Source organism: Microbulbifer mixtoriginis (SeqCode), from assembly GCF_052468275.1.
On the sequence record NZ_CP174341.1, the window covers coordinates 915,001 to 972,323 of the forward strand.

A 57,323-nucleotide genomic window follows, 5' to 3' on the forward strand; every position below is an offset into this window, starting at 1 on the left:
ACGAAAGTAGGTCATAGTGATCCGGTGGTTCTGTATGGAAGGGCCATCGCTCAACGGATAAAAGGTACTCCGGGGATAACAGGCTGATACCGCCCAAGAGTTCACATCGACGGCGGTGTTTGGCACCTCGATGTCGGCTCATCACATCCTGGGGCTGAAGCCGGTCCCAAGGGTATGGCTGTTCGCCATTTAAAGTGGTACGCGAGCTGGGTTTAGAACGTCGTGAGACAGTTCGGTCCCTATCTGCCGTGGGCGTTGGAAATTTGAGAAGAGTTGCTCCTAGTACGAGAGGACCGGAGTGAACGAACCTCTGGTGTTCGGGTTGTCACGCCAGTGGCATTGCCCGGTAGCTATGTTCGGACGGGATAACCGCTGAAAGCATCTAAGCGGGAAGCCTCCTTCAAGATTAGATTTCCCTGACTCCTTGAGAGTCCTAAAGGGCCGTGGAAGACTACCACGTTGATAGGCTGGGTGTGGAAGCGTTGTGAGGCGTTGAGCTAACCAGTACTAATTGCCCGTGCGGCTTGACCATACAACAGAGATGGTTACTAACGACTAGCTAAGCTAGCGGATTGTGGAATGAAAGACACACAATGATCGCTTGCGGTGTATTACTACAGATTGTTTTACCGACTTATTTGGGGTTATCGCCGGTCAACAGACCGAGGCAAACAGCGATAACACGGCAGGCCAAGCAGATTGCTTATAAGACCAACGCCAACCCAAGCCAGTTTGCCTGACGACAATAGAGTTGTGGAACCACCTGATCCCTTGCCGAACTCAGAAGTGAAACGCAACATCGCCGATGGTAGTGTGGGGCTTCCCCATGTGAGAGTAGGTCATCGTCAGGCTTCTAATCCGAAAGGGCCACCCAATAGGGTGGCCCTTTTTTTATGTGCAAAAAAAATTGAATGCGTAAAAAAATAAAAACAGAGAATAAAAAATAAAATTCAAAATACAGAAAAAATAAAAATCCCAATCGAATTTTTACTCGCAACACTCCCGCCGAAAAATCCAACTCGGTAAAAGGCAATGAAAAAAGCGCAGACTCTAAAAAGCTCCGAGGAGCCTTCCCTCCTATAAATAAAGCACTTTCTTAAATTTTTTCTGTAAGGAAAAAATGGAAATGCAAAAAAAATAACGCGCTTTATTTAATCTACACCTCAAGCACCACCAAAAAAACACCTGAAATTAAAAAGTACTCTTTAATCTAGAAAAATCATTGCGTTGAAAAAACGGCGCAGAAATACCAATAAAAATACCGGTGATTTTTTGCACGTTTTAATGAACCTGTGCAACCACGGGGCCTGGCGCGGATATACCGCAGTTATGCACAAGTCTATCCAGACTTTCTGTTAATAACGCCAAGCGGTGGAAAGTGGATAAATGGCTGGTGTTTTTTTACCCGTTGAAAAGGCCCCCGCGGAAACAGGGGCCTGAGCGTGGATATCCCTGAGTTATACACAGCTCTATCCATGGATTCTGTTAGCAATTAGCTCAAATAACACTAGAGCTTATAAAACTATACAGTCAGAGCCTGTTTCTAGGCCCTAGCCAGAGGGTGTCTTGCACTTTTAACTATACTGACAGGTCATAGGCGCCTAAATAGTTGTGCCGTGTGAATAACTTGCAGTTGGGACCAAGTGGTGAGGTGCTCTAATGCGCTGGTCGATTCTTTCTAGCTTGATTCTCCTGAGCCTGTTTCTGGGTAGTTTCACTTTTGCGAGTACCCTAATAGTGGGCAATAAATATGAAGGGACAGTCAGCTTTATTGACTTGGAAAATGGGAAGGAAATCAAGCGAACGGAAACTGGTGGCTCTCCACATGAACTTATTTTGTCCCCGGATAAATCAAAGGTTGTGGTGGTTTCCTATTTGGAAGATGGCTACGTTGGCGAAGAGTTAAATGTCTTTGATGTGGCTACGGGCAAACGCTTGAGCATTATCGACATTAGCCCGCATATGGGCCCTCATGGTATTGCTTGGCTGGGAAGTGGTGATGACCTTATCGTGACCACTGAAGAAACTCATGATGTGATTAAGGTTGATACTGTCGCGGGCAAGGTACTCGGTTCTGTATCAACAGACCAGATAGGAAGCCACCTACTGGCTTTATCTCCGGATACTAAAACTGCATATGTCACCAGTCGTGGCTCGGATACTTTCAGCGTGATCGATACGGACACTATGACCTTAAAAAAGACTCTTCCGGCCGGTGATGGTCCTGAGGCGGTATGGGTCAGTCCCGATGGGAAAGAGCTATGGATAGGTAATAATCGCTCAAAAAATATTTTTATCTTTGACACGGCTAGTTTAAAAAAGGAGGATGTCATTGATGTTGGTTACCTTCCCATTCGCATAAGTTTCCATCCCGAAGGGAAGCTGGTTGCAGTTGCGGATCTACAGGGAAACCGGGTGGTGATTTACGATGCGGCAACCCGCAAAGAGCTTAAGAGTATTGACTTAGGCGCTGCCTCTGCACGGGAACCGGCTTCACTACTCTTTACCCCCGATGGTAAGTATCTATATGCCGGATCACAGAGAGACGGGAAGGTGGTCGAAATAGATACCGACAAGTGGGAAATCAAGAGAATTTTTAAGGCTGGTCAGGGGGCTGATGGCTTGGAGTGGAGTCCGGTAACGATTCAGCCCGAGTAAATTCTATATAATATTTTTTAATGGTGGATGTTGTTAGAGGGCGACGGTGTAGATCATTAGATCCTGGGACTTTCCATCGATCGTAAGGTATGCGGGGATGGTGCTACTGTGGATTCCACCGGCCCGTCTTGCAACCGCAATGCTAGCGGTATTTTCAGAAAGGCAGTGTATTTTTATCTGGGCTACACCAGCTTGTCTTTTTAGTTCTTCGCAAATCCTCGCCACAACTTTCGCCATTACACCTTTGCCCTGGCAGTGAGCCGAGAGCCAGTAGCCAATTTCGGCACTCTTTTTTTTCTGATCAATTTCTTTGACACCGATTATTCCGGAGAGTTGGTCATTAAAAATGATCTTGTACCAGGCAGAGCCATTGTGTTTGCTATAAATACGCTGGCAAATATATTGTTTGGTCGACTCCATATCCTGTACAGACTTTGCCCAGTACAAATATTTTTCCAAAAGTGGGCGGTTATCTTCTATTAGATAAAAAAGCTCCTGGGAATCTTTCTCCTGTAGAAATTCCAGATAAATATCTTCTGTTACCGTTAACCGCATGCGGTTTTTCTCCTTGGTGGTGGAATCTCTCAAGTGAGACGATTTTATAAAAATGCAGTTTTTACTTAATAAGTTTACGAGGATTTGCCCCGGCACTTCAGACTTAGCGAATGAAACTCTTAAGGACTTTAGGTTTCCAGCATAAAGGTAACCGGGCCGTCATTGAGAAGAGACACTTGCATATCTGCGGCGAAGATTCCGCTGGCTACCGGTGTAAATTCGGCATTAGCACGCTCAAGAAAATAATCGTACAGGCCCTCGGCATGTTGTGGGCTGGCGCCGCGACTGAAGCTGGGTCGAAGGCCGCGTTCAGTTTCAGCGACTAGGGTAAACTGGCTCACGACAAGGAGCCCACCAGCGGCCTGTTGCACATTGTGGTTCATACGGCCGTTTTCATCGGGAAAAATCCGATAATTCAATACCTTATGCAGTAATTTGTCTGCGCTTTCACGGTTGTCTTTAGACTCCACTCCCAACAGCAAGAGTATACCGTGCTCAATAGCAGCCACCGACTGGCCAGACACCTCTACGCGGGCGTGGCTGACCCGTTGGATTAATCCTTTCATCTCAGACCTCTCTGTCTCTCTGGAACCCTGCGAGTAAATCGCCTAGATTAGCGGACTGATTCATGCAGAGAAACCGAGAATACCGTATGAAGAAACAGTTAATGGCACTCCTGGTTGGGGCTCTGGCCACAGCCGCTGTGCAGGCGGTGGAAACCTACCCAAAGAGTCAGACTATTGAGCACATAGATGAATACTTCGGTGTTGAGGTATCCGACCCCTTTCGTTGGATGGAGGATATGTCTAATGAAGAGGTTAAGGAGTGGGTCAAGGCACAGAACAAGCATGCGTTACCTCGCCTGAAGGATCTGCCAGGCTGGCAGAAGATCAACGATCGTCTCACTGAATTGTGGCGCTACGAGCGCTATGGGGTGCCCTATAAGAAAGGCGATAACTACTACTACGATTACAACAACGGCGACTGGGATCAGAACATTTTCTACCGCGCCGGGGAGCTTGCCCAGGATGGCAAGCCTATGCTGGACCCACGCAGCTTGAGTGAGGATGGCACCATCGCAGCGAAACGACTTAAGGTCAGCCCCAAGGGGCGTTACCTGGCCTATGGAATTTCGGATGGTGGCACGGACTGGACAGACTACCGTATTCGCGACTTAAAGACCGGCAAGGACCTAAAGGAGCAACTGACTGGGATCAAGTTCAGTGATGCCAGCTGGGCCCCAGATGAATCGGGCTTCTATTACAGTCGTTACCCATTCAACAAGGATGGCAGTGCCGATGATAGCAAGCAGGTCGCTGTCTATTTCCATCGCCTGGGAGACTCCCAGGAGCGCGACCAATTGGTATACCGTATTACCGACCATCCCACTCGCAACCCTGATGCCGAGGTAAGCGATGATGGCAATTATCTGCTGTTCACCATTTTCGATGGTTATGATTCCAACGGCTTTTACTATCGCGACTTACGCGATGACAGCGGCAAAGTCATCAAGCTGCTGGATGACTGGGATGGCCTCTATCAGTTTCTCGGTAATAAGGGCAGTACCTTCTTCTTCGAGACCAGTGCGGGCGCACCGCTGGGTCGGATAATTGCGATCAACCTGGCGAAGCCACAACGGAAATACTGGCGTGACCTAGTGCCGCAGGCAGGCAGCGCTCTGCAGAGTGCCAGCTATATTGGCGACCGATTCGTGCTGCACTATTTAAAAGATGCTAAGTCGCGAGTGCTGGTGACTGACACCAATGGTAAGAAGCAGTACGAGCTGAAATTGCCCGGCGTGGGCTCTGTGAAGGGTTTTTACGGTGAGCCGGATGAAGTGGAGACCTTTTATTCTTTCTCCAATTTCATTACCCCACCGAGTATTTATCACCTGAATGTGCAGACCGGTGAAAGCAAAATATTTAAGCAGCCGAAATACGCTGCAGACTTCTCTGACTTAACCGTGAGCCAGCACTTCTATAAGAGCAAAGACGGCACCCGTGTACCTTTATTCTTGGTGCATAAGAAGGGTATGAAGCGCGATGGCTCCAACCCCACACTGCTGTATGGTTATGGTGGTTTCAACTCCGCTCAGTTGCCGCGCTTTTACAACCGCTTTGTGGGTTGGTTGGATATGGGCGGTACCCTGGCGCTGGCCAACCTGCGTGGGGGTAGCGAGTACGGTGATGCCTGGCATCAGGCGGGTACCAAGACCCAGAAGCAGAATGTCTTCGATGACTTTATCGCCGCAGCCGAGTGGCTAATCGCGGAGAAAGTTACCTCTCCAGAGAAGCTGGGTATCAGTGGGCGCTCCAATGGTGGATTACTCGCCGGCGCGACCCTGGTGCAGCGTCCGGACTTGTTTGCCGCGGCACTGCCGGTAGTGGGTGTGCTCGATATGCTGCGTTACCACACCGCTTCCGCCAACGCACGCCAGTGGTCCAGTGACTACGGTCTGAGCGAAAACCGCGAGGAATTTAAGGCGTTGCATGCATACTCCCCGGTTCATAATACCCGTGAGGGCTCTTGCTACCCTGCCACCCTGATCACCACCGCCGACCGCGATGATCGTGTAGTGCCCTGGCACAGCTACAAGTTTGCGGCCGCGCTGCAGCGGGATCAGGGCTGTGAAAAGCCGATATGGCTCGCGGTGGAGACCCGGGCTGGCCACGGTGCCGGCAAGCCGGTGTGGATGCAGGTGGAGGACTTCGCCAACCAATGGAGCTTCCTCGCCCACCAGCTGGGAATGAAAATCGAGTAACCTTTCCCATCGACTCAATGTGTAGATAGTGGGGGCCGTGTTGGTGCCCCCGTTCAGACACTACGGATTGGGTTTAACCCTGGGGCTGCATCAGCAACAGTGTTGGTGCACAGCCCACCTTGTCGAGATTGTAGTACTGCCTGCGGTTTACCCTCCCGGGGTGCGGAAGTCTTGGCAGAGGCTATCACTGGGTATGAATAACAAAAAATAATCATCCGGTGGATCTATGAAACATGCATTCGTGACCGGGGGCAGCGGCTTCCTCGGTGCCAACCTTGTCGAGCAACTGAAAGCCGATGGCTGGCGGGTAACCGCCATGCATCGCAAGACCTCCAACACAGAGAGGCTGCGCAACATGGGGGTGGAGCTGGTTGAGGCCTCCCTGAACGATTCAGACTCACTGCGCTCAGCTATTCCTGACGATGTCGATGCCCTTTTCCATATGGCGGCCAATACCAGTATGTGGCGCGGTGGCAATGCACAGCAGTGGAAGGACAATGTGGAGGGGGCGGCGAATATTGCAAAGGTTGCGAGGGAGAAAAGTGTTGGCCGTATGATCGTGACCAGTTCGATCTCCGCCTACGGTTACCACAAGGATACGATCACCGAAGAGAGCGAAAAGCGTGCAGACGATCCCCGCCATCATTATCTGTATACCAAAAAGCGTGAAGAAATAGCGGTACGCAAAGAGATCGACAAGGGATTGGATGCGGTATTTCTCAATCCTTGTGCAATCGTGGGGAAATTCGACACCAGTAGTTGGGCGCAGACATTTTTTCTAATCGATAAAAACCAATTGCCTGGCGTGCCGCCGGGTTGGGGGTCTTTCTGTCATGCCGGGGCGGTGGCTCGGGCGCATATCGAGGCGGTCGAAAAGGGTCGCTGTGGAGAGAATTATATCCTCGCCGGCACCGATGCCAGTTTTCTGGAATTTTTTGGCAAAATAGCCGAGCTGCTGCACAAGCCTGTGCCCAAGCGTACAACTCCCGCCTTCGTTATTCAGTCTATCGCCTGGTTCTCTGATGTATGGTCGCGTGTGAGTGGTAAGGAACCGGTAATTACCCCGGAAAAGGCCACCCTGGTGACGCGCCGGGTTGTAGCTAGCAGCTCCAAGGCAGAACGCGAACTCGGCTATCAATCAGAGGTGACATTGGATGCCATGTTGTGCGAATGTCGCGACTGGTTAGTAGAGCAAAAATTATTGGAGATAAAGTGAATCGCAGTAATATTATTTTTATCCTGGTTTCCTTGTTGTTGGTTCTGCAATTGATTCAGCACTATTTCTTTTCCGGAGCCCAATAGCACTAGTCCTCTCCTTTTTGCTGGCTGTGCTCGGTATTGTTACCGAGCGCCGTCACTGCTTGAGATTAAGGAAAATAAGTTTTAGGAACCTATTATGGAAGAGAAACGCTGTGGCTGGTGCCTGTCCACCCCGCTATATCAAAGCTACCACGATGAGGAATGGGGTCGCCCGGTAACCGATGAGGCCACCCTGTTTGAGTTTCTGCTGTTGGAGGGGGCCCAGGCCGGGTTGTCATGGATAACCGTATTAAATAAGCGGGAAAACTATCGCCGTCTTTTCGATAATTTCAATGCAGAAAAAATTGCGCGCTATACGCCGCGTAAGATTGAAAAGTTACTGCAGGACCCGGGGATCATACGCAACCGTCTCAAAGTGGAGTCTGCGGTTAAAAATGCTCGCGCAACTCTGGCACTGCGAGAGAAAGGGCAAACGCTCTCTGACTTTCTCTGGCAATTTACCGACGGCAAGGTGATCGTGAATAAACCCCGTTCCCTCAAGCAGGTACCGGCCAGTACAGCGGAATCTGATGTGATGAGCAAGGCGCTTAAAAAAGCCGGCTTTAGTTTTGTTGGCTCTACCATTATGTACGCCCATATGCAGGCCACGGGTATGGTTAATGACCATTTGCACACTTGCCCTGCGCGTCAGCGCTGCCTGGATGAAGCCGAGGCGGCGGGACTACTTTAGAAAGCAAATAACCGCTGTGGTTAGCCGGTTCCGATCTTTTTTATCAGCGCATTTGCCAATGAACAGGAGGACCCCTATGAGCCTTGATGGTATTGGTGAAAGTTACTGGCCTCTCTTCACTGCTGGCTTTTTACGGATTGCGGCTGCAGTGCTGGTTATTGCAGTGACTCTGGGGGTGGCCCACCTGGCGCGAAGCGCTATAAATCGATTAACCAGCCGGCTCGATGTGACACTCGTGCCGGTGCTGCGCAATATTGCGACCTGGGCTATTTATATTGTCGGGGCGCTGGTGGTTCTGGATGTGTTTGGGATCAATACCACGAGTCTGATCGCCTTACTCGGTGCTACCGGTTTGGCGGTGGGACTGGCCTTAAAGGATACCCTGCAAAATATTGCGGCCGGTTTTATTTTGCTGAGTTTGCGCCCCTTTCGTGTCGGCGATGTGATTCAGTTTGGCCAGACCATGGGCACAGTGCGTCAGGTGGGTCTTTTTACCACTGCGTTGGATACTAGCGATGGCCTGCGAATTACAGCACCGAACAGCACCATTTGGGGGCAGACCCTCACTAATTACAGCCACAATCAGACTCGTCGTGTCGAAATAGTGGCGAGCATCGCCTACGGAGACGATATCGAGGCGGGTATACAAGTATTGCGCCGACTAGTGGCAGATGAACCGCGAATTCTATCGGAGCCGCAGCCGAGCTTCGCGGTTCGCGCACTGGGGGATAGTGCGGTGAACCTGCAAGTTCGGATTTGGACACCGACTGTTGAGTACTGGGATGTCTATTGGACTCTCATGAAGCGCTTGAAACCCGCCCTGGAGGGCGCGGGTTTAACGATCCCCTTCCCCCAGCGGGAGCTGCATATTGTGCAGAAGCCCGAGTGGCCCGATCCTAGCTCCCCCGAGCCGAAGACATAACACAGAGTCCCAATGGTCCGCCATCTTAGGCGGAATCCTCACAAGACTGCTCGTCTCGACGCGCAGATATAGCGTTTGAAAGAGCCCGAATCGACAGTTCAAAGATTTCGTGTCAAAGTTAGCGGCGTTTTTTTGTACAACTTTTGACCGAGATAGGAAAATGCCGATTAAGCTGAACAACCCTTTGATCCCCAGCCTGCTGGCTGTCGCTATCCTTGCGGGCTGTCAGGGCGATAACAGCGCTCAAGCAGGAGCGAATGCCGACAAAGCTCAAAGTGCCGTTGCCGAGGCCCCTGTAACCGTTGATGCGGTGGCTGAGACCAAGCGTCTGACCGAATGGCTGGATGCGCGTTACGAAGAGCAGCTGCAGTTCAGCCCCATGCAGCTGTCCTATCTCGGCCGCAAGGAGCAGTACGACCAGATCGACGATATGAGCGAAGCCGCCGAGGCGCGCCAGCTGGCCTGGATGGAAAAAGCCGTTGCAGAGCTGAAGAAGAACTTCGACTACGACAAGCTGAGTCAAGAAGGGAAAACCTCCTACGATATCTGGGTTTACCAGTTTGAGCAGGCCAAAGCCGCCGAGCCCTTTAAGCGCCATGGCTATATTTTTGAGCAGATGGGCGGCGTGCAGTCGCAGCTGCCCAACTTTCTGCTGAACTTCCACAAGGTGGACAATATCGAGGATATGCAGGCGTATATCGCCCGTATCGGCGGTATTTCCCGGGCTATCAATCAGCTGCGCGAGCGCGCTGAGCAGTCTGCCAAAGAGGGCATTCGCCCACCGCGCTTCGCTTACGAGGGCGCGATCGAGCAGTCCAGCAAGCTGATCGACGGTGCCCCCTTCACCGATGGTGAGGACGCCCCCCTATGGGCCGGAGCCAAAGGCAAAGTCGCTGAACTGTTGGAAGCCGGCAAGATTGACCAGAAGCAGGCCGATAAGCTGACCGCAGACGCGCGCAAGGCCCTGGAGACTGAGTTCCTGCCAGCCTATAAGACCCTGGTTGCCTGGCTGGAGAAAGATGTGCAGAAGGCCTCTGCAGAGCCTCAGGGTGCCAGCAGTCTGCCGAATGGTATGGCCTACTATAACCAGCGCCTGGCAAATACCACCACTACCAGCCTGACCGCCGATGAAATCCACAATATCGGCCTGAAGGAAGTAGCGCGTATTCGCAGCGAGATGGAGACCATCAAGAAGCAGGTGGGCTACGATGGCAACCTGCAGGAGTTCTTCACCTTTATCCGTGAAGATGGTCAGTTCTACTACCCCAATACCGACGAAGGCCGCCAGGGTTACTTGGATGATTCCACAGCTTTCCTCGACGACATCACCAAAAAGCTGCCGGACTACTTCGGCCTGCTGCCCAAGGCTGAGCTGGTGGTTAAGCGGGTGGAATCTTTCCGCGAGCAGGATGGTGGTGCCCAGCACTACTACCCGGGCACTCCAGACGGTTCTCGCCCAGGTATCTACTATGCGCACCTGTCTGACATGAGCGCCTACTCCACTACTGATATGGAAACTGTGGCTTACCACGAGGGTAACCCCGGCCACCATATGCAGATTTCAATCGCGCAGGAACTGGAGGATATCCCACAGTTTCGTACCCAGGCGCACTTCACCGTATATGTAGAAGGCTGGGCCCTGTACTCTGAGAAACTGGCTAAGGAGATGGGTGCATTCGAGGACCCCTACAACCTGTTTGGCCATCTGACCGCAGAAATGTGGCGCGCCATCCGCTTGGTAGTGGATACCGGCATGCATGCCAAGGGTTGGAGCGAGGAGCAGGCGGTAGAATACTTCCTGGAAAACTCTGCGATTCCTGAAACAGCCGTGCGCTCCGAAGTACGCCGCTATCTGGTGTGGCCGGGTCAGGCTACCGCCTACAAGATCGGGATGCTGAAGATTCAGGAACTGCGCAAGCAGGCTGAGGAGCAGCTGGGCGAAAAATTCGATATCCGCGGTTTCCACGACACCGTACTGGGTGGCGGTGCACTGCCGGTACCAGTCCTGGAGAGCCGAGTGGCTGCTTGGGTGGACTCAATTAAGAGCGCTTAAAAGCTAACTTGGTTATTGAATTAAAGCCGGGCATTGCCCGGCTTTTTTATGAGGGTGACTCTTGCCTTTCCCATTTTTTAATTGTTTGGCCAAAGAGAAAAAATTAAAGCTCTCATTATTCATTAAACCTTAAGAGCACATCGGAACTGCTGGGTAAATTTCCAGCTGAAACTGTTGGGAAAATTTGACAGTGAACTATGTGGGTTGGAGGGAGTTAAAGAATTGTTTTCTCAGAATTATTAGGTTGACTTAAGATTTTCTCAGATTTTTTAGGTTTTTTAAGGACGACGTTAATCCATTCGGTTGAGGTGTCGGATAATGTTTCTTAAGCTACATTTATTCTCTTTGATTAATTTTTCTGAGTAATATTTTAGGTGATGCAATAAGTCATAGTCGAATATGCCCACGAAAGGATGGTCAATATCTACGTTGAGAAAATCGTATTCGATACGCCCCTTTTGGGAAAGAATCTTGGCAATCTCTAAAGTGTAAAGTTGGTTTTTATCCATAGAGCGCTGTATGTTGGTTAAAGCATCATGAGCCCAGTGAATGCGCCCCCATTTTCTCAGCGAGTGGTACTTCATACTTGAGCTTAGTAGTTTTGGGTATCCAGAGCACATGACCAGTATGTAGTATTTTTTTTCTGGGAATTCATGAATAATGTCTCTTAGAATTAAACTAGACGGGTTGTTTATAGCTATAGCCGCATCTGCAAATACACAACAAATATCCTTTTCTTTAGCTGTTGGGTAAATTTTGAAGGAAGATTGGAAGTTGGACTTCATCGATTCAAAAGAGACTGGAGGGAAAGCCGTCTCGGCACTAGCTGCAGCTGTTACCAGTTGGTATAGGCTGTTTGTGGGTAAATCTAGAGCCGCATCTCCTCGATTTTTGAATAAAAAGATTTCTCCGCTATCTATGTTTAATGTTGGAATAATAACGTAGTTATCTAAATCATTAAATTTTAAATCTTTTGTGTAGTATTTCTCCATGATCTCATGTAGGCGTCGGCCGAAATAGGCTGGTGAGAAGAGCCCAGCCCCGGTGAGCAGCTTGTGATACCAGGGGGATTTAAAGATATAAGTCGTTTCATCTTTATAAATATTGATTAGGTAGTCTAGGTGAGAAATATTTTTCCCATAGTAGTCTGGAATAGCTTTACCTGGGATGTTGATTCCAGTTGCTATAACGGCTCCAGTGGATACTCCGGCAAAAACATCAAATACTTCATTAATCGGTTTTCCTAGGTTTTTTTCGATATATTGCAGGACATAGAGGGGGATAAGTCCGCGAACGCCCCCGCCCGTAATGATTAGTACTTTGATTGTGTCTTTATCTTGCAGATGATCTAAGTTTCTAACAAATCTTTTTGAGATAAATTCTCTGTTAAAGGTGACTGATTGAGGGAAGCATTTGTTATAAATGTAGGCCGTAAGAGCATAGGCTCCAGATAAAGTTGTTAAGGTAAAGAATAGTCTTTTGGTTAGCTGACCGGCCAGTTTCAACATAAAAGGAAACCATGTTTGTTCAGTAACTAGTCCTTAAGCAATGCACCTTTCTCATCGCGGAACTATTGTAATGTAAAATTTATACCTAATATGAAAATCGTTTGGTTTTGATTTATATGACCCCAAAGAGGAGAATGTCTTTTGATATCACCTGTTGAAAGTAAGGTGTCTAGCTTATGGAAGGAATTAGAACTTAAAAAAGGCTGTGTATGAAAAAAATTATCATTATTTTATGTTTGTTAATTGCCCAATTAGTTGCTGTTCCACTTTGGGCTAAGACGGATACTAAGGCGGTTTCTACCGAAATTACCGTGCGTGCCAAAGCCAAGGATGCCAAATTTATCGGTTCCTCCATTGGGGGTGCCATGGTCATTATCCGTGCGGCAGATACTGGGGAAATTCTCGCACAGGGCCTGACTCAAGGGAGCACCGGCGATACTGGTAAGATTATGAAGACCCCGCGTGAGCGCTATGTGCCTATCGCCGAGGGGGCGGCTAAATTCACCGCTAATCTGGATATTAGTGAGCCAGTTTTCCTTACCATTGAGGTTTTGGCCCCTTACATCAAAAAACAGGCCCGCGTGGTGGCGCAGACCCAGACCTGGTTGGTGCCCGGCAAGCCTATTGGAGGCGAGGGCTTGATTGTGGAAATCCCCGGCATGGTGGTGGACCTGCTCAGCCCACAGACTCACCTCTACACCGGTTTGGATAAGAGTCCATTCGAGATCCGCGCCAATGTGGTGATGATGTGTGGTTGTTCCTTCACCGATGGTGGCTTATGGGATGGCAGCAAGATTGAAGTTACTGCGATAGTGAAGCGAAATGGAGGCGAATTTGCCACAGTGCCACTGAAAATCCAGGACACTATGAATTCCTTTAGTGCGCCCTTCGCCACGGATTTACCCGGCGTCTACGAAATTCTGGTTTACGCTTATGACGCTAAAACCGGAAATACCGGTGTCGATAGGGGCAGTTTTATTGTGAAATAAACTGGATTGGCCGGGGCCAAGGCAATGAGCAGAAATAGGACAGGGGACTATGAGGTGTTTATGCGTGGTATGAATACGCGAGTCCCCGGCTTTTATAGCTCCGCTGTAAATCCCGGTCTGGTGCTCCTGCTGGGCCTCTGCTTTGACGGGGCGTGAGCAAAAGGGAGCGATGTCCCGGCGCGAGTTGCTTGAGGAGCACCGCCCAGAACGGATCCACGCCCGCCTGGGGCGAGAGCCGAAATCTCAACGGGTCTCCGATTTTGTTCTGGGGGCCATCGATGGCTGCGTTACCACTTTTGCCATAGTGGCTGGGGCCTTCGGTGCGGGTTTTTCCGAGTCGGTGGTGTTAGTTATGGGGTTCGCCAATCTGATTGCGGATGGTTTCAGTATGGCGGTGAGCAATTACGAGGCCGTCAGCGTGGAGCGTGAACAAGCTGCGGCGGCCACACGTATCGAACGCGAGCATATCGCACTGGTACCCGAGGGAGAGCGAGAGGAGATTCGCCAGATATTCCATCGCAAGGGATTTCGCGGGCAGGTGCTGGACGAGATCGTCACTACCATTACCGCCAATCGCCAGCTATGGATTGAGACCATGTTGGCGGAGGAATACGGTATCAGCCGCACCAAACGCAAACCTCTGGGCAGTGCTTTGGTGACCTTCTTCGCATTTATTGGCATGGGCACCGTGCCGCTGTTGCCCTACCTTCTCTCGCCACTGAACTCGTCACAACAGTTCTACAGCAGCGTTATTCTGGCGGCTTTAACCTTCTTTGCCATCGGTCTGTGCAAGGGCCTGGTATTTTCCCAAAAGGTTTGGATGGCGGGCTTCAAGACCCTGGTATTTGGAGGCGGTGCCGCCGCGCTGGCATTCGCCGTAGGCTTCTTCTTGCGCGACCTTATCGCTTGACCTAGGCGGCTACTACCCGGTTGCGGCCGCTGTTCTTTGCCCGGTACATACGCTTGTCTGCCTCCGCCAGCAGTTGGTTGTGAGGGTTGCCGCTCCCCTCTACCACGCCAAAACTGATGGAAACTTTTACCGGCTGTACGTAGCGGCGGCTCAGGGCCTCGACCTTGCGACGCAGTTTTTCTGCCAGCACCCTGCCACCGCGCACATCGGTATTGGGCAACAGCAGCAGAAATTCCTCTCCGCCCCAGCGTGCAACAACATCTTCTGCGCGGGTGTTTTCCCCGAGGATTTTCGCTACGTCCTGCAAAATGCGGTCGCCAAAGCCGTGGCCGTAGGTATCGTTAATACTTTTAAAGTTGTCCAGGTCGCCAATCAGTATCACGTATCGGCCTTGTAACTCCTTGTTGCGCCGTTCCATATCGTGGATAGCCCGGTAGGCCTCGCGGCGGTTCGCCAGCCCGGTGAGGGCATCGGTGGAGGCGCTTTTTTCCAGTTCACCGGTGAGGCGTTCGAGTAGCTGTTGGGTGTGGTGGCGACTGCTGTCGAGTAGTGCGGTGAGAGCGGTAAGAGCGCCAAAAACCGCAATAAAACGTGCGCGATAGGCGGTGTCATATTCCGCCTTCAGGCCGGGGAAGTCCGGGTAGAAAAGAGCCGTCGCGGTAACTAGGCCGATGGCGACCAGCGCCACTGTGCCGGTCTTATAGCCGTATAAATTGATAAACCCTGGCACCAACATCACCGCCCACATTAGGCCAGTGTTGTTAACCCCGCCGGATAACAGCAGATAAAAGTAGAGTACCAATAAAAGAATGCCTACCAGCAGCGGTGTTTTTTGGCTGGGGCCCATCACATTGATGGTGACATAGGAGCAGAGTATCACTACTGCGGCGGCGGAAAGGGTCGTGGCCTGCAGAATATCGGCGGCGCTCAGGGCAATAACCGCCATAGCACCGGTTACCGCCATGGCAAAAATTAACATGTAGGAGGAGGCCATGATACGGCGGCGCAGGTCGATGCGCTCCAGCTCCGCCACGGGTGTGTCCTGTGCGGTGTGATGCTTGTTATACCCTGAGTTCATAGTCGTCTCTGTTCCTGTACAGACTGCAACTTCCGTCGGTCGTAAGCGCGATTCCTGTCACTTAATTCACCGGCAGAGTGAAGCTGCGCCGAGTATAGGAGGATTCGCCCGATGACCAAAGCCGCGAGCTACAGTATCTGTAAAGCAAACGTTAGAACTGAGAAACCGTGACACAAATTCATCTGACTTGGGGCAATATCCTGACATTACGTGGGGACGCACTGGTGTGCCCCGCGCACAAACATCTTATTCGCGGGCGCGGCCTTTCGGCGCAGATTTATGCACAGGGTGGCGTTGAGCTTGCGACTCAGTGTGGTAGGCAACTGAAGTGTGCCGTTGGTGAGGCGCGGCTAACCAACGCCTATCATCTGCCGGTGGATTATCTGCTGCACACGGTTACGCCGCAGTGGAGCAGTGGTGATCAATGGGGCGCTTTGGCCATTGGCCAGCTACGGCGCTGTTATGAGAGTGTATTGTGCCTTGCGAGGGAGAAGGGGTTGAAGCGTATTCTCTTTCCCGCATTGGGTGCGGGTACCAATCGATTTCCCCATGCCATTTCCGCACACCAGGCCCTGGAAGTTCTCAATGAGTATTCCGGTGAATTTGATCAACTGACGGTTTGTTTACATTCTCCCGCCGCTCTTGGAGAGTGGGAGAGGGTTGAGCGGCGTTTCTACACGGTGTGAGATTACCTGATCACAAAAGTGTACTTTCGTGCTTATTTAGTAAGGGCTAATTAGGCCTTTTCACAATGCCCTTGAAGAAGGCTGAAGAAGTTGTTCCTTAACTAGAAGTTAGGCACTTACAAAGCTGAGCGCGAGGAGAGAATAAAGCTTGAAAAATCGCCCCGTGAATTTCAAGCCTCCCTACCCCGCATGGGAGCTAGAGCTTCCCTCTAACCATTGGTATGTCCAGTGCCAGGTTGGCTTACAGTTTGCGAGTGGACAACGTGACGATTCGCTATTCCGATTGTTGGCCAGGTTTTTATCCAGTGCTAAAGGCTTGCTGCACATTGAGCGGGCGGGACACATCGATGTTCAGGGAGCTTATAACGATATTGCTATAGCCTATTGGGACAACGATGAATCAATGGGGAAATGGCTTGGGGAAGAAGCTACTGAGTTACGGGAAATTATTCAGAGTAAGTCGGGATTTTGGTATGAGGCGTTAGCCGCTCCACGCTCACACTTTGAAGTATCTTCCTCCACACCTGTGGCTGACTGGGGGATTTTTCGCCACTTTGATATTTGTGAGCAGCATGAACACGCTTACTGGGGTGCGATGCGGGATCGAATTAGTGCGGCGGAGAATGATGGGCTTCCGGGCCAACTGCAAACCCTGCGGGCAATACCGGTTGGGAAACAGTCAGATACAGAAATATCTCTTCCCGGTAATTTATGTATGATTCGTACAGTTCAAGGGTACTCGGCAGCCAGTTCCGCGGAGCGGCATGCCTACCGGGAATCTCTGTGTTCCGAGTATGAACAGGGGGTGCATTATTTGCAGTCAAACCCAATAGAATCGCGCTGTCTTAGTGCTCGCCTGTTAAATGATGAGCATCCTGCACTGGGCAGGCCGGACACCGAAACTATTGCTTGGTTTGCATCCCTGGCGGATTTGGAAAACTGGGTACATCACCACCCTACCCATAAAGCTATTTATGCGGCTGCGCAGTGTTATGCGAGTCGCTTCGCCTCTGGGATGCAACTTTTGTTGAGTCACGAAGTGGCAGTAGTGCCGCATGGCAAGGGGCGGGCTTTTTATCAGGGCTGCCATCCTGATACAGGGTTGAAGCGTTTTCTCAAGTAAAAGTAAAGTGTATCTGTAGCTCTCAGAAAAGTGATATAGACACCTTAAAATAAAAGCAGTGAAGTTATTTTAATGTGTTATTGCATGGCAATTAAGTCGGTTCCATACGAAATTGATGACATTATTCGCAAGGTATATAAATACTCTGATTTGGGTAATTATCTCGATGAGGAGAATCGTTTTCTAAGAAATCTGGTTTCCGAGGGATCAACGCTTATAGATTTTGGTTGCGGTAATGGTCGTCATCTCAGGCTATTAAACGGTCGTCTTGAACTCGGATTGGGAATAGATAATGACCATGGGCATATTGCGAGTGCACGAAATTTGAGTAAAGGAATAAGAAACCTCCAATTTTTACTTGCAGATGCCAAGACATTTACATCGGAGCGTAGGTACTCTATCGCCATATCTATGTATAACACGGTTGGTAATATTTACCCAGCGAGTAGAGTCATCGAAGTAATGCAGAGTGTATGCCAGCGTAAAGGGAAATTGATTGTCAGCGTTTTCTCAGAACAATCTATCGAAGAAAGAGTGGTGTTTTATCAGAAAATTGGTTTTGGTATAAAGCGGGTTTCAGAGAATTCCATTCTGACAGACAAAGGTGTGGAGTCCTCTCATTATAGCAGGGTACAACTTTCTAAGTTGATTCCTGAGGCTGAAATTATACCCTGCAGCAAATTTGGATGGCTGGCGATTAAGTCAGTTTAAGTGACACTGATGATCGATTATCTCTTGTTAGATATTTCTTGCCACTGGATTTTGTAACCATTTTTAACCATATAACCGTACACTTTGTTAAAAAGTTTGTGCATCCAGAACTCGATATTGTCAACGCCTTCAATAGATTTATTGCTGGCATGGTCTTCAATTGCCAAGTCGGTCATATCCCAAAATCCCTGGGCTATTTGAGTGGCTTCTTCAGAAGACTCTATTTCTTTTCTGGATGATACAAACTCTAGAAGGAGGTCATTTTCGAGTTTTTTAGCATAGTGAATAGCGAGTACCTGTGATTCTTTGGTGCTTTCATTAAATTTAAGTATCTTCATGGGGTTTAGTTTTAATTTATTGTTGTAGGGAAGGCAGCTGCTTCGGAAATTGTAAAAACTACAAGGTATTAATGTTAATGAAGGTAATTGTTGTTTCTGATATTTGGGGGCGGACAGAAGCCTTGGACGCCCTTTGTTTGCGAACTTTTGAGGATTATACAATCCTGGATCCATACTCCGGTAGTGAGATGAACTTTGAGATCGAGGGGGACGCATATAAATATTTTATCAACGAATGCGGCCTGGAAAGTTACTATTCCTATGTAAGCAGTTACATTAAAGAGCAGCGTTATAGTTATAATCTGCTGGGATTTAGTGTGGGAGCAACAGTCGCTTGGATGTTAGCCTGTAGTGATCAAGCTGAATTTATTAAAAAAACAGCCTGCTTCTATGGTTCCAGGGTTCGCTATCTTCTCAATGAGAGGCCAACCCGAAGTGTAGACTTTTTTCTGGCAAATAAAGAGCCCTCCTTTAATGTTTTGGAGTTCTCCCGCGAACTCTCCAATATACCGATGATGACTTTACATAAAACACAGTTTTCTCATGGATTTATGAATAGTTGTTCTGAAAATTTTAATCCTGAAGCTTACAGGCACTACCGTGATTGGCTGAAAAGCTGGGCTAATGGTGCCTAGGCAACAGAGTACGGAGAAGAAAAGGGTTGGAAGCTGAGGTCTGAAAAGGGAGGGCTAAGAAAAAAGGTCTGAATATTTTATGTAAAAAATAAAAGGACCCGAAGGCCCTTTTATTTCCTGGAAAAGTAAAATCTTAAAGATATTTACTGACAGGAGCTCGCTTCCCAGTACTGCGGCGCTGCAGCCGGAGACCACCAGTTGGGTCCGAAGGTAGAGACGTATACCTGGCCTTCGAAAGTTACCTTATCGCCAACTTCGTAGCCCGCATCACCCGCGTAGGGCTGTTGGAACACTGGGCAGGAATCTGCCGAGCCCTCATCGCCATTGTTGCCATCAGAATTTCCGTCTGTGTTGTCACCGGAACCGTTATCTGTATTGTCGCCAGATCCATTATTGGTGCCGTTGTTATCGTCTGACCCTGTACCGGAATCGTTGCCAGAGTCGCCGCCGCTTGTTTGACAGGTGGTTTCACTCCACAGCGATGGTGCCGCACTCGGAGACCACCAGTTTGGCGCATGAGTGGATTCGTAGGCGACACCTTCGAAGACAACAACATCACCGACCGCATAGCCTGGATCGCCAGCATAGGGCTGCTCAAACGCTTCGCAGGCAGAGTTTCCGGTGCTGCCGCTATCGCCAGTGTCTCCAGTATTTCCTGTGTTGCCGCTATCGCCGGTGTCACCCGTATCTCCGGTGTCCCCGGTATCACCGGTATTTCCAGTGTCACCCGTGTCGCCAGTACTTCCAGTGTCTCCGTTGTCTTCATCCCCAGAGCTCGATCCGCCTTGCCCGAAGACCTCTAGCGCCGCATCCAGAAGTGGGTATTGGTATTGGTTATTCTCGCGCAGCATACCGCCCCGGAGCTGCCAGATCATTACACCGCCCAGGTCTTGCTCGACCACGTAACGTGACCGCTCGGCGATTGAGGTGGTGTCTTCGAAGGAAATGAAGCCGCCATCCGGGAACCACCCATAGTGAGTTACCGCTTCTGGGTCGTAGGCGGTCTGGAATGATGCGTCGCTCTGCATTTTCTCAACGATCTGGTAGTAACGCGTCTCGGTGTCGGAACCCCAGTGAGCGACATCCTGCCCCGATGCGGCTTCGCCGATCGCGGTGGCGCCGGCGACACTGCGGCCGTAGTGGGACATGCCCAGGATGATTTTCTCTGAGGGGATATTGCCTTCAGTCATCCACATGTTGCGACAGCTGTCCGCGTCGAAGCCTTCGTTGACCTGGCCGGCATAGGGGTACAGCGGAGAAGTATGCTGAGCTACCGAGTCCCAGTCGCCACCGAAGTCGTAGGTCATCAGGTTGACGTAGTCGAGTGTTGCGCCGACCTCGGCGAAATCGTAGCCCTCTTGCGCAATCGATGGGCCGCAAGCGACGGCGGCGGTTAGCTCCAAGCGTTTGCCGGTCTCGGCTTCGACTTCATCGAAGCGCGCACGCAGCTCCTTCAGCAGTGTGGTGAAGTTCTCTTTGTCGATCGAACGGCCACCGTTGGGTGCATAGCCCGGATATTCGAAGTCGAGGTCGAGACCATCGAAGTCCCAGTCGGTTAGCAGGGTTACCGCATTTTCGATAAAGGCCGCACGCGTGCTGGCGCTTTCCATCATCTCAGAGACTTTATGGGAGAGCGTCCAACCACCTACGGAGAGAATCGCCTTGGCACCATCGTCGTGTACCGACTTTACGAAACCGGATTCGTGATCGTTCCAGCTCTGGCAGACTGCGTCCTGCTTGCTTGCATCGTACTGGCTGTAGGGATGCCAGAACGGCGGTGAGCACTTGACCGGACCATTGCCGGCGCCGCCGGAGAAAGATTGAGCCCCCATTCCGTAAAAGACATAGGGATCAGTAAAGTAGATGGTGCCCTCTTCATCGTTCCAGGCAAAGGCGTATTGCACATGAGTCAGTTTGGAAAAATCCACATTGTCGTGGGTGAAGGAGGCGTCGGCCCAATACTCCCAGTCGGCCCAATAGGCCGAAACACGTTTGGTCTCCTGAGCGCTGACATTGGCACTCAACACGAGCGCCGCAGCAAGTGTTGCTACTTTTTTAAATCCGAGTCCGCGCTCATTGCGGCCCCCCTCCAACATCCCTGTTCGATCCTGAGATTGCAGGAAAGAAAACATTACAGTGACCTCCCATGGGCCTTATTTATGATGAAACTTAGCGTTATAGAACTAAACTTTATAGTTGAGGAAATTGGAAAAAAACCGGGGGATAAAAGTTCCATCTGAAAATGAGAGTACCATCGTAACTAACTGATTTTTCCCGATAAATTGTGCAAGAAAAGTGAAAGAATCAAGATGTAAACCGCTTTTTACAGGATAAAATCAGTTTCTATCACATTGGGGTAATGTGATAAATACTTGGTGGTGATGGTCGAATTATTAGAGTTATTTAAGAATTAATTTTTATGATGTGAGCAAAAAAAATAAAAATGGTATTGGTCTGGATAATACCCAAGGGCAGTTGCCTAGGTATCGCTGTCAGCGCTTTCCAAAAATAAATAGCAATAAGCGCTGGCTGCCCGGATAAAGTATTTTTTCTAGATTGCTTAAGTTTTCGGTGTAGGTTGTCACCAAGTGTGAAAAATAAAAAAGGGCCCTATAGGGCCCTTTTTAAACTGAAGAAAATTTTAATTATTTCTTCGTGCGCTTACGCATATTTTCCTGCAGGATTTTTTTGCGTATGCGGATATGGTTGGGAGTCACCTCAACCAACTCGTCCTCTTCGATAAACTCCAGCGCCTGCTCCAGGGTATGGCGGATGGGCGGAGTGAGGGTCAGGGCTTCGTCGGTGCCGGCGGCGCGAATATTGGTGAGCTGCTTACCCTTGGTGGGGTTTACCACCAGGTCGTTGCCGCGGGAGTGGATACCGATAACCTGGCCTTCGTAGATATCTTCGCCGTGGCCGAGGAACAGGCGTCCACGGTCCTGCAGGGCGAACAGAGCGTAGGCCAGAGTCTTGCCGTTCACCATGGATACCAGTACGCCGTTGATGCGCTTGGCCACTTCCCCCTGTTTTACCGGGCCGTAGTGGTCGAAGATGCTGGTCATGATGCCGGAGCCGCTGGTCAGGGTCAGGAACTGGTTGCGGAAACCGATCATGCCGCGCGAGGGCACGATAAAGGTCAGGCGCACACGGCCTTTGCCGTCCGGCTCCATATTGGTCAGTTCGGCTTTGCGTAGACCCAGCTCTTCCATAATCGGGCCCTGGTGCTGGTCTTCAACGTCGATCACCACCTCTTCGTAGGGCTCCTGGATCTCCCCGTCCACTTCTTTCTGCACCACTTCCGGACGGGAGACACCTAGCTCGAAGCCTTCGCGACGCATGGTTTCGATCAGTACCGACAGGTGCAGTTCGCCGCGACCGGATACGCGGAATTTGTCCGGGGAATCACCTTGCTCAACGCGCAGGGCTACGTTGTGGATCAGCTCTTGATCCAGGCGCTCCTTGATATTGCGCGAGGTAACGAACTTGCCATCCTGGCCGGCAAAAGGCGAGTCGTTCACCTGGAAGGTCATACTCACGGTGGGCTCATCCACGCTCAGGGCCGGCAGGGCCTCCGGAGTGTCTGGGTCGCACAGGGTATCGGAGATATTCAGTTCGCCCACACCGGTAATACACACAATGTCGCCGGCGCTGGCCAGTTCCACTTCGGTGCGCTCAAGGCCCAGGTAGCCCATCACCTGCAGAACCTTCGCCTTGCGGGAGTTGCCTTCGCGGTCCAGTACCACCACCTGCTGGTTGGGGGCCAGGGTGCCACGGGTGATACGGCCAACACCGATAACACCGACATAGCTAGAGTAATCCAGGGCGGAAATCTGCATCTGGAAGGCGCCTTTCGGGTCTACCTTGGGCGGCTCAACCTTGTCCACGATCATCTGGAACAGCGGCGTCATATCGTCGGCCATATCGGTATCGTCTAGGCCGGCGATGCCGTTCAGAGCGGAGGCGTAAACAACCGGGAAGTCCAGTTGCTCGTCGGTGGCGCCGAGGCTGTCGAACAGGTCGAAGACCTGATCCATCACCCAGTCTGGGCGTGCGCCGGGGCGGTCGATCTTGTTGATCACCACGATGGGGTTGAGGCCCTGCTCAAATGCCTTTTGGGTAACGAAGCGAGTTTGCGGCATGGGGCCGTCCACTGCGTCTACCAACAGCAATACGGAGTCGACCATGGACAGTACGCGCTCTACCTCACCGCCAAAGTCGGCGTGCCCTGGGGTGTCGACGATGTTGATGCGGTAGTCGTTCCAGCGAATGGCGGTGTTCTTGGCGAGGATGGTAATGCCGCGTTCTCTCTCCTGGTCATTGGAGTCCATGACCCGCTCGGCGCCTTCGTCGCGACGGTCGAGTGTGCCGGACTGGGACAGCAGCTTGTCCACCAGGGTGGTTTTGCCGTGGTCTACGTGGGCAATAATCGCAATATTGCGCAGATTCTCTATCACTGGGGGCCTCTGGGCGTTAAATCTTGGTAAATCGGGGCGGGGGCCTGCGGGGTTTCTACAGCAGCATTCCGGCCAAAGGCGGCGATTATAGGGGGGCCGCATGACAATTGGGAGTGATTTTGAGTAAAAAATCACCGGTCGCGTTCAGAATGGCGACCAGAAGAAGAGAGCAGGGAGGGCGCGGGCGAATCTGCCGCCCGCGCCGGGCAATTACTTCTTGATGCCGTCGGGGCGGTGCGGGATCTGTGGGCGCAATACGCCCACATTACGGAAGCCTTCATCTAGCAAGTGAGAGGCATGTAGGCGGCTCATCACACCGCGCGCACAGTAAAGCAGGTACTCGCGCTCCTGATCCAGCTTGGCGAAGCTGTTATTGAGGCGGTAGAAGGGGATAGTCTCTACTTCGACGCCCTCTAGCTCCAGCGGGTCCATTTCTTCTTCATCCGGGTGGCGGATATCGATGATTACTGCGTTGCCGGCTTCCTCACGGATTTCCACTTCCGGTGCTTCACCGTCCACTTCTTCGATGACCTCGTCAATATTCTGAATCGATCGGTTGCCGATGGCGCGGTCAAGAATGGTGAAGTCGAAGCGGTTTTCCTCGGATTCTACTTTTTCAATCTTGGCGCGGGTGGTGGGTTTTACCGAAATCACGCCGCAATATTCGGGCATATTTGCGGCGAATTCCTCGGTGCCGATGGCCCGGGAGGTACGGATAATATCGGTCTTATCGGTAGTGATCAGTGGTCGCAGTACCAGGGTGTTGGTGACGCTATCGATTACTGACAGATTCTTCAGGGTCTGGCTGGAAACCTGGGCGATGGCCTCACCGGTTACTACTGCATCCACTTCCAGCTCTTTCGCGATAACGTCTGCGGCGCGCAGCATCATACGCTTGAGAATCACGCCCATGTGGGAGTCGTCTACGCGCTCGAGAATTTCTGCCACCACTTCGTCGAAGGGCACGGTGACAAAACGCACCCGGTGGGAGGCGCCGTATTTGTTCCACAGGTAGTAGGCCACTTCCTTAACACCCAGTTCGTGTTGGCGCCCGCCCAGGTTGAAGAACAGGAAGTGAGTGCGGATACCGCGTTTCATGGTCAGGTAGCTGGCCACGGTGGAATCGAAACCGCCGGAGACCAGCGATAGCACCGGGTCCTGGGTACCCAGGGGGAAGCCGCCGAGGCCGGGGTGCTGTTCCTCGATCACGTTGAGTTTGTCGTGGCGGATTTCCAGCTTGACCGTGATATCCGGGTTTTTCAGTTTCACCCCGGCCGCCCCGGTATTCTTGTTGAGGCCGCCGCCTACGTACTGCTCCACATCGAGAGATTTGAAGTCGTGGTCGCCGGTGCGCTTTACCCGCACACAAAAGGTCTTGTCCTTGAGGGCGGGGCCCCATACAGACAGGGTCTTCTCGTACATATCGTGCAGGTCGCCCAGGGGGAACTGGCGCACGCGAGAGAAGTTGGCAATGCCGGGGGTGTGAGAGAGTACCTCTTCAATGCGGCTGCCAAGGTGGGCCACGGCGTCCGGGGCGATCACATCGATCTTTTCCCAGTCTTTGCGCACCTGGATACGGTCGTCCAGCTGGCGCAGCAGGCGCTGTAGGTTGTCCTTGAGCTGGCGCGACATACGTTTGCGCACCGGATTGCTCTTGATGGTGATCTCGGGAAAAAATTTGACGACAAAGTGCATGGGAATCCGTGGGGTACCGCATGTTGATAGAAGGTGCGGCATTATAAACTAGCCGGACGCAAGTTGGTTGTGCACTGTTTGCGAGCAAGCTGGAGTATAAATGTGCCATTGTGGTGCATTTAGTTATGGCTGCACAGCCACAATACATCTATCCTGCCCCAGTCGGCCCAGTACTGGGGCCCGCACCGGCACCAGCCGCCGCTGCGACGCCACTGCCCTAATTTGGCACACTCTTTGCTTTATTTCACGCCAGGTAAAGAGCGAATGCCAGCAGTATAGGCATAGCGACCAAATACTTTTCAAGACCTGGAGGACAGCAATGTCAGCGAAAACGCTCGGTTTGATTAATGAGAGTGAAGCTAAGTGGATAGACCTGCGCTTCACAGACACCAAGGGTAAAGAGCAGCACGTATCTGTGCCCGTGTCAGAGATTGACGACGAGTTCTTCGAAGAGGGCAAGATGTTCGATGGCTCCTCTATCGCTGGCTGGAAGGGCATCAACGAGTCCGACATGATCCTGATGCCGGATGACGATACCGCTTTCCTCGATCCCTTCACCGACGAAAGCACCGTGATTATTCGCTGTAATATCGTCGACCCGATCACCGGTCAGGGCTACGAGCGCGACCCGCGTTCTATCGCGCTGCGCGCCGAGGAATACCTGAAGTCCACCGGTCTGGGTGACACCGCACTGTTCGGCCCAGAGCCCGAGTTTTTCGTCTTCGACGATATTACCTGGGGTGCCGAAATGGGTGGCGCCTTCTACAAGATCAACTCCGAAGAGGCGGCTTGGTCTTCCGGCCATAACTTCAGTGAGGGCAATATTGGTCACCGCCCCGGTGTGAAAGGCGGTTACTTCCCGGTGCCCCCGGTTGACTCTTTGCACGATGTGCGCGCCGCTATGTGTTCCGCTATGGAGCAGATGGGTTTGCGTGTTGAAGTACACCACCACGAAGTGGGCACCGCCGGCCAGTGTGAGATCGGCGTTGCCGCCAACACCCTGACCAAGAAAGCGGATGAGGTGCAGATTCTCAAATACGCCGTACACAATGTGGCCCACGCCTACGGCAAGACCGCGACCTTTATGCCCAAGCCGCTGGTAGGCGATAACGGCTCCGGTATGCACGTGCACCAGTCCTTCACTAAGGATGGTGTTAACCAGTTTGCCGGCGATGCCTACGCAGGCCTGTCCGAGACTGCCCTGTACTACATCGGCGGTATTGTGAAGCACGCACGCGCCCTGAATGCGATCTGTAACGCATCCACCAACTCTTACAAGCGTCTGGTGCCTGGCTTCGAAGCCCCGGTTATCCTGGCGTACTCCGCGCGCAATCGCTCTGCGTCTATCCGTATCCCTTACGTGACTTCTCCTAAGGGCAAGCGTATCGAGACCCGCTTCCCGGATCCGACCGCTAACCCTTATCTGGCGTTTGCTGCGCTGTTGATGGCGGGCCTGGACGGTATCAAGAACAAGATCCACCCCGGCGATGCCGCCGACAAGGATCTCTACGATCTGCCGCCGGAAGAGTTGGCCGAGTACCCGACCGTTGCGGCGAGCCTGGAAGGCGCCCTGGATGCTCTGGATCAGGATCGTGCCTTCCTCACCGAAGGCGGTGTATTCACCGACGACGCCATCGATGCCTACATCGACCTGAAGCGCGAAGAAGTAGAGCGCTTGAACATGACCACGCACCCGGTCGAGTTTGATATGTACTACTCCGTGTGATGGCGAGCGGCATCACGCCGATGCCGTCGAGCCGTTCTCGAAAAGCCCGCACCCTACTGGTGCGGGCTTTTTTATTGGAGGTACACTGATTGGGTTGGTTGCTTTTGCCGTCTATGGTCGATTTTGTATCTCTTGGACCCAAAAGCCCGCCCCTTTGAGACTGCGGCCCGCGTATTGGGCTACCGCTTCGCGGCTGAATGAGTGATGGAAAATATGAAACTGCTTCAGGCCCTTTTCCTTGCTGTTCCCCTGGTGGCCTTTGCCGGCACTGATGGTGGGAATACCTCCAGTACTATTTACAAAGTCGTCGGCCCCGATGGTCAGGTGACTTTCAGCGATACGCCACCACCCAATGGGCAGGCGCAGGAGGTGCAATTGGCTCCCATCAATGTTCAGCCCATTGCCCTGCCGCGAACTCTGCCAACTCGTAAATTGTCTCCAAAAGATGAGACTGACACCGGCAAGGAGGGCTATACAGGCCCGGTTTCTATCCAGATAGTGAGTCCCCTGGATGGCGCCACCATCCCGCCGGGACAGCGCTTTATTCCACTACAGGTAGACGTGCAACCGGTGTATCCAGAGGGGGCGAGTTTCTTTGCGGTGGTAGATGGCAAACCTTGGCAGGGCAGCTCTTCTGGAGCGGGCCTGGATATCTCCCTGCTCGAGCGCGGCACTCATACTGTGCAGGCGGTACTCACCGACTCCAAGGGCCAGGTATTGGCACAATCTCAGGTGGTTACTCTCTATGTGAAACGTCCGGGTGGCAGATTGCCTGACAACTCGGCACCGCGTGCACCGCAAGCCCCCAGGGCCCCGGTTGGGCCGGGTATTCCCCAAGCCCAGCCCAGCCCCTAAATTTGCCCCGCCCTCAAGGCCCTCACCGATAACTTCTTTTTTCGTGGGGGTCGCCGTTTTTATCCTTGCTGGTTGAATTTTGCTCTACGCACTAAAATGGTGCGCATAGGGGTAAGCTATCTCAAGTGCTTCGGTGCATGTGTCAGCTGAATCGTTTAAAACCCCTAAGGCCGGGTAGGTTGGGCAGTGCCTCCCATTAATTCCGTGCGCCATTTTGGTTTGCTTTTTGCACTGGCTAGATACAAGGGGTTATCGCGCCGGGCATAGGAGATTGTCCCGGCCCCTCGATGAAAAGCGGAAACGATTGAATGCTCAATGATCGCCAGTTGCGTCAGCTACTAGACAGCCTAACTTCAGCGGTACTGGTACTGGATGACCAGTTATCGCTTTGCTACCTGAATAATGCCGCCGAGGATCTGTTGGCTGCCTCCAATGCACGGGTTGAGGGTATGCCTCTGCAGGAGGTGGTGAGGGAATCTAATGTCGCACTAAAAGCACTGCACAATGCGCTCCTCACAGGGGAAAAATTCACGGTGCGGCGCGCCCACTGGCGCTTGCACAACCTAAAAACGCGCACCGTAGATTACTCCGTCAGCCCCGTACCGGAGCTGGGGGTGTTGCTGGTGGAAGTGCAGCCGATGGATCGCCTGCTGCGCATCGCCCGCGAGGATGCGTTGCTCAGTACCCAGGAGACCGCACGCAATTTGGTGCGGGGTATGGCTCATGAGGTAAAGAACCCCCTCGGAGGGATTCGCGGTGCCGCGCAGCTGCTGCAGCGTGAACTACCCGATGCCTCCCTCGAGGAGTACACCCAGATCATCATTGAAGAGGTCGATCGCCTGCGCAATCTGGTTGATCGCTTGCTTGGACCGCGCCAGCCGGTACAGCTGGTGCCCAGCAATGTGCACGAGATCCTAGAGCGGGTGGCACAACTGGTCGAGGCCGAATGTGGGGGTGAACTACTGATTCGCCGGGATTACGACCCCTCTATCCCCGATGTGCCGGCAGACCCCGAGCAGTTGATCCAGGCCTTGTTGAATATCGCCCGCAATGCCATGCAGGCCATCGATGAAAGTATTGGTCTCACCAATGGCGAAATGGTGTTGCGTACTCGGGTACAGCGCCAGTTCACGATTGGTCGGCGCCACTGCCCGCTGGTTTGCCGTATAGAAATAGAAGACAACGGCCCCGGTATTCCCGAGGAAATCCGCGAGCGTATTTTTTTTCCGATGATTTCTGGGCGCGCCGAAGGCTCGGGACTGGGGTTGTCTATCTCGCAAAACATCATCAACCAACACCGTGGCTTAATTAAATGCGACAGCCGACCGGGCCGCAGTGTATTCCAGATTTATCTGCCACTTGTTACCGAATCAGCCAATACAGGAACCTAGAGAATGGGCAATCGCGTTTGGATTATTGACGATGACCGATCAATCCGCTGGGTACTGGAGCGAGCGCTGTCACGGGAGGGGATTGAGACCCAGTGCTACGAGAGTGGTGATCGCGCACTGGACGATTTTTACAGTGACTCCCCAGATGTGGTGATCAGCGATATCCGCATGCCGGGCTCCGATGGCTTCAAATTACTGGAGAGATTCCAGGCGGAACGGCCGGGCCTGCCGATTATTATCATGACCGCACACTCGGATCTCGACAGCGCCGTGGCTGCCTATCAGGGTGGGGCCTTCGAATATTTACCCAAGCCTTTCGATATCGATGAAGCGGTAGCGGTTACCCGTCGCGCGCTGGCGCACGCCAAGGAGCAAGCCCAGGAAGAGCGTTCGGAGCCGGATAATGGCGCAAGCAACAAAGAAATTATCGGCGAAGCGCCAGCTATGCAGGAAGTATTTCGTGCTATTGGGCGCCTTTCTCATTCCAATATTACCGTGTTAATCAACGGTGAATCGGGAACCGGTAAGGAGCTGGTGGCTCAGGCCCTGCACAATCACAGCCCGCGCCGTAACAAGCCGTTTATTGCCCTCAATATGGCCGCGATTCCCAAAGACCTGATGGAGTCGGAACTATTCGGACACGAGAAGGGCGCTTTTACCGGCGCCAGCGCTCAGCGGGCAGGTCGCTTCGAGCAAGCTAACAGTGGCACCCTGTTTTTGGATGAAATTGGCGATATGCCAGCGGATACACAGACGCGTCTGTTACGTGTGCTGGCAGATGGTGAGTTTTATCGAGTAGGCGGCCATACACCGGTAAAAGTGGATGTGCGTATTATCGCCGCCACTCACCAAAACCTGGAGGAGTTGGTGCGCGAGCATAAATTCCGCGAGGATTTGTTCCACCGCCTGAATGTGATTCGGATTCATATCCCGCGCCTAGCGGACAGGCGCGAGGATATTCCACGGTTGGTACGTCACTTCTTTAATGCCGCCGCCGCCGATCTCGGCGTAGAGCCGAAAATTCTCAGCAAAGATGCGGAGGAATACCTCTCCGGTCTCGACTGGCCCGGCAATGTGCGCCAGCTGGAAAATACCTGTCGCTGGATTACCGTGATGGCCTCCGGCCGTGAAGTGCATATTGAAGACCTACCGCAGGAATTGCATCAGCAGGGTAATGAAATCGAAACGCCACTGGACTGGCAAAAAGCCCTGCGTATCTGGGCCGATCAGGCACTGAGCGCCGGGCGCAAGGAAATTCTCAGTGAGGCCGTACCGGCCTTCGAGAAGGCCCTGATAGAAATCGCCCTAAAGCACACCGCTGGACGCAAGCGGGATGCTGCGGATCTACTGGGTTGGGGGCGCAATACTCTGACGAGGAAGTTAAAGGAGTTGGAAATTAATGGAAGTTAAGAATTGCTCAGCGCTTAACTTAAGGAATAGCTTTATAAATAATTAAGCGGATATTTCTTTTAAATCTTAATCGCTGAATAAGTACATACTTTTTTTGGCTTCTCTACCAATATTTATTTATTCCACTTAAATGTATTGGTAGAAGCCTGGAGAAAGTTTATGACTGCTGATGAGTTAAGTGTTCTCGATAGTATGCCGTTTCTGTTCTGGGTAAAAAGTAGAGATGAGCAGTATTTATGGGGAAATCGAAAAATATGTGAATTGGCTGGTGAGGATGTAGCGGGAAAGACCGATGACCAGCTGGTTTGGGCAGAAAATGCCTCAGCATTGAAGGCGGCAGATATTCGCGTTTTTAATTCCGGTAAGCCAGATTATTTACTTGAGCATGTGGTGAAATCCAGCAAGGGTGAGGAAACCCTTAGCGTTTGTAAGTGGCTCGATGATTTTGAGGGACAGCAGTGTTGTTTTGGGATCTCTTTTGTTATCGAGTGATTTGAGGTTTGTGAGAGTGGGACGATCAAATTGGTAGTGGCCTCGTAATATCCGTGTTGCTTAAGTTGATGGTTCCTATTCTTATTAATCGTCCTAAGGTCGGTAATATACAAGATTCTTGCTGATTTTAATTTGAAAGTAATTGTGGCTAAATCCCAGGACTCAATAGTTACAAGTCCTGGGATTCAACAAGCTTAAAGTACTTGACGAAACTAATTTTCTATATTGGTTTTTTTAAATCGGCCGATATAGCCGCCCCGGTAGTCTGTCCTACTGGCATCTGGGATGGAATATAGAGCGTTTTGGGTCACTCGGATGTAATAAAAATTCTCATCGATGTCTAGTAATTCTGTGTGTCTCTCTCTCCATAAAACACATTCGTCAGATTGTCCTTCACAAGTGGCTAGATACGGAAAACTTTCATTGCTTTCAGTTTCCAGTGATGGGTCATAGTAGTGTTTTGCTAAAAGAGTGTCATTTTGAGTTTTCTTCCATGAACCTATGAGTCGACCGATGTTCCATTTGGATTCTGTCAGCGGTTGCTCCTGATACAAGGTTTCGATATGGAAAATTCCGTTATCTTTATAGGTTAGTGCATAGTTGTAGTCATTGAGAAAGGGAGCGTTATGTTCAAGCCTTATAGGAGTGGGTATGTTTTTAGATTTTTTCTCCATCATGAATCCAGAGAATACTTTCTTTTTATTGGTTTGAGTGTTGTTGCCTATACCAATAAATCTAAGTACTTTGTTGAAAGCCCCTAGCGGAATGTAGCGGATTTCAGTGCCTCCCTCATACTTCACTCTTAGATCTTCGCCAAAGGTGTATGAATACTTTTCACTATTTTCTGAAGATACGCCATAAACTATTTCTCCGGTGCTCTCAGTTTTATTGGTGAATTTTGCAGGAAATATGTCGCAGTCACAGTTTTTATATGTTTCTGGATGATAAGAGGCTGCATAAAATTCCTCTGGCAAGGAATCCCAAGGGAAAGTTAGTTTAGTGTCAGTTACATGAAAGTATCTGCTCTCGGTAATTTCGTAGTCCCCATCTGGGCCTTCACACATACCTTTAAAGTCAATTTTTATTATCTGACTATAAGGCGTCGTGAAAGCATGTTTTGCTTCAAACTCTCTATCCCGCATATTTACGCAGTTCTCTTCTATATAGTATTCCCATGTAGAGTCTCCGATGAGAGAGCCGCTTATATTGCCAAATTCATCCGTGCTTAGAGTAAACTTCCCCGCTTCCGATAAATATGCTGATCCGCTAGTTTGGTATTGTGTGTTTAGCTCAATGAGCCCGGTTTTTAGGGTTCTATCTGTATCAGTTCTTCTTGTGGTAAAAATTATTTCTTCAGATGCATTGAGTTTGTAGCTTGGATCTCGGAAATATTTGTTTTCTAGTAAATGATTGATAGATTTTAAATAGATATCATGAGTATTTTTGCTTTGATTAATTATATCTTCAGATTTCTGTATGGAAAATTGAAAGTCTTTGATGAAATCTTTGTTGTTAGAGTATTTATCAACAGGAAAATAGTAGTCGTTTTTATCTGTTGTGGCGCTAGAAATAGTGGCCTTCATATAGGCGGCTAGCTGTATGGCTTCATCCAGTGGGACTTCGAAAGTATATTTTTTTAAATCCTCGACTGAAGTAATGAGTTCTCCATTGTTTGCCAAGTCAATAAGGTCTGCCATGACACCAGTGAAAGTTCCTACTGCAAATGCAGGGTTATTATTTAAATAACTTACTTCATTATTAATGGCTTTATCTTTTATGTCTGTAAATGATCCGGCATATGAGCGGAATTCGAAATCCCAGTCGTTGGGCATAGAACCCTTGGCCGAAAAAGTTACCAGTTCATTTTCGTGACTAGAGTCGACTTCAACACTAAATTCATTATTATTTTTTTGGTCGGCAATATACTCTTTCTCACCAATTGTGACAGTTATGACAGGAAAGTCCTTAAAGTCTTCGGTGAAAATACCATGTAGAGTGATTGCTGATGGGGAGGAGGGCTGGCCTGAGGTGTCGCCCCCGGTTGAAGGTGTGGATGGTGTAGATTGACTTGGGGTTGGCTCAGATGAATCGCCACTTTTGCTTCCACCTCCACTGCATGCACTAATTAATACCGTAGAAATAAGTAGTGTTCTGTAGAGGTTGGTTATCCTTTTCATACATAGACTTCCAGTTGGTCGTGAAAAATTTTGCGCATAATACATTTTTTATTTAAATATTCATCTTTGAGGTTGGTACGGCGGTGCTTCTATTGATGTAGTTGGATATGGCGTTAGTAGGTGTTTCAGTGTAGTGGCCGTTTGTAAGTCTTTACTATGGATTCTAAGATTTGTTAAAAACACTCCTCTGAACTATGGGTATGGGGAGATTATGGAAAAAAGTGTCTTTATGGATTGCTAAATCTGAGAGTTATAAGTGGGGGGGTGATGAGGGAGCCAAATAGGTGGCAGTCTTAGATATGTGATGATTGTGTTAAGCTGAAGGCTGCTTGAATGTATTGAGCTTTATCTAGTTGGTTTTTTATAAAAAATTAGTTTGGGGTCTTTTGAGGTATTAAAACTGACTTTATGATTCTAAGGGGCAGCAGTGTTGCTCTGGAGTTTCCTAATTATCGAGTGAATTATTAACGGCCGGTTATTATGGTCCGGATTTTATAAGCAATCCGGAGCTTCCCTGGCAAATAAATTAATTAGGGTTCTGTTCTTTCTGCCTTTTCCACGCCGAGTTTCTCTAGGTTTTTGACGATATCTTCAGCCGTAGTGGCGGGGTTGATATCTCTGTCTATTTTCAGAATGGTGCCATCTTTACCTATATATATATTCACCCTCCGGGCGAGTTTTATAAAGGGTATTAAGACATCGTAGGCTTTGGCGACTTCTCCCGTTGGGTCGCTTAGTAGGGGAAAGTCAGCAGAATTGTACTTGGCAAACCGGACTTTTTCATCGAGTTCATCGGTGCTAGCCATAAAATAGGCAACGTTAAATGAGCGAATTTGCTCACCGTTTTTAACTAAGGATCTACATTCAATTGTGCAGTTCTTGGTAAAGACTCTGGGATACCAGGCGATTACTACCGCACTTTTTCCAACGTAGTCCTGTAGCGAGTGGGTTTTTCCATCTGTGCCCTTTAAGGAGAAGTCGGGTGCTTTTTGCCCGACCTCTAACGCCATCAGCGGTACGCTGAGTATTATGGCGACAATTAGGGTAAGCCAATATTTCATAGGGTCATCCGCTCCGGCAAAAGTGGCGTCTATGCTATTGCCGCTGTGTGCTTCCAACAATTATATGACGCTTGCAGGGTGAGGACCCTCTGTAACTGTCATCTTTGCCAAGAGTGACTGAGTATTGCCTACTGTGTGAGCCAGACTTTTTTGATATGGAGGGGGAAGTCTTATGCATTTGTGCGATAAGGCTTATGGACTTTCCTTGTCGCTGCTTTACCTGTTTACCGTGTGGCTAGTGTTCTTCACCCTGGCTTTGGGTGTCTATTGGGGATCCAATATTCTCGACGACATAGAATCCCCTAACAGCGATGTTGTTGCCGCTACCCAAGGTTTGTGGCGTTTATTTTAGCCTTTTCCTTCAATATGACTTCGGATCGTTTTAATGAGCACATGACGTTGCTAGTGCGGGAGGTCAATCTCCTCAGGCGTGTCTATCTGAATGGGATTTTTTGGAAACAGGATGAAGGTGATCGCGCGCGTGAGTTGATTGCAGAGTATCTAGACCTTCGCGATTTTATCCCTTTATCCCGGTAAGTACGGTAGATATTGTGCGCAGTGAAGAGGTTCTCAGAGAGTTTTGGCAGTTAGTACAGAATCATATTATCAGACGCTATAAGGCCGACTATTTGCGAGCTACACCGCATCTGATTGGTGGTAGGGCTGCCGTAGTGAGAATTCCCGCACTGCTGTGGTTTATGACTGTACTAGCAATGCTTGTTATTGGTTTTTAGTTGGTAACTTGCCGTGCTGGTTCGGACCGGGTGGTGCTGGCTATGGCGCTGACTTTTGCCAAGATGATTTTGTTGATTGCGGACCTGAAAAGAGCTAATGAAGGCGCGCAGATGTTGGATTAGGGACCGATGAGTAAGCTCAACCAGTGTCTCAGTGCGCTGTGAGAAGACCGGTCCAGGATTCTCGCAGCGCACCAATAATAAGGGAATCCTAATTACGCATTATCTTTTTTATGCTGCATCAGCATATCTTTGCTTTCCGGTTTAGGGGGCATCAGCATATCTTCCGGATGGACAAACTCCCGCATAAAAATTTCCCAGAAAGCCAGGAACAGGGCTGCTAACAGGGGGCCCATGGCGAAGCCACTGATACCAAACAATATCAGGCCGCCCACGGTGGAAAATAGCACCAGGTAATCTGGCAGCTTGGTGTCCCGCCCCACTAGAATAGGGCGCAGCAGGTTGTCGACCAGGCTGATAACGGTAAACCCATAAGCTAACAGAATGGTCGCCTTAACCGGCTCACCGATACCGTACAGATAGATCGCTGCGGGAAACCAGATGAGTGCTGCGCCAACGGCGGGTAACAGCGACAACAGGGTCATCAGTACGCCCCAAAGCAGTGGCGCGGGCAGGTCGAGGACCCAGAAAATAATACCGCCTAAGCTGCCCTGGGTAATCGCGACAACCAGATTGCCTTTAATTGTGGCGCGAGTGACTTCGGCAAATTTGGCCAGCAGTAGATGCTCGCGCTCATCCCCAAGGGGCAGTGCATGAATGATTAAATTGACCAGCCTGTCGCCATCGCGAATCAAAAAGAAGGTGAGGTAGAGCATCAGGCCGAGCATGACAAAAAAGTTAACGGTGTTCTGCCCAACTTCTATGGCATTTTTTGCAATAAAGCTGCCGGCATTCATCACGCCACCGAGAAGGCGCTGTTTTGCCTCATCGATGTCTACACCGATACCCTCGAGCATATCGTTCACTCGTGGGAAGGCATTGCGCACTTGCTCCAGGGATTTAGAGACATCAATTTGCCCTTCCTGTACCTTTTGATAGAGGGTCACTGCTTCATTGATAAAAGAAGTGGCCACCACCAACACCGGTATTACCAACAATATGACGCACATAAAAAGCGTCAGCAGAGCCATAGAATTGGGGGAATTGGGAAAGCGCTGCATCAACAGCCGGTATACGGGATAAAAGATCAGAGCGATGGCACAAGCCCAAAAAATTGGCGTAAAGAAGGGCTTAATCAATACTAAAAAAGCTATTGATACTAGTATCAGCGAAAGAATAAATGAGCGCCTTTCTAATTTTTCCTGCACTGGGATTCCCTCTACTTCTGCAAAGCCCTGTGGTATCGGGCGCCTAATTTGCGATCTATCTAAGCAGAAGCAGGGGGGATTTACCAGCGCCTGTAACCGCAGGTGTCAACGTGAAAGCGGATACCTTTATAGATTCCCAGCCCCATATTCCATTCCTTGCCTTTGTGCTTGTGGATATCTCTCAAGACAGGAACCAACTGCTCGCGGGTAAATTTATTTTGCGGCACTACGTCCAGGCCACAAAAGCGCAAATGTTTACTGCCTTTGGAGCCACCGGCCTTACTGTTGTAACTGGTGGTACGCCAGCCGGAGACCACTGTAACAGGGCCGATACGCGGTACTATCTCCCGCTGCAGCACCCTGAGGGTGTAAATCATTGAGCCCCAGTTTTCCACTGGAGGAATGGCGAAAGGGGGCTCATCCAGATCCCGCCAGTCGCTGCCCTGGCGCAGGAGCTCAAACGGGCTTACTACCTGGTCCACTCGGTTGATGTGTAGAAAGTTCTTTAACTTGTCGAACAGAGCCTGGTTTGCATTTTGTTTTAGGAAGCGGCTGAACACTCGCTCGGAGGCAGCTGGGTAGCCCTGGATATCGTAAACTTCGGGGATCCCCGGCAGCGGCAGGAGTTCGATAGGACTGATGAGCCGTTCTCCCAGATCCCGTGTTTTCTCCGAGGTGAATAACAGCACAATAATAATGGCGATGAGCAGTAGCCCTCCCAGAAGTATTAACCTGCGCCGTTGGTTTCGGGTATTGCCTGTCTGACGATCACTGTTGTCTTGTATAGCCATGCTTCAATCCACCAGTTGCCATGTGCGGTAGCCACAGGTATCGATATGGAAGAGCAGCTCTTTACCGAGACCCAGGCCGAAATTGCTCTCCGGGCCCAGGCGTGCATGCAGAGCTTGCAGTTCTTCCGCGAGTTCACCTTGGCTAATGTGGGAGGTTGGAATCAGGTCGAGGGCGCAGAATGCCCGGTGGCGAGATTTGTCGGTGTGTTCCAGCTCGCGGTTGTAGCTGTCGCTACGGAAGCCGGAAATTACCGCCACTGGACCGATTAAAGGCACTATCTCATCGCGCAGTAGTTTCAAAGTGGAGACCATGTTGGCCCACTCACCCTGCGGCGGAAGTGCGAATGGTGGCTTCTCGAGCTCCAGCCATTCGCGACCCTGGCGCAGGAGGTTGCTCACTGCAGTCACTTCGCCTACCCCTTGGCTCTCTAGGTAGTCACTGAGTGCCTGTACCCGCGTGCGGTTTTCACCATTGCGTAAGAAATGATTGAAGCTCTCTTCACTGGCGATGCGATAACCGCGGGTTTCGACATAGGGTTTTTCCTGCGACTTCAGCCATAGCCACAGCCATAATGCAGCCAACACTGCGGCGAGTAGCAGCGTCAGGCTGGCGACCACCACAAAATTGATTCGCCGGCCGGGCGGCCGGTGGGGGTAGAGTGTCCTGAAGCGGGTAAAAGAGTTGCCTTCAGTCATGGGGTGCGGCTACAGCTCCGAAATATGCCTGAGACATGAAAGTCTTCGTGCCGACGCCTATTTCGTCGGCGCTTCTTTAAACACTATAGCCGCAAAAATCGACCTCTTACTGGGGGATTGGAAAACAAAAAAAGCCCCGGCACCTTGCGGTGGCGGGGCTTTTGCGCCTCTAAAAGAAGGCTATATCAAGCCGATCAGGCCTTGGGGCCGGCGTTTTTCACATCATCGCTGACATTGAATTTTTCAATGTTTTCGGCGAACAGCTTGGCCAGTTTACCGGCTTGGTCGTCGTAGGCAGCCTTGTCTTCCCAGGCTTCGCGCGGGTTCAGGTAGGACTTGTCGACGCCTGGTACTTCCAGAGGAATATCCAGGTTCAGGGTTTCCAGATGCTCGGTGGCAGTACCTTCCAGTGCGCCGCTCTGGATAGCCGCAACTACTGCGCGGGTTACAGGGATCGGGAAACGCTTGCCGTTGTCACCAGAGCCGCCGGTCCAGCCAGTGTTTACCAGGTATACCTTGGAGCCGAAGTCCTCGATGCGCTTCATCAGCAAGTCCGCATATTCACGCGGGGCGCGCGGCATAAACGGAGCGCCGAAGCAGGTGGAGAAAGTCGGGTGAATACCGGCCTCTGCACCAAGCTCGGTAGAGCCTACGCGCGCGGTGTAACCTGACAGGAAGTGGTATGCCGCAGCCTCTTTGGAGAGGATGGATACTGGGGGCAGTACACCGGATACATCGCAGGTGAGGAAGACGACGTTCTTCGGCTCGCCGGCGCGGTTTTCCAGCTGGCGCATCTCTACGTGCTCCAGCGGGTAAGAGCAGCGACCGTTCTCGGTGAGGCTGGTGTCACAGTAGTCGGCGGTACCATTTTCGTTGGTGACTACGTTCTCAACGATAGCGCCGAAACGTATAGCGTCCCAGATTACCGGCTCATTCTTTTGGCTCAGGTCGATGGTTTTGGCGTAGCAGCCACCTTCCATATTGAATACTGCACCTTTGCTCCAGCCGTGTTCGTCGTCACCGATCAGGTAGCGCTCAGGGTCTGCGGACAGGGTGGTCTTGCCGGTGCCGGACAGGCCAAAGAACAGGCAGGTATCGCCGTCTTTGCCAACGTTGGCGGCACAGTGCATTGGCATCACGTCTTTCTCCGGCAGCAGGAAGTTCTGCACGGAGAACATCGCCTTCTTCATCTCACCGGCGTAACGCATACCTGCCAGCAGCACGCGGCGCTGGCCGAAATTGATGATGACGCAGCCTTCGGAGTTGGTGCTGTCGCGCTCTGGCTCACAAACGAAGTTGGGAGCGTGCAGTATGCGCCACTCTTCCTTCGCCTTGGGGTTGTACTTTTCGGCGCGGATAAACATGTTGCGGCCGAACAGGTTGTGCCAAGCGGTCTGGGTAGTTACGACAACCGGCAGGTAGTGGTCTTCGTCCTGGCCGACGTGCAGGTGCTGCACGAAGGTGTCGTCACCGGCTACAAATGCCTCTACGCGGTCCCACAGTGCGTCGAACTTGTCCTGTGGGAAGGGGCGGTTCACATTGCCCCAGGCGATGCTATCGGCGGTGGAGGGCTCTTCTACAACAAAGCGGTCCGCCGGGGAGCGGCCGGTGCGGGCACCAGTTTCAGCCACCAGCGCGCCGGTGTCGGAAAGTTTACCCTCGCCGCGCTTAAGAGCCAGCTCTACCAATTTTGCTGGAGAAAGGTTTTTATAAACCAGCGCGGTGTCGTCGATCTGTGCCATTCGTCGATTACCCGTGAATGTTGGATAGTAAAAAATAGGAGCCGTCCAAGTATTAGACAGCCAGGCAAAATTTGGGGGGCGCATTATGGCAAAATTCAAAATAAGCGGGTAGCAAACACGGTCACTTTTTGCGCTTTGACAGCGCTGTCATCCCAAATTAAGGTGTTTTTGATTCATGAGATCTATGTAGTATTTTTACCTTATAGATTTCGTGAATTTTTGTGTTCTAAGTTATGAATTGCCAGTAGCTGAGGCAGCTCAGCACTGGCAATAATTTCCCTAGTGCAGGGTGTGGGGTGGGGCATTGAGCAGTGACTCTACCTGCTCGCGATCAAAGCGGTATTGGGCATTACAAAACTGGCAATCACTGACGATTTCGCCATTTTGCTCTTCCAGTAATTTGTACACGTCTTCAGCACCGAGAGAGACCAGGGCGCGTGCGCTGCGCTCCCGTGAGCAACTGCATTTGAAGCGAATACTGTCGGTGCCCAGGGTAGCCGGTTTCAGCTGGTGGAACAGGCGGTGAATCAGCTCGTCGTGGGGCACGTCGAACAGCTCTTGAGGGGTCACGGTATTTGCCAGGTGCAGGGCGGTTTCCCAGGCGTCGCTGTTATCCTCAGCGCTGGCGGCATTATTGCCGGGCAGTACCTGTAGCATAATACCACCCACGTTACTGCCATCGCACTCCAGCCAGAAGCGTGTCTCCAGTTGTTCCGACTGGGCAAAGTAATCCTCCAGACATCCGGCCAGGCTCTCTTTTTCCAGCGGGACCACCCCCTGGTAGCGCTCACCACGCTTGGGCTCCAAAGTGATAGCGATGACACCGCGAGGCCCGATCATATCGCTCAGGCCGGCCTCTTCACTGATTTGGGCGCCACCGGCGACACGGGCAATGCCGCGCAGATCACTGTGGTGGGTACACTCGGCCATAATCAGCGGCACATCACCCTCACCGCGGGCCTGCAGGCTCAATATGCCCTCGAATTTCAGGGTGGTGGAGAGTAGGCAGGCGGCTGCGAGAAACTCTCCCAGCAAATGTGCTACCGGTGCAGGCAGTGGATTATGCTTGAGCACTTCGCGGTAGGCGTCGGTGAGGGTCACCATCTGCCCGCGAATATCGTGTTGGGAAAAGATAAAGCGTTCCAGCTGATCGGACATAGATCGAGTGCCTCGGTATTAAAACCGCGGGATTTTAGAGGTGGATATGTCTAAATGGTAGCCGGCGTGGGTAATTGTGGCGCCGGCACCTGATTGTGAAGGCTGGGGGGAAAGGGTTATCCGCAGCGATTAGCGATTTCCCGCTTTAGTTGTTCGGCCATTTGCCGCCGCTCTCGCTCTGAATAACGCACCTCTTTGCCATCATTGTCGATAAAGGCCACTCGCCCGTTGAGTGAGCGCAGGCGTTGGCGCGCTTTCGTGCAAATGCGTTGTTGCTCCTGTTGGCGTGCGCGTTGCTCTTGTTGCTGACGTTGCTGATACTCCCGTTCTGGGGCACTGGCTTTTGAAGTGATCAGACTCCGCTGAACCCGAGTGGCCTTAGCAGTATTGATTGGGCCCAATTGCCCAGAAATATCCTGGGCCTTACCCTCGGCCGGGGGACGATCACTAAAATGTACTCTGCCATCGGCATCGACCCAGCGATAGAGCTCACCGGCGTTGGCGCTGGCAGCCAGCAGTAGGCTGCCAACTAGGATTCCTCTCAGTTGTTTCACGGCTTCTCCATAGCCCACACAGCGGGCCTTACTCCTCTTTATTGGCCAGTCTGCTGAACAGCCCCTGCGAGTGGCGCTGGGGGATATGGTAGGTCTGCAGAATCATTGCCTCTTGTTCTTGAGCTTCGGCGTGATCTAGCACCATACGATAGCCGGAGCGATCGCGCAGCTCTACAAAGTTTTCCTTGTTGGTTTCCATCAATTGAGCAAACTCGTCGAAGTCCGCGACACTGTGGCCATTCACCGAATCGATAATCCAGTTTTTCCAATCGTGGTAACCCAGGTTGACGTTGGCGGGCAGGACCTTGAGCGCAACCACCAGCTCGCGGCGGCTCTCGTCACTCCACTGGTTGCGTGCATAGAGATAATCGATTGGCGCCTTGGAATGCCAGCTCTTGCCCCACCGCTTGATCAGGTTCATGTTCAGAGGCACGAAGACCACGCCGCCATAAATGTAATAGCGCGGCTGCTGGTCGAATTGCTCACCCACCACCAGGGCGCGGGAGGGTGGCGGTGCTGCCAGGGCCACTTGCGCACTTTTTTCTTCACCATTGCGGGAAAAGCGCACCGGTAATTTGTCGCCGACATGATGGCGGTCCACCGCGTAGTGGTAGTTAGTGCGCTGGTTTTCACGCCATTCGACGGTGCGATCGGCGGCAACCTCGAAGCCATCAACTTCCAGCAACACGTCGCCGGGTTGGAAAATTTCAGCAGCGGGGGAGTCGCTAAATACCTTGACGATCATTGCGCCGTCCTGGTCCTCGCTAAGACCGGCAGCCTTCTTCATGGAAGGGCTCTCCAGGCTCTGGGTCACCAGGCCCAACTCGGGGAAGCCCTGGTGTTCGCCGTCTTTGGCGTCTTCGAGTACATGGGCGATTACGCTGGGAGGCACAAAATAACCCAGGTTTTCGGCGCTCTGGTTGGTCTGCATGGCCACACCGACGATACGACCACCGGAAATGACCGGGCCGCCGCTATTGCCGGGGTTAATGGCTGCGTCGATCTGGCCGGCCATCAGATAGCTCTCGGCGTGGGCATAGTACTGGTGTTCCACCCTGGACAGTACGCCGCGGGTGATCGACAGGGACTTGCCGCCAATGGGGTAGCCGTACACGGTGACCTCTTCTTGCAGGTCCGGCAGTGTGCCCAGTGTCAGTGGGCGGGTGTCTTTGAAGAAACTGTCATCATCCACGGTGAGCAGAGCCAGGTCGGCGTCGTGGGAGACAAACTTCACTCGGGCGCGGAATTTCTTGGCGTCGCCGTGGCGTTGCACCTGAATAAAGCTACCGTTGGCCACCACGTGGGCGTTGGTGAGGATCTGCTTGTTGCGGATAACCGCGCCGGAGCCAGATAACTGCTTGGGGTTAAGCAACGCCCAGGGATTGAAGTAGTCCGGGGCGGCAGCAGTGGTGTAAATTTTGATTATCGAACGCTTGAGCTGCTCGTGTTCGCGGCTATCGGCGAGGGCCGTCTGCATTCCGAGCAGAAGCAGCAGGGAGATGGCGATCAGTCGTTTCATCGTGGCTGTTTTCTATCGGGTTAAGTGGGGGCAGTTTAGCAGCTATAGACAAAAATGGCGGAATTTTCACCACTTTTGTCATTTGAGCCTACTCCTGCTCGCGCAGGAAGCGGTGGATCTGGCGGCGCTGCTTTTTATTGGGTCGCTCGCGCTGAATCCCCGCATTGGCTGCCTGGCGTTCAGTGCGCTCCTTTTCGCGCTGGGCGATGCTGTCCTCGGTCTCGCGGTACAGGGTGCGGGCGATATCGGCACCGCGACGCTGGTCGGAGAGGGCAATAACCTCCACCTCAATCAAGTCCCAGCCTTGGCGGATACTCAAAAGCGCGCCAACGGTGAGATCTTTGCTGGCTTTGACCCGCTGTCCATCGGCGTGCACTTTACCACCTTCGATAGCCTGTTTGGCGATACTGCGGGTCTTAAAGAAGCGTGCGGCCCAGAGCCACTTGTCGATACGTACTTTTTCCATCGAATCCTGTTGATCAATATAAACTTGGGCCCGGGTTATGCGGGCTTATTGTTACTGCGCTTTGTTACTGCGTTGCAGTGACATAATTTCATCGAAGTGATGAATCGCCGGGAAGTCGCTGATCTGCCGTTTGGGGCCGCGGCTGTCCGGCTGGCGGATACACAACAGGTGGGCGATGCCATAGTCCTGTGCGGCGGCCAACACACTCTGGTTGTCGTCAACAAACAGCGTGCGCTCCGGGTCGAAGGCCACCTCCTCGCGCAGGGCGTGCCAGAAGTTTCCACTCTCTTTGGCATGTCCATAATCGTGGGAGGAAATGATGTCGTCAAACCATGGCTCGAGGCCGGTAATTTGCAGTTTGTGGTCGAGTCCATGGCGGTGTGCATTAGTGACCAGATAGGTGGGCTTACGCAGTTGTCGCAGTCCCTGCAGGAAGGCCTCGGTATGGGGGCGCAGGGCGATGCGCTCTTCGATCTCGCGCAGTATCGCGAGAATATCCAGCTTCAGAGTTTCCGCCCAAAAGTCCAGGCAGTACCACTCCAGAGTGCCGCGGCGTGCATCAATTTCCCGCTGCAGCTCTATTTGGGCCCGCTCGGGATCGAGACCGTGTACTTCGGCGTAGCGTTTGGGTAGATGGTCGAGCCAGAAATGGTTGTCGTAGTGCAAGTCCAGCAGGGTGCCGTCCATATCCAGCAGTACGGTGTCGATACTTCGCCAGTCGAGCATGGGGCCTGTCTACCTCTCTGTGGTGGGGGTGGGAAGCCAAATTGTAGCCTTCCCAAAATATCCCCAGTATGAAGGTGGGCATTATGCCTGGGCACGGCGTATGCCGTACAGGATGGCAAACTGAGCACCGTAATAGCTGAGCATAATTGCTGTGTCGGCTAGAGGTAGCGGTGCTATGAACTTATTCACAGCGATCAATGCGTCGGACAGCATAAAAGTGAGTGCACCGGCGAATAGCAGCCCGGAATTGCCCCGATGAGCCCCGGCGCCTAGGGCCATGGCGACAATGGCAAGCAAGTAAAGAAGCACTGCTGGCGCCAGCTCCCCCGCAGCGGGAAGTATCCAGCGGGCCAGTCCCACTGCGGTCAGCAGAACAGGCAAGATACGTATCAGACTGCGGCGTTTGCGGAAGTCGGCAAAACGCAGGAAATTGGCCGCGTAGAGAAGTTGTGCCACCAGGAAAGCACCCAGGCCAAAGATAAACTGGTGGGCAAATCTCATTTCCAGGAGTACATCGCCGAGTGCGGAAAAAGTCAGGGCCGCAAGTGTCAGAGTGCGAGTGAGCCCATCCAGGTGCCGCATCGCCATCAGGGCGAGAATGGCGATTGGCAGCGCTTTCAGCGAAGCCATCCACAGCCCTTGAATTGCCATGCTGTCGAGGAGCATAAAAAGAGCGGCAAAGAATATAAATGCTACAGGCATAAATAGGCTTGCATGAGTTGCATCATGGGCATCGGAGGTCATATTCGGATTCATGGCAGCGCCTTTATTTTTGGTTTTATGTTTATCGGAAAGAAGCCAGTCACTAAATGTGGCACAAAGACGTGTTACCACCAACCGGATCGCCATGAATTCACAGCTCCGTGTGAAACCAGTTCCTTGTGTTGGCGGCGATTACTTGCAGAGGGATTTCCTTGTGGGTCTCTTGGGGCGGCGTACATCTGGGTTACTATCTGCGCACAGGAAATTATAAATCGGTGGACTGCCTGTCTGCCGTGAGAGCCATTAAAGGAGAGCTTCATCAATGAAGGCAGCCAATATTCTGGAAACCATCGGCAATACCCCGCATGTGCGTATCAATCATCTGTTTCGCCCAGATATCGAAGTGTGGATGAAGGTAGAGCGTTTTAACCCCGGCAGCAGCATCAAGGACCGTATTGCCCTGGCGATGATTGAGGATGCAGAGCGCCGCGGTGCTTTACAGCCCGGTGGTGTGATTATCGAGCCCACCTCCGGCAACACAGGTATCGGTTTGGCCATGGTGGCTGTGGTTAAGGGGTATCGATTGATTCTCACCATGCCGGAATCCATGTCTTTGGAGCGGCGCCAGGTGATGAAAGCTATGGGGGCTGAGTTGGTACTTACTCCCAAGGAGCAGGGTATGGGCGGGGCTATCGCCAAAGCCGAGGAACTATTGGCGCTGCATGAAAACAGCTGGATGCCGCAGCAGTTCTGTAACCGTGCCAATGCCCAGGTGCATCGTGACACCACCGCCAAAGAAATCCTCGCAGATTTCCCCGAGGGGCTCGATTACCTGATTACTGGGGTTGGCACCGGTGGCCACATCACCGGTTGTGGAGAGGTACTGAAGGAATCCTTTCCCAAGTTGCAGGTTTTTGCCGTTGAACCGGAAAATTCTCCAGTGATCAGCGGTGGTGATAAAGGGCTGCACCGCTTGCAGGGGATTGGTGCTGGTTTTATTCCCGAGATACTCAATACCAAAATGCTGGATGGCACCATTTTGGTAAATGGAGAAGACAGTTTTGAAATGGCGCGTAAGTGCGCTTTGAAGGAGGGGATTTTTGTGGGTATTTCCTCTGGAGCGAGCCTGGCTGCGCTGAAAAAGCGTGAGGGCGAATTTGCGCCCGGTAGCCGCGTATTGATTTTTAGTTATGACAGCGGTGAGCGCTACTTGTCGGTGAAGGACCTTTTCCCCTCCTGAGACTTTATACTCACCACACCTGAAAAATAAGGGAGTTTTAATGAATAAGGCATTATTGGAGCAGGTGATTGCAATCTGCAAAAACGCCGGTGAAGCTATCTTAGAGGTTTATCACAGCAGTGCTGAGCTGGAGGTGGACACCAAGGCGGATGACTCGCCGGTTACAGCCGCGGATTTAGCGGCACACAAAATTTTAGCCCCTGCTCTGGCGCAGCTGATTGATGGTGTACCGGTATTATCGGAAGAGCAGGAAATGCCATCATTTGCCGAGCGCAGCCAGTGGCAGCGGTACTGGATTGTGGACCCGCTGGATGGCACCAAGGAATTTATTCGTCGCACTGGTGAGTTCACCGTTAATGTGGCCCTTATTGAAAATGGTGAACCTGTGCTGGGGGTGGTGCATGTGCCGGTACTGGATATCACCTATGCTGGTGGCAAGGGTGATGGTGCCTTTAAGCGCACGCTATCCGGCGATAGAGAAATTCATGTGCGCCCGCTGAAGCCGCGCCTGGAAGCTGGCGATGCAGTGGAATTGGTTGCTAGCCGCAGCCATGGTGCCGGCGCCGTAGATCAACTGGTAGAGCGTATCGAATCCAAATTGGGTGCGGTGGTCTGTAAAAACATGGGTAGCTCTCTCAAACTGTGTCTGGTGGCTGAAGGGGCCGCTGATCTCTACCCGCGGCTCGCACCCACTTGTGAGTGGGATACAGCCGCGGCCCAGGCGGTGGTTGAAGCTGCCGGTGGCACAGTGGTGGACGATTCCTTCAAGCTGCTGCGTTATAACAGCAAAGATTCTTTGCTGAATCCGTTTTTCTATGTGATCGGTGATGCATCTTACAATTGGCAGGATTTGCTAAATGCAGAGTCTCCAGTGAACTAAGCTTGCCATGCCCCCACTTCGGTGGGGGTTCTATTTATTTTTATCGACCTTTAAAACCAGCACAAAAGGCCGGCGCTATGCCTCTTCAGGTGAGCCGCAAAGCTTCAGATCTGAGTGAAACCCGCTGTTTACGCAGGCAGCTGGAACAGGAGATTGCCTGGTTACAGCGGCAGCAGGATGCCCTGGTGGAGCCGGAGGCAGAAAATCAAAAATTCCTATGGCGCACTCTTAACGGCATGATTTTTTCCCGTAGGGCACTTCTCGGAAGAATGCCGCGCTAAATTTTTCGTCGTTCGCACCTTGATAAGGTTTAAATGTCGCAGTGGTTAGGGTGTTTGGCGTCGCCCCTCCAATAACCATTCTGGTTAAATAATGCAATCCCTCGCAATGAGGTTCAGCTCCAACCTAGACAATAAATTCAAAAATTAATTATTCAGCTTTCGGTTTATTCTGAAGTAATAGGTGCGGTTGCGCAGGGTTTATTTTATTGGGGAATTTGTTGATTTTCCTTGCCATATTTCGTTCGCAGTTTTGAAACCCGTCTACGCTTTGGAAAGCCAATGTATAAGAGAATTTTCTAATGCGCTATCCGGTTGTGCTTCACAACATTGAATACGCCGGCTTTGGTGCCATAGCACCCGACCTGCCGCATTGTCACTGCTATGCCGAAACTCTGGATGCCGCTCTACAAAAAATGGCGGAGACTATTTTTCAACGCCTGGAAGAATTACGGCAAGCTGGAGAGCCGATGCCGCAGCCTCAAGACGTCGACAATTTGCGGGATAACCCAGCATTTGCCGGTGGTATCTGGGCCATTATTGATGTGGAAAGCCTTTAAGGATCATTATCCATATAAATTTGGCATTCGATTCGGATAAGTTTCTGAGGTGGATAACCATGACAGCTAAGCTTTGGTAAGGGGGATGAATTAAAAAGCGTCGTGCTGCAAGGATGGATGTAATGAAGACGGTGTTATGTGTCTTGGCCTTACTGTTATCACCATTGGTCACTGCAGTCGAATGGAATAATCCTTTCGATGGTATTGAGTCGGGTGAATATCGAATTATTACCACGCTGGGACTGGGTTCAGGGGAATTGCAGCTCAATGATCAGCGGGATTTTTTTGGTTATGTCAGCGTTGGCGTGACACCCGCCGTGGGTGTTTGGCAGGTGAATTTACAATTTTCCCGCTTTGATGATAATCACGTGCGAATTAATCAGGTGGGGCTCAATTTTAAAGTGGATTTTACCCTGAATTGTTACGTTCAGTGTCTCTACTGGATGGCGGGGTGGAATTATGCCGATGTTGATCTGAATGATGTGCGTAAATATGGTTATTGGTATCACAATAAAGACAAGTGGCACCTGTATGATATTTATGACAAGGAAAAAGACTGGTATTACGACGGCCATTATTATCATGTGATCGATGCCAGTGGCAACGACTCTTTCTGGAATCTTGGGGTCGGCTATCGGTTTATGTGGAACCAGGATTTTGATACTTCCATAGAATACAACTACAACGATATTAATTCTGTCTACCGTGTGAACCTTGGGCACTTACGTACTTTAAGTCTTAATTTTTCCTATCGCTTTTAACTATAAATTTATGTTAAGCGGAAAATTTAAGGTGTTTCCCGCTTAACATACTATGTCCGGCTTTTCAGACCAGTTAATTAGTCATCGTGTTTTAAATACGGTAAATGGTTTTTATCCATAAAGTCCTACCGGGTTCATTAACCCTATCCAACTGTGGGAAGTTGGGAATTTCCGCACCTGCACGGCTGATATGTTCTGCATAGGTTTCATCTAGTAAGTTATCGACCCCTGCAGTGAATAGCAGCCGCTGGCTTGGGCGCCAACCTGCGTTAATTGACAGTACGTCGGCGGAATCTGTGGGCCCAAAGTCCTGTCCGATAATGTTACCCTTACCGATATCGACGCGATCCTGGCTGGCAATAGCCCGCCACAGAATACCCGCCGACCACTGAGCTTGCTCATAGTGCAGCCCCAGGCGTGTTTCCAGTGGGGGCAGTTGGGCCAGGGTGGTATTGTCTGTGTCGTTGGCACCACGCACTGAAGTGACCGTAAATTCGGTGCGCCAGTTTTCGTTTAATTGATAGCTGGCATCTAGTTCTAGTCCCCAGGTGCGCGCCTGAATATTGCGAATTACCGCAGCGGTACGCTTATCCCCAGGCTCCCCCATATCCATTGCATTGCCCATCGAGGGCATGGTGCCCATGCCTGACATCACCGCAGCCTTCTGGTAATCATTCTGTACTAACAGGTAGTCGCGGACATCACTGGCGAAAGCGGAAATACTGGCAGACAATTTTTCAGTGCGATAGATAGTGCCGATATCCAGTTGACTGGTTTTTTCTGACTCTATATTGAGTGCGCTATAGGAATCTGCTGCTTCGCGGGAAAATATTTCCCAGTAATCCGGGAAGCGCTCACTGTAGCCAAGCCCGGCGTAGAGGGTGGCAGAGCTCGTGGAGGTACTTGGCAGCGCCAATTCATAGCGTATAAAACCGCTGGGCAGTTGTTCTGAGCGGCTCTCACCAGCGGTGGGGTTATCGACCGAGGACATCATCGATAACGAAATTGTCTCGCGCAGGTCGCGCACTTCCCAGTCATCCAGTCTGGCGCCGGCGATCCAGCGTTGATCCGGAGCGAATTGCCAGCTGGCTTCAGAGAAAATGCCCAGTTGGGAAAATTCCGCATCCGTATTCCAGTTGCGCTGGCGGTAATCAACCATCGTCTGGTTCATGCTCATGCGTCCGCGGTGACGGTTTTCCCAGGTATCCAGGCCTGCTGTCAGCTCAAAGTTATCCGCAGGGCTCAGCTGCAGACTCAGCTTGGCACCAATGGTTTCGCTGTCTAAATTCATGACGACTGGATTGGCAGCCATTCCCGAGGGATTACGCAGGCTGTAATTATCCATGATGTGATCGACATAGTTGTAATAGATCTGCACTTCGATGGTATTCAGCAGAGCGCCGATATTGCTGCGCCGGTATTTGGCTTTGTAGCTCTCGCGTGCAAATTTACTGCCATCTACTCCACGGTCGGCATAGGCCGCTTCGGCATCGCTAAAAGCTGTTTCGAATTCCAGGCGGCTGTCATCATCGGGGGTCCAGGCCAGATTGGCTTTGCCACTCCAGCGCTCGTAGCCGGAGTGCACCCGATTGCCGTCTCCATCCTCATAATCATCCGCAGAGGCAGAGGTTGCCGAACCGCGCAGGGAAAATTCTGGGGTTTTGTACGCCAGGTCAAAGAGCCCGTCTTTTCGATCGGCACTGCCGCCAAGCAGGCTCGCATGCATATCCCATTCGGGTTCGCTCGGGCGCTCCCGTTGTTGGTTGAACAGCACTACCCCGGCGGAATTGCCCGGTCCGTGAGTGACGCTCTGGGGGCCTTTAATCACCTCTATTTCGTCGAGGCTTTCGGGGAAAATATAGGCGGTAGGTGGGTCCATACGGCCGGGGCAGCCACCCATAAGAGACTCACCATCCAATAACATGCCCAGGCGCGAGCCCCCCATACCGCGCAACAGCGGATCGCCACTGGTGCCGCCTTTGCGCACCACGGAAAAGCCGGGAATGGTTTTTAGGTAATCGGCGCCGTCGTTAGCCGGTAGGGGTTGTCGAGGCATTTTCGGGTCCGTCAGTAGGTTGAGCGGCAGTTCGGTTTTTACTCCGGTGACCACCATCTGCTCCATTTCCCCCTCTTTTTTTTCATTTCCCTCACTGGCCATTAGGGAAAATGGAAAGGTGCAACCAGCAATAATTGCCAGGCTCAGTGGTGTGTGTAATGGCTTTTTCTTTTGGAGTTTAACTTTTCGCATTGTGACTTATCCGTTTCTGGGCCGAAGGTCAGGCACGGCCATGGGGAGCGCGGTAAAAATAGCGCGCACGGGTTTATTCCCGCCGGCTAAGCAGCGGGAATTCCAGTTTTTTTAGTGAAGCGGGTCTACGGCTGTTGCAATATCCCAACCAGAAAAATTACCGGCAAAGGTAGTGCAGCGAAGCGCAGAAACAGGCCTCGACTATTTAGTTTTTGAAAAATAAGAAAACCGAGGTTTTAAACTGGAGGGGCGCGGATAAGGGGGCGGCTGTAGTATAAAGAAAGAGCGGTGTTAATGCCGTTGCTGAAAAGGGGGAGAATATTCCCCTCACTGGCGAAATGCAGGTCTAATGCAGGTACATGGACAAGACTGGCAGCGGCGGAAAAATTACAGTGATTGTCGGCAAAAGAATGCGCGGTCAGTGCATCGTGGTTGTGTCCACTGTGCTCACTATGCCCACTACCATGGCTGTGATGATGGTCCTGAGTCTGGCTGGCCAGGGCATTTAATAACAGAGCGCTGCGGCTGTCGCCGTGGCAAAAATCGTAGGGGGTGCCCGCAGAAAAAGCGGCGGGCATAAACCCTGCGGGAACCAAACCACGGGCACTGAGAAACACCAGTAAAAGCAGCAGTGCCTGCCACTGTGGCAGGTGAGGGCGGTTTTTACGGGTGCGCGGGCGACTCATAAATAAGGTTCTTGAAGTTACCGGGATAGACTTAATAAATTCCCGAAGGCAAGTGGCAACAGATTACCCGCTGGCTGTAAAAAGTGCCACTATCGATAACAAATTTTTCTGTTTGCAAGTTAATTAATTTGTACAGTCGCATTCGGATAAAACTATTATCCGATTTTTTTAACGCAAAAGAGATTTTAAGCGTGCGCTGATGCCATGAAAAAACTGATGTTTTTTCTTCGCTTTATCACCGCTTAAAAAATTGATTTGGATCGCCTGTCGTTTGCCGACAAAACTGGGGTAACCATGCCAACAATTATCCGTTACCTTAAAGGCCACCAGAGAGCCTGGTCCCGGTAGTAGTTCATCACTGTAGTCGTCCAGGCTCTTGCCGCTGCGCAGGATACGCAGGCGTCCAGTGGGCGCAGACCAGTCGTTGTTCAGATAGATCAATACGGTAATGAGTTTGGTTTTGGAGTCCGTATGGATACGCCCATCTTTGGCTCGGGAGTATCCGCGCAGGGTGGCCATCATCGGTTTATCAGATAGATCCAGCGCAAATTTTTCACCGAGAATACTTCGCACCTCTGTGCTGCCAAATTGTTCGACAAAACTGCGCAGGCGTTCCGAAGTTTTGACATCCTCGATATTGAAGCTGCCGCCTTTGTCTAGAGGAGGGAAGTCTGCGATCAGGGCGCTGGCCTCATCGGAGGCCAGGGAGTGCTCTAGGTAGAAATGGGGGAAAGGGGAAGTCTTTACTTCGGCACTGCTGAGTCGCTCGATAGTGATTTGGGACATGGTCAATTTAAGCTCCCTATACTGTGGGATTATTTTTTTAGGACATCGTTAACATCACTCTTCGGTTACCTCTTACATCAAATACTTTGAATTCCCGGCTTTCATTACCGGTTAGATTTTGCCGCTGCGTTTCAAACGCCAGTAGGCTTCCACCAGCGCCTGGTGCAAAAGCTCCGGACGGGAATCCACCACTAGTACATTACAGGCTTGTAACTGTTGCAATAGGCGCGCACGGCGACGAAGAAAATCCCGTGCGGCTGCGCCTTCGACGGCCTCGGAAAAATCCCCGATAGGCTTTTGTGCCATTCGGTCTACGGCGGTCTCCCGCAGGCTCGCCACCATCACTAAGTGATTGCGAGTGAGCAGCCGCACTGCGGTGAGCAGTTCGCTGCTGTCTTCATCGCGCAGGTTGGTAATTAGGATCACCAGTGCGCGGCGCTTGTGGGCACCCAGCAGTTGCTGGGCGGCGCCGCTGTAGTCCGCGCTGCCAGTGCCGGAGTGCAGATCGTAGACATTGTTTAGCAACAGGTTGATAGCGCTCTCACCCTTTACCGGTGGCAGTTGCCCGCCAGAGCTGTCCTGTGCGGCGGCGAAGGCCTGCAGACCCACGGCGTCGCCCTGCTTTATCGCCACATAGGCGGATAGCAGCAAGCCATTGAGGGCATGATCAAAGTGACTCAGTTCGCCATCTTTGGCGCGCATGCGCCGACCGCAGTCGAGCATATAAATAATTTCCTGATCGCGCTCGTCCTGGTATTCACGGCTGATCAGTTTGTGCAGGCGTGAACTAGCGCGCCAGTCTACCTGGCGCTGGCTGTCGCCCTGGCGGTATTCGCGCAGCTGGCGAAAATCCATGCCTTCGCCGCGGCGCTGCTGCTGATGCAGGCCGAGGTGGCGCAGGGTCTGCTCGGTGGAGAGCGCCTGCAGGGAGGAGATACCGAGAAAGTTGGGGTAGACCTTCACGGTTTGCTCACTGCCGAGCCATACACGGGTCTGCCACAGACCCCAGGGAGAGTCGGCGAGGACTTCGATTCGGCCGAATTCGGCACTGCCACGGCGGTGTGGCACCAGGGTGTACTCAATGGCAACTTCCTGATCTGGCTCCAGCCGCGCCTGGCGCGGTAACCCGCTGCTGCCCAGTTGTTGCGGCACACTGTCGCACACCGATAGTGTGAGGCTGCGCTGGCCGCGATTGTGCAATTTCAATCGCGCACTGTTGCGCACGCCCAGGGCCAAATTACCGGGCAGTTTGCGTTCGCCCTCCAGGCCCAGAACCCTGCGGCCGGTGAGGAAATCCAGCAGGGCCGCGCCGATTAACAGCGCGCCAGCGGTCCACCAGAGGGTCTGCAGCAGCTGTGCGGATTGAGGCAGCCAGATACGTGCAGCACTCACCGCCAGAGCGGCCAGGCACCAGTAACCGAGTAGTTTCACCAGGCGGCGGCTGGGGCCTGCTCGCCCGAGACTGGACTTTGTGCTCGGAACTTCAGTGGCGACGGCGCTTTGTGTCACAGTCGCGGCGCCTCGACGCTATCGATAATCATGGCCAGGGCGCTGTCGGTGGTCTCGCCGTCGATTTCCATATCCGGGGACAGGCTCACACGGTGACGCATGACCGGGGTCGCCATGGCTTTGATATCGTCTGGCAGGACAAACTCGCGCCCCTGCAGCAGGGCGCTGGCGCGCGCTGCCTGCAACAGGCCGATACTGGCGCGGGGACCCGCCGGGCTGCGCAGCTGGTTGGCTTCACGGGTGGCACGCACCAGGCGCACGGCGTAGTCCAATACCTGCTGGTCCAGGGCTACTTGGGGCACCAGGGCCTGCAGTTGCTGCAACTGCTCCACGGTTATCTCACCGGCAGCTTTCTCCCGCAGGTGTTTCTCTATGCGGCCGCTGCTGGCAGCAGCGGCCAGTTGCAATTCGGCTTCCAGGCTGGGGTAGTCGATCAGAACCTTAAGTAGGAAGCGGTCCAGCTCTGCCTCTGGCAGTGGGTAGGTGCCTTCTTGCTCGATGGGGTTCTGAGTGGCCAGCACCATAAAGGGGCTGGGTACGGCAAAGGCCTTGCCGTCGATAGTGACCTGCTTCTCCTGCATCACCTCGAGCAGGGCCGCCTGGGTCTTGGCCGGGGCGCGGTTGATTTCATCTGCCAGGAGTAGATTGGTAAACACCGGGCCACGGCGCACTTCGAAGCGGCTCTCGCCCATGTTGTACATGGCATGGCCGGTCACGTCAGCTGGCATCAGGTCCGGGGTGAATTGGATGCGGCGGAAGTGACCGCCAAAGCAGCTGGCCAGGGTGCGCACCAACAGGGTTTTGCCAAGGCCGGGTACGCCTTCCAGCAATACGTGGCCGGAAGCCAGCAAGGCCACCAACACCTGTTCGACGACCTGCTCCTGACCGATCAGCAGGCGGTTGATATTGTTGCGTAGCAGTTGCAGTTGGGCTGAGGCAGCCTGCCAGTCCGGTGCCTCGGTGTGGGTTTTTGGTTCTGGGTTCAGGGTGGTATCACTCATAGGGCTGCCTCTATACGCTGCAGATTGCGCATTTGTTCGGTAAAGGTTTCTTCGCTGGTCGCCGATGTGCCCCAAAGGCAGGCGACCAGTTTGGTTTCACTGAGGCCGGTGGCATCACTGAGGTGCTGGCACAGTTTGCGCTTGGTCTTGGCGTTGGCGTCCGCAGCGCCGAGCCGGCGCAGCAGCTCTTCGCGCTGGCCGCGCAGTAACCGTTCGCACTGGTCGTCGCGCCAGTAGTAGTGGCCGCAGGCGGAGATATGCTCCAAGAGTGAGCGCCGGGCAATCTCAGGCGGAGGTTGCAACGGGCCAAAGCGGCGCGCACGTAGAACCAGCCAGCCGAGCAAGGCGAGTAGGCCGGAGATAAAAAACTCAGAAGCGTACTTTTTCGCTAAAAAACCCAGGGAGTCGAAACGAGGGCGGGTCAGAAAGACGAAATCGCCACTTCCGGCCAAAAGCTGCAGGAAATAGGCGTGGTCGAAATGGCCGATGCGGTGGGATTGCCAGATAGTGTTATCGGTCAGCAGGGTGATAACCCCTTGACCCCGCTCAAATTGCATAAAAGGCACGGCTTCGTCTTCGCGCCATACCTTGGCGAAGAATACCGGTGCGCCCTCAGCGCTGCTGTTATCGATCCCCTCGTGATAGAGCAGTTGGCCTGCGTCGAAATGTAATTGAATCTCAGCCCCACCGGCGGTAGGCAGAGTGATCAAGTCTTCCGGTTCAACATCTGGGTTGCGGGGTTTTTTCTTTTTGGTCTCGGCCTGCTCTTCGGCTTCGTCGATTTTGCGATTGTATTCGCGCATGGCCTCACCGGGGCTCTGCTCCGGGCTCAGTTCGGCATCTTCGCCCAACAGTGGCTGCAGGGGATGCTCAAAGCGATATTCCTCGTGGCCTTCTACGATGGAGACACCCAGGTTTTCCAGCAGCCAGTCGCGTTCGGCACTGCCTCCTTTCTCGGAATCGAACCCTGCAGTACGTGCCACTACGATGGCGTGCCCCCCGCTTTCCACCCATTGCAGTAGCTCCTCAACCCGCTGGGAGTTGTAAGCTTGGCTGGAGTTAGCGATAAACAGAGTCGCATTTGGGGACAGCCCATTCAGGACGGAGATATTTTCTGCCTGGCGCGGTTCCAGCCCTACTTGCGCCAAGTAGTGCTCGGCCGCCAGAAACAGATTACGCCGCGCCTCAGGCCCCCAACCGCGATCCTTTTCTTCTGTGTAGCGTTCAAAAAAGGTGAGAAATAACCATACCAGTGCCGCACAGAGCAGCAGGGCGAAGCCAATTACTAGACGTTTAACGGTCATTGCCGAACACCTCCTGCCACTGTTGGCACAGGCCGCCCAGCTGCTCATCGGCGGGGGGGCGATGAGCATAGGCCAGCTGTTGCCAACTGCCGGTGAGTTGCTGCACAAACTGGCTCAGTGGGGCGCTGACTGGGCGCAGCGCTTCCTGTGGTGATCGCTGGCGCTGGCTTACCAGCTGGGCACACTCGCTTTCGGTAAGGTGGTCGCCAAACTGGAACTGGAAATCCTCAATTAAATGGGACAGGGTGGAACGATACAGGAGGCCGAGACCGGCGCGTTGATCGCCGGTCCGCCACAGGCGCATTACTTCCGCACATACGTCGTCGGGCAGGCTGGACTGACGTACATCGAGTCCGAACAGGGTTTCTAGCGCTACCGGTTTTGTTTTCGGTTTGTGTTGCCAGCGCAAGCTGTTGAGGATGGCTTCGCGGTGGCGCCACCCCAGATAGAGCAAGCCGGCAATCACGCCAATCCACAGTAGTAACTCAATGGGCTTGGCGAGCAGTGCTCCCCAGTTGATGTCTGAGGAATCATCAGCCTCCTGAGAGTTTTGCATAAGCCATTTGAATAGCCATTCGAATAGCTCAATGATCCACTCGGGAATTTTTCCTCGCTCTTCTTCAATTTTTTTCAGGCGCCAGCCGCTCTCCTGCTCAATGCTGTGAAAATCCTCTCCGGCGAGAATCTCGTCAATGTGTTGTTGCGCTTGAGCTGGGGTTTGCAACGTTTCCGCATAGGCCTGTGGCGCCGGTGCCAAGGAGGTGCCGGCCAGGACGCACAGTAACAACATGGTGGCTAGGTGGGAGGTGCTAGTGACGGTCTTTTTACCAGCCCGCTGAGCGTCTCGGTAGCGCTCGACCAAATCGCGGAATTGAATCTCGATATCCCAGCCTTCCAGCTCGATGCGCCGGCCGATATACAGGCAAAAGCCGCTGACGATATAAAACGGCGCCACCGCCGCCATAATAAGTAAACAGAGAATATTGGATGCCCATTCCAGCGCCAGGGTCTCCCCGCGAATCAGTGGAATCCATTGGATATTTGCCACAATCTGCTCGGGAATAAACAGATAAATCAAGATAAAGGCTGCGATGAGGAAGAAGGATTCCAGGTGAATACCAGTCAAGGTCAGCCAGGTGGCCGCACCGGAGTGTTTGCGGTGCAATACACTGATACGCGCGCTACGAGCCGTGCCTTTGGATTGCTCCAGTACAGTGACCGGCATATCAAAAGAGCGGGTCGGGCTCAGGCGACGGAGGGTGATCCAGGCGAGCCAGTCGGTGCGGTTGTGGCGGAAAAACTCTTTGAGTGCTGCCAGTGCAGATACCGGTGCGCCGAACAGAGTGCGGCTGATCATGAACAGCGGCAGGCGGTCAAACACCGGTTTTAACCACCAGAGAGCGAACAGTGACCAGCCGGGATGAGCCGGGAAGAACCAGGCTAAGGCACCCAGTACCAAAGCTGCCGGCAACAACC

51 protein-coding genes and 2 rRNA genes (2 of these 53 only partly in view) are annotated in these 57,323 nt (G+C 52.2%); 26 read left to right on the top strand and 27 right to left on the bottom strand.

The window, feature by feature from the left end:
- The 3 genes from ACJJIC_RS04120 to ACJJIC_RS04130 form a co-directional block, all read left to right on the top strand.
- Window positions 1-532 (top strand): 23S ribosomal RNA (locus ACJJIC_RS04120) (it extends 2,350 nt beyond the left edge of the window).
- 203 nt (window positions 533-735) lie between these two features.
- Window positions 736-851: ribosomal RNA gene (gene rrf / locus ACJJIC_RS04125) — 5S ribosomal RNA — on the top strand.
- An 808-nt stretch (window positions 852-1,659) separates the two neighbouring features.
- Window positions 1,660-2,658, top strand: coding sequence for a YncE family protein (locus ACJJIC_RS04130; protein WP_445356501.1), 999 nt, complete (start codon window positions 1,660-1,662; stop codon window positions 2,656-2,658).
- Between the two features lie 33 nt (window positions 2,659-2,691).
- On the opposite strand, the gene ACJJIC_RS04135 is transcribed toward ACJJIC_RS04130, so the two are convergent.
- Entirely contained in the window at window positions 2,692-3,213 is a 522-nt protein-coding gene (locus ACJJIC_RS04135; protein ID WP_444910770.1) for a GNAT family N-acetyltransferase, read from the bottom strand.
- A 128-nt stretch (window positions 3,214-3,341) separates the two neighbouring features.
- The gene (gene dtd, locus ACJJIC_RS04140; RefSeq protein WP_444910769.1) at window positions 3,342-3,779 is read right to left on the bottom strand and encodes a D-aminoacyl-tRNA deacylase; all 438 of its coding nucleotides are present in this window, start codon (window positions 3,777-3,779) and stop codon (window positions 3,342-3,344) included.
- A 62-nt stretch (window positions 3,780-3,841) separates the two neighbouring features.
- Between dtd and ACJJIC_RS04145 the strand changes: the two genes are divergently transcribed.
- From ACJJIC_RS04145 to ACJJIC_RS04165, 5 genes are all read left to right on the top strand, one after another.
- The gene (locus ACJJIC_RS04145) at window positions 3,842-5,974 is read left to right on the top strand and encodes a prolyl oligopeptidase family serine peptidase (protein ID WP_445356502.1); all 2,133 of its coding nucleotides are present in this window, start codon (window positions 3,842-3,844) and stop codon (window positions 5,972-5,974) included.
- 226 nt (window positions 5,975-6,200) lie between these two features.
- Complete coding sequence (locus ACJJIC_RS04150) at window positions 6,201-7,190, top strand: SDR family oxidoreductase (protein ID WP_252083739.1); 990 nt, start codon at window positions 6,201-6,203, stop codon at window positions 7,188-7,190.
- 180 nt (window positions 7,191-7,370) lie between these two features.
- The gene (locus ACJJIC_RS04155) at window positions 7,371-7,964 is read left to right on the top strand and encodes a DNA-3-methyladenine glycosylase I (protein WP_444887496.1); all 594 of its coding nucleotides are present in this window, start codon (window positions 7,371-7,373) and stop codon (window positions 7,962-7,964) included.
- Between the two features lie 76 nt (window positions 7,965-8,040).
- Window positions 8,041-8,886, top strand: a complete 846-nt coding sequence (locus tag ACJJIC_RS04160; RefSeq protein WP_445356503.1) for a mechanosensitive ion channel family protein — start codon at window positions 8,041-8,043, stop codon at window positions 8,884-8,886.
- A 160-nt stretch (window positions 8,887-9,046) separates the two neighbouring features.
- Window positions 9,047-10,939 (top strand): DUF885 domain-containing protein, encoded by a 1,893-nt coding sequence (locus ACJJIC_RS04165; RefSeq protein WP_445356504.1) that lies wholly within the window; start codon window positions 9,047-9,049, stop codon window positions 10,937-10,939.
- 290 nt (window positions 10,940-11,229) lie between these two features.
- Here the strand turns inward: ACJJIC_RS04165 and ACJJIC_RS04170 are convergent, their stop codons facing one another.
- The gene (locus tag ACJJIC_RS04170) at window positions 11,230-12,447 is read right to left on the bottom strand and encodes a patatin-like phospholipase family protein (RefSeq protein WP_445356505.1); all 1,218 of its coding nucleotides are present in this window, start codon (window positions 12,445-12,447) and stop codon (window positions 11,230-11,232) included.
- Between the two features lie 209 nt (window positions 12,448-12,656).
- Here ACJJIC_RS04170 and ACJJIC_RS04175 point away from each other — a divergent pair, with 209 nt between their 5' ends.
- Genes ACJJIC_RS04175 through ACJJIC_RS04185 form a run of 3 tightly spaced genes read left to right on the top strand, consistent with a single transcriptional unit; the run spans window position 12,657 to window position 14,346 of the window.
- The gene (locus tag ACJJIC_RS04175) at window positions 12,657-13,436 is read left to right on the top strand and encodes a hypothetical protein (protein ID WP_445356506.1); all 780 of its coding nucleotides are present in this window, start codon (window positions 12,657-12,659) and stop codon (window positions 13,434-13,436) included.
- Between the two features lie 24 nt (window positions 13,437-13,460).
- Window positions 13,461-13,592: a hypothetical protein gene (locus tag ACJJIC_RS04180; RefSeq protein ID WP_445356507.1), complete on the top strand. Its 132-nt coding sequence runs from the start codon at window positions 13,461-13,463 to the stop codon at window positions 13,590-13,592.
- A gap of 13 nt (window positions 13,593-13,605) precedes the next feature.
- The gene (locus ACJJIC_RS04185) at window positions 13,606-14,346 is read left to right on the top strand and encodes a VIT1/CCC1 transporter family protein (protein ID WP_445356508.1); all 741 of its coding nucleotides are present in this window, start codon (window positions 13,606-13,608) and stop codon (window positions 14,344-14,346) included.
- Between the two features lies 1 nt (window position 14,347).
- Here the strand turns inward: ACJJIC_RS04185 and ACJJIC_RS04190 are convergent, their stop codons facing one another.
- Complete coding sequence (locus ACJJIC_RS04190) at window positions 14,348-15,424, bottom strand: GGDEF domain-containing protein (protein ID WP_445356509.1); 1,077 nt, start codon at window positions 15,422-15,424, stop codon at window positions 14,348-14,350.
- A 167-nt stretch (window positions 15,425-15,591) separates the two neighbouring features.
- Here ACJJIC_RS04190 and ACJJIC_RS04195 point away from each other — a divergent pair, with 167 nt between their 5' ends.
- The 3 genes from ACJJIC_RS04195 (at window position 15,592) to ACJJIC_RS04205 (ending at window position 17,944) form a co-directional block, all read left to right on the top strand.
- On the top strand, window positions 15,592-16,110 hold the full coding sequence (locus ACJJIC_RS04195; protein WP_252083731.1) for a macro domain-containing protein: 519 nt from the start codon (window positions 15,592-15,594) through the stop codon (window positions 16,108-16,110).
- 148 nt (window positions 16,111-16,258) lie between these two features.
- Complete coding sequence (locus ACJJIC_RS04200; RefSeq protein ID WP_445356510.1) at window positions 16,259-17,233, top strand: phenylacetaldoxime dehydratase family protein; 975 nt, start codon at window positions 16,259-16,261, stop codon at window positions 17,231-17,233.
- Window positions 17,234-17,317: 84 nt separating this feature from the next.
- Entirely contained in the window at window positions 17,318-17,944 is a 627-nt protein-coding gene (locus tag ACJJIC_RS04205) for a class I SAM-dependent methyltransferase (protein ID WP_445356511.1), read from the top strand.
- A gap of 17 nt (window positions 17,945-17,961) precedes the next feature.
- Here ACJJIC_RS04205 and ACJJIC_RS04210 read toward each other — a convergent pair whose 3' ends face one another.
- A complete protein-coding gene (locus ACJJIC_RS04210) occupies window positions 17,962-18,282 on the bottom strand; it encodes a hypothetical protein (RefSeq protein WP_445356512.1) in 321 nt (106 codons plus the stop codon).
- A 77-nt stretch (window positions 18,283-18,359) separates the two neighbouring features.
- On the opposite strand from ACJJIC_RS04210, the gene ACJJIC_RS04215 reads away from it, so the two are divergent.
- A complete protein-coding gene (locus ACJJIC_RS04215) occupies window positions 18,360-18,917 on the top strand; it encodes a hypothetical protein (protein WP_445356513.1) in 558 nt (185 codons plus the stop codon).
- Between the two features lie 143 nt (window positions 18,918-19,060).
- Here ACJJIC_RS04215 and ACJJIC_RS04220 read toward each other — a convergent pair whose 3' ends face one another.
- From ACJJIC_RS04220 to thiI, 3 genes are all read right to left on the bottom strand, one after another.
- The gene (locus tag ACJJIC_RS04220; RefSeq protein ID WP_445356514.1) at window positions 19,061-21,049 is read right to left on the bottom strand and encodes a glycosyl hydrolase family 18 protein; all 1,989 of its coding nucleotides are present in this window, start codon (window positions 21,047-21,049) and stop codon (window positions 19,061-19,063) included.
- Window positions 21,050-21,562: 513 nt separating this feature from the next.
- Window positions 21,563-23,371, bottom strand: a complete 1,809-nt coding sequence (typA, locus tag ACJJIC_RS04225) for a translational GTPase TypA (protein ID WP_252083725.1) — start codon at window positions 23,369-23,371, stop codon at window positions 21,563-21,565.
- A 210-nt stretch (window positions 23,372-23,581) separates the two neighbouring features.
- Window positions 23,582-25,066, bottom strand: coding sequence for a tRNA uracil 4-sulfurtransferase ThiI (thiI, locus tag ACJJIC_RS04230; RefSeq protein WP_252083724.1), 1,485 nt, complete (start codon window positions 25,064-25,066; stop codon window positions 23,582-23,584).
- A gap of 319 nt (window positions 25,067-25,385) precedes the next feature.
- On the opposite strand from thiI, the gene glnA reads away from it, so the two are divergent.
- The 5 genes from glnA (at window position 25,386) to ACJJIC_RS04255 (ending at window position 30,940) form a co-directional block, all read left to right on the top strand.
- Window positions 25,386-26,792 (top strand): glutamate--ammonia ligase, encoded by a 1,407-nt coding sequence (gene glnA / locus ACJJIC_RS04235; protein ID WP_252086040.1) that lies wholly within the window; start codon window positions 25,386-25,388, stop codon window positions 26,790-26,792.
- 213 nt (window positions 26,793-27,005) lie between these two features.
- On the top strand, window positions 27,006-27,647 hold the full coding sequence (locus ACJJIC_RS04240) for a DUF4124 domain-containing protein (RefSeq protein ID WP_252083723.1): 642 nt from the start codon (window positions 27,006-27,008) through the stop codon (window positions 27,645-27,647).
- A gap of 308 nt (window positions 27,648-27,955) precedes the next feature.
- Window positions 27,956-29,038 (top strand): nitrogen regulation protein NR(II), encoded by a 1,083-nt coding sequence (gene glnL, locus ACJJIC_RS04245; RefSeq protein WP_445356515.1) that lies wholly within the window; start codon window positions 27,956-27,958, stop codon window positions 29,036-29,038.
- Window positions 29,039-29,041: 3 nt separating this feature from the next.
- Entirely contained in the window at window positions 29,042-30,448 is a 1,407-nt protein-coding gene (ntrC, locus tag ACJJIC_RS04250) for a nitrogen regulation protein NR(I) (protein WP_445356516.1), read from the top strand.
- 159 nt (window positions 30,449-30,607) lie between these two features.
- Complete coding sequence (locus ACJJIC_RS04255; protein ID WP_444910755.1) at window positions 30,608-30,940, top strand: PAS domain-containing protein; 333 nt, start codon at window positions 30,608-30,610, stop codon at window positions 30,938-30,940.
- A 212-nt stretch (window positions 30,941-31,152) separates the two neighbouring features.
- Here the strand turns inward: ACJJIC_RS04255 and ACJJIC_RS04260 are convergent, their stop codons facing one another.
- Both ACJJIC_RS04260 and ACJJIC_RS04265 read right to left on the bottom strand, forming a co-directional pair.
- Window positions 31,153-33,117, bottom strand: coding sequence for a hypothetical protein (locus ACJJIC_RS04260; RefSeq protein WP_444910754.1), 1,965 nt, complete (start codon window positions 33,115-33,117; stop codon window positions 31,153-31,155).
- A 530-nt stretch (window positions 33,118-33,647) separates the two neighbouring features.
- Window positions 33,648-34,178 (bottom strand): peroxiredoxin family protein, encoded by a 531-nt coding sequence (locus ACJJIC_RS04265; RefSeq protein ID WP_444910753.1) that lies wholly within the window; start codon window positions 34,176-34,178, stop codon window positions 33,648-33,650.
- A 172-nt stretch (window positions 34,179-34,350) separates the two neighbouring features.
- On the opposite strand from ACJJIC_RS04265, the gene ACJJIC_RS04270 reads away from it, so the two are divergent.
- Complete coding sequence (locus ACJJIC_RS04270; RefSeq protein WP_444910752.1) at window positions 34,351-34,530, top strand: hypothetical protein; 180 nt, start codon at window positions 34,351-34,353, stop codon at window positions 34,528-34,530.
- A 597-nt stretch (window positions 34,531-35,127) separates the two neighbouring features.
- On the opposite strand, the gene ACJJIC_RS04275 is transcribed toward ACJJIC_RS04270, so the two are convergent.
- The 10 genes from ACJJIC_RS04275 to ACJJIC_RS04320 form a co-directional block, all read right to left on the bottom strand.
- A complete protein-coding gene (locus ACJJIC_RS04275; protein WP_444883088.1) occupies window positions 35,128-36,240 on the bottom strand; it encodes an AI-2E family transporter in 1,113 nt (370 codons plus the stop codon).
- Window positions 36,241-36,320: 80 nt separating this feature from the next.
- Window positions 36,321-37,031, bottom strand: a complete 711-nt coding sequence (locus tag ACJJIC_RS04280; RefSeq protein ID WP_444883087.1) for a D-Ala-D-Ala carboxypeptidase family metallohydrolase — start codon at window positions 37,029-37,031, stop codon at window positions 36,321-36,323.
- A 3-nt stretch (window positions 37,032-37,034) separates the two neighbouring features.
- On the bottom strand, window positions 37,035-37,727 hold the full coding sequence (locus ACJJIC_RS04285; protein ID WP_444910751.1) for a M15 family metallopeptidase domain-containing protein: 693 nt from the start codon (window positions 37,725-37,727) through the stop codon (window positions 37,035-37,037).
- Window positions 37,728-37,921: 194 nt separating this feature from the next.
- Complete coding sequence (locus ACJJIC_RS04290) at window positions 37,922-39,469, bottom strand: phosphoenolpyruvate carboxykinase (RefSeq protein WP_445357877.1); 1,548 nt, start codon at window positions 39,467-39,469, stop codon at window positions 37,922-37,924.
- A 279-nt stretch (window positions 39,470-39,748) separates the two neighbouring features.
- The gene (gene hslO, locus ACJJIC_RS04295) at window positions 39,749-40,627 is read right to left on the bottom strand and encodes an Hsp33 family molecular chaperone HslO (protein WP_444910750.1); all 879 of its coding nucleotides are present in this window, start codon (window positions 40,625-40,627) and stop codon (window positions 39,749-39,751) included.
- A gap of 116 nt (window positions 40,628-40,743) precedes the next feature.
- Window positions 40,744-41,181, bottom strand: coding sequence for a DUF4124 domain-containing protein (locus ACJJIC_RS04300; RefSeq protein WP_444910749.1), 438 nt, complete (start codon window positions 41,179-41,181; stop codon window positions 40,744-40,746).
- A gap of 28 nt (window positions 41,182-41,209) precedes the next feature.
- Complete coding sequence (locus ACJJIC_RS04305; protein WP_444910748.1) at window positions 41,210-42,700, bottom strand: S1C family serine protease; 1,491 nt, start codon at window positions 42,698-42,700, stop codon at window positions 41,210-41,212.
- Between the two features lie 88 nt (window positions 42,701-42,788).
- Window positions 42,789-43,166, bottom strand: a complete 378-nt coding sequence (locus ACJJIC_RS04310; protein ID WP_445356517.1) for an Hsp15 family ribosome-associated heat shock protein — start codon at window positions 43,164-43,166, stop codon at window positions 42,789-42,791.
- Window positions 43,167-43,217: 51 nt separating this feature from the next.
- Window positions 43,218-43,892, bottom strand: coding sequence for a GMP/IMP nucleotidase (gene yrfG / locus ACJJIC_RS04315; protein WP_252083707.1), 675 nt, complete (start codon window positions 43,890-43,892; stop codon window positions 43,218-43,220).
- Window positions 43,893-43,973: 81 nt separating this feature from the next.
- Window positions 43,974-44,741, bottom strand: coding sequence for a lysoplasmalogenase (locus ACJJIC_RS04320; protein ID WP_445356518.1), 768 nt, complete (start codon window positions 44,739-44,741; stop codon window positions 43,974-43,976).
- 175 nt (window positions 44,742-44,916) lie between these two features.
- Here ACJJIC_RS04320 and cysK point away from each other — a divergent pair, with 175 nt between their 5' ends.
- From cysK to ACJJIC_RS04345, 5 genes are all read left to right on the top strand, one after another.
- Window positions 44,917-45,834 (top strand): cysteine synthase A, encoded by a 918-nt coding sequence (cysK, locus tag ACJJIC_RS04325; protein ID WP_444883078.1) that lies wholly within the window; start codon window positions 44,917-44,919, stop codon window positions 45,832-45,834.
- Window positions 45,835-45,874: 40 nt separating this feature from the next.
- Window positions 45,875-46,714 (top strand): 3'(2'),5'-bisphosphate nucleotidase CysQ, encoded by an 840-nt coding sequence (cysQ, locus tag ACJJIC_RS04330; protein WP_445356519.1) that lies wholly within the window; start codon window positions 45,875-45,877, stop codon window positions 46,712-46,714.
- Window positions 46,715-46,791: 77 nt separating this feature from the next.
- Window positions 46,792-46,995: a hypothetical protein gene (locus tag ACJJIC_RS04335; protein ID WP_444910746.1), complete on the top strand. Its 204-nt coding sequence runs from the start codon at window positions 46,792-46,794 to the stop codon at window positions 46,993-46,995.
- Window positions 46,996-47,294: 299 nt separating this feature from the next.
- Entirely contained in the window at window positions 47,295-47,552 is a 258-nt protein-coding gene (locus ACJJIC_RS04340) for a type II toxin-antitoxin system HicB family antitoxin (protein WP_252083702.1), read from the top strand.
- 122 nt (window positions 47,553-47,674) lie between these two features.
- Window positions 47,675-48,313 carry an outer membrane beta-barrel protein gene (locus tag ACJJIC_RS04345; protein ID WP_444910745.1) on the top strand — a complete coding sequence of 213 codons (639 nt, stop codon included), beginning with the start codon at window positions 47,675-47,677 and terminating at the stop codon, window positions 48,311-48,313.
- A gap of 91 nt (window positions 48,314-48,404) precedes the next feature.
- Here the strand turns inward: ACJJIC_RS04345 and ACJJIC_RS04350 are convergent, their stop codons facing one another.
- The 7 genes from ACJJIC_RS04350 to ACJJIC_RS04380 all read right to left on the bottom strand — a co-directional run.
- On the bottom strand, window positions 48,405-50,561 hold the full coding sequence (locus ACJJIC_RS04350) for a TonB-dependent copper receptor (RefSeq protein WP_445356520.1): 2,157 nt from the start codon (window positions 50,559-50,561) through the stop codon (window positions 48,405-48,407).
- A 236-nt stretch (window positions 50,562-50,797) separates the two neighbouring features.
- Window positions 50,798-51,247: a hypothetical protein gene (locus tag ACJJIC_RS04355; RefSeq protein ID WP_444910743.1), complete on the bottom strand. Its 450-nt coding sequence runs from the start codon at window positions 51,245-51,247 to the stop codon at window positions 50,798-50,800.
- Window positions 51,248-51,415: 168 nt separating this feature from the next.
- Window positions 51,416-52,033 carry a 2OG-Fe(II) oxygenase gene (locus ACJJIC_RS04360; protein WP_444910742.1) on the bottom strand — a complete coding sequence of 206 codons (618 nt, stop codon included), beginning with the start codon at window positions 52,031-52,033 and terminating at the stop codon, window positions 51,416-51,418.
- Between the two features lie 111 nt (window positions 52,034-52,144).
- A complete protein-coding gene (locus tag ACJJIC_RS04365) occupies window positions 52,145-53,542 on the bottom strand; it encodes a DUF58 domain-containing protein (protein ID WP_444910741.1) in 1,398 nt (465 codons plus the stop codon).
- Window positions 53,539-54,543 (bottom strand): AAA family ATPase, encoded by a 1,005-nt coding sequence (locus tag ACJJIC_RS04370; protein ID WP_444910740.1) that lies wholly within the window; start codon window positions 54,541-54,543, stop codon window positions 53,539-53,541. The genes ACJJIC_RS04365 and ACJJIC_RS04370 overlap by 4 nt, the downstream gene beginning before the upstream one ends.
- Window positions 54,540-55,847 (bottom strand): DUF4350 domain-containing protein, encoded by a 1,308-nt coding sequence (locus tag ACJJIC_RS04375; RefSeq protein WP_444910739.1) that lies wholly within the window; start codon window positions 55,845-55,847, stop codon window positions 54,540-54,542. Before ACJJIC_RS04375 ends, ACJJIC_RS04370 begins: the two co-directional genes overlap by 4 nt.
- Window positions 55,837-57,323, bottom strand: partial view of a DUF4129 domain-containing protein gene (locus ACJJIC_RS04380; RefSeq protein WP_444910738.1) — the 3' portion only. It continues 109 nt past the right edge of the window; the window shows 1,487 of its 1,596 coding nt (coding positions 110-1,596); the start codon falls outside the window, past its right edge — the gene reads right to left on this strand; it ends in the stop codon at window positions 55,837-55,839. The genes ACJJIC_RS04375 and ACJJIC_RS04380 overlap by 11 nt, the downstream gene beginning before the upstream one ends.

What these genes read in the sequence shown, in the direction of transcription:
- ACJJIC_RS04130 (WP_445356501.1), top strand. Translation starts at nt 1,660, where the DNA reads ATGCGCTGGTCGATTCTTTCTAGCTTGATTCTCCTGAGCCTGTTTCTG.
- ACJJIC_RS04135 (WP_444910770.1), bottom strand. Translation starts at nt 3,213, where the DNA reads ATGCGGTTAACGGTAACAGAAGATATTTATCTGGAATTTCTACAGGAG.
- dtd (WP_444910769.1), bottom strand. Translation starts at nt 3,779, where the DNA reads ATGAAAGGATTAATCCAACGGGTCAGCCACGCCCGCGTAGAGGTGTCT.
- ACJJIC_RS04145 (WP_445356502.1), top strand. Translation starts at nt 3,842, where the DNA reads ATGCAGAGAAACCGAGAATACCGTATGAAGAAACAGTTAATGGCACTC.
- ACJJIC_RS04150 (WP_252083739.1), top strand. Translation starts at nt 6,201, where the DNA reads ATGAAACATGCATTCGTGACCGGGGGCAGCGGCTTCCTCGGTGCCAAC.
- ACJJIC_RS04155 (WP_444887496.1), top strand. Translation starts at nt 7,371, where the DNA reads ATGGAAGAGAAACGCTGTGGCTGGTGCCTGTCCACCCCGCTATATCAA.
- ACJJIC_RS04160 (WP_445356503.1), top strand. Translation starts at nt 8,041, where the DNA reads ATGAGCCTTGATGGTATTGGTGAAAGTTACTGGCCTCTCTTCACTGCT.
- ACJJIC_RS04165 (WP_445356504.1), top strand. Translation starts at nt 9,047, where the DNA reads ATGCCGATTAAGCTGAACAACCCTTTGATCCCCAGCCTGCTGGCTGTC.
- ACJJIC_RS04170 (WP_445356505.1), bottom strand. Translation starts at nt 12,447, where the DNA reads ATGTTGAAACTGGCCGGTCAGCTAACCAAAAGACTATTCTTTACCTTA.
- ACJJIC_RS04175 (WP_445356506.1), top strand. Translation starts at nt 12,657, where the DNA reads ATGAAAAAAATTATCATTATTTTATGTTTGTTAATTGCCCAATTAGTT.
- ACJJIC_RS04180 (WP_445356507.1), top strand. Translation starts at nt 13,461, where the DNA reads ATGAGCAGAAATAGGACAGGGGACTATGAGGTGTTTATGCGTGGTATG.
- ACJJIC_RS04185 (WP_445356508.1), top strand. Translation starts at nt 13,606, where the DNA reads ATGTCCCGGCGCGAGTTGCTTGAGGAGCACCGCCCAGAACGGATCCAC.
- ACJJIC_RS04190 (WP_445356509.1), bottom strand. Translation starts at nt 15,424, where the DNA reads ATGAACTCAGGGTATAACAAGCATCACACCGCACAGGACACACCCGTG.
- ACJJIC_RS04205 (WP_445356511.1), top strand. Translation starts at nt 17,318, where the DNA reads ATGGCAATTAAGTCGGTTCCATACGAAATTGATGACATTATTCGCAAG.
- ACJJIC_RS04210 (WP_445356512.1), bottom strand. Translation starts at nt 18,282, where the DNA reads ATGAAGATACTTAAATTTAATGAAAGCACCAAAGAATCACAGGTACTC.
- ACJJIC_RS04215 (WP_445356513.1), top strand. Translation starts at nt 18,360, where the DNA reads ATGAAGGTAATTGTTGTTTCTGATATTTGGGGGCGGACAGAAGCCTTG.
- ACJJIC_RS04220 (WP_445356514.1), bottom strand. Translation starts at nt 21,049, where the DNA reads ATGTTTTCTTTCCTGCAATCTCAGGATCGAACAGGGATGTTGGAGGGG.
- thiI (WP_252083724.1), bottom strand. Translation starts at nt 25,066, where the DNA reads ATGCACTTTGTCGTCAAATTTTTTCCCGAGATCACCATCAAGAGCAAT.
- glnA (WP_252086040.1), top strand. Translation starts at nt 25,386, where the DNA reads ATGTCAGCGAAAACGCTCGGTTTGATTAATGAGAGTGAAGCTAAGTGG.
- ACJJIC_RS04240 (WP_252083723.1), top strand. Translation starts at nt 27,006, where the DNA reads ATGAAACTGCTTCAGGCCCTTTTCCTTGCTGTTCCCCTGGTGGCCTTT.
- glnL (WP_445356515.1), top strand. Translation starts at nt 27,956, where the DNA reads ATGCTCAATGATCGCCAGTTGCGTCAGCTACTAGACAGCCTAACTTCA.
- ntrC (WP_445356516.1), top strand. Translation starts at nt 29,042, where the DNA reads ATGGGCAATCGCGTTTGGATTATTGACGATGACCGATCAATCCGCTGG.
- ACJJIC_RS04255 (WP_444910755.1), top strand. Translation starts at nt 30,608, where the DNA reads ATGACTGCTGATGAGTTAAGTGTTCTCGATAGTATGCCGTTTCTGTTC.
- ACJJIC_RS04260 (WP_444910754.1), bottom strand. Translation starts at nt 33,117, where the DNA reads ATGAAAAGGATAACCAACCTCTACAGAACACTACTTATTTCTACGGTA.
- ACJJIC_RS04265 (WP_444910753.1), bottom strand. Translation starts at nt 34,178, where the DNA reads ATGAAATATTGGCTTACCCTAATTGTCGCCATAATACTCAGCGTACCG.
- ACJJIC_RS04270 (WP_444910752.1), top strand. Translation starts at nt 34,351, where the DNA reads ATGCATTTGTGCGATAAGGCTTATGGACTTTCCTTGTCGCTGCTTTAC.
- ACJJIC_RS04280 (WP_444883087.1), bottom strand. Translation starts at nt 37,031, where the DNA reads ATGGCTATACAAGACAACAGTGATCGTCAGACAGGCAATACCCGAAAC.
- ACJJIC_RS04285 (WP_444910751.1), bottom strand. Translation starts at nt 37,727, where the DNA reads ATGACTGAAGGCAACTCTTTTACCCGCTTCAGGACACTCTACCCCCAC.
- ACJJIC_RS04290 (WP_445357877.1), bottom strand. Translation starts at nt 39,469, where the DNA reads ATGGCACAGATCGACGACACCGCGCTGGTTTATAAAAACCTTTCTCCA.
- hslO (WP_444910750.1), bottom strand. Translation starts at nt 40,627, where the DNA reads ATGTCCGATCAGCTGGAACGCTTTATCTTTTCCCAACACGATATTCGC.
- ACJJIC_RS04305 (WP_444910748.1), bottom strand. Translation starts at nt 42,700, where the DNA reads ATGAAACGACTGATCGCCATCTCCCTGCTGCTTCTGCTCGGAATGCAG.
- ACJJIC_RS04310 (WP_445356517.1), bottom strand. Translation starts at nt 43,166, where the DNA reads ATGGAAAAAGTACGTATCGACAAGTGGCTCTGGGCCGCACGCTTCTTT.
- yrfG (WP_252083707.1), bottom strand. Translation starts at nt 43,892, where the DNA reads ATGCTCGACTGGCGAAGTATCGACACCGTACTGCTGGATATGGACGGC.
- ACJJIC_RS04320 (WP_445356518.1), bottom strand. Translation starts at nt 44,741, where the DNA reads ATGGCGATCCGGTTGGTGGTAACACGTCTTTGTGCCACATTTAGTGAC.
- cysK (WP_444883078.1), top strand. Translation starts at nt 44,917, where the DNA reads ATGAAGGCAGCCAATATTCTGGAAACCATCGGCAATACCCCGCATGTG.
- cysQ (WP_445356519.1), top strand. Translation starts at nt 45,875, where the DNA reads ATGAATAAGGCATTATTGGAGCAGGTGATTGCAATCTGCAAAAACGCC.
- ACJJIC_RS04335 (WP_444910746.1), top strand. Translation starts at nt 46,792, where the DNA reads ATGCCTCTTCAGGTGAGCCGCAAAGCTTCAGATCTGAGTGAAACCCGC.
- ACJJIC_RS04340 (WP_252083702.1), top strand. Translation starts at nt 47,295, where the DNA reads ATGCGCTATCCGGTTGTGCTTCACAACATTGAATACGCCGGCTTTGGT.
- ACJJIC_RS04345 (WP_444910745.1), top strand. Translation starts at nt 47,675, where the DNA reads ATGAAGACGGTGTTATGTGTCTTGGCCTTACTGTTATCACCATTGGTC.
- ACJJIC_RS04350 (WP_445356520.1), bottom strand. Translation starts at nt 50,561, where the DNA reads ATGCGAAAAGTTAAACTCCAAAAGAAAAAGCCATTACACACACCACTG.
- ACJJIC_RS04355 (WP_444910743.1), bottom strand. Translation starts at nt 51,247, where the DNA reads ATGAGTCGCCCGCGCACCCGTAAAAACCGCCCTCACCTGCCACAGTGG.
- ACJJIC_RS04360 (WP_444910742.1), bottom strand. Translation starts at nt 52,033, where the DNA reads ATGTCCCAAATCACTATCGAGCGACTCAGCAGTGCCGAAGTAAAGACT.
- ACJJIC_RS04370 (WP_444910740.1), bottom strand. Translation starts at nt 54,543, where the DNA reads ATGAGTGATACCACCCTGAACCCAGAACCAAAAACCCACACCGAGGCA.
- ACJJIC_RS04375 (WP_444910739.1), bottom strand. Translation starts at nt 55,847, where the DNA reads ATGACCGTTAAACGTCTAGTAATTGGCTTCGCCCTGCTGCTCTGTGCG.